Annotated in this window: 51 protein-coding genes (1 of these 51 only partly in view); 36 read left to right on the top strand and 15 right to left on the bottom strand. The window is 65.1% G+C overall.

Annotated elements, in window-relative coordinates:
• Window positions 1–85 carry the start of a glycosyltransferase family 2 protein gene (locus tag QZ409_RS12945; RefSeq protein ID WP_296711851.1) on the bottom strand. The gene continues 872 nt to the left of window position 1, outside the view, so only the first 85 of its 957 coding nucleotides appear in the window; it begins with the start codon at window positions 83–85; the stop codon falls past the left edge of the window.
• A 7-nt stretch (window positions 86–92) separates the two neighbouring features.
• Window positions 93–1442: an O-antigen ligase family protein gene (locus QZ409_RS12940; protein ID WP_296711847.1), complete on the bottom strand. Its 1350-nt coding sequence runs from the start codon at window positions 1440–1442 to the stop codon at window positions 93–95.
• Window positions 1443–1638: 196 nt separating this feature from the next.
• On the opposite strand from QZ409_RS12940, the gene QZ409_RS12935 reads away from it, so the two are divergent.
• The gene (locus tag QZ409_RS12935; protein ID WP_296711844.1) at window positions 1639–2568 is read left to right on the top strand and encodes a glycosyltransferase family 2 protein; all 930 of its coding nucleotides are present in this window, start codon (window positions 1639–1641) and stop codon (window positions 2566–2568) included.
• Window positions 2565–4196, top strand: coding sequence for a glycoside hydrolase family 44 protein (locus tag QZ409_RS12930; RefSeq protein ID WP_296711842.1), 1632 nt, complete (start codon window positions 2565–2567; stop codon window positions 4194–4196). The genes QZ409_RS12935 and QZ409_RS12930 overlap by 4 nt, the downstream gene beginning before the upstream one ends.
• A 4-nt stretch (window positions 4197–4200) precedes the next feature.
• Here QZ409_RS12930 and QZ409_RS12925 read toward each other — a convergent pair whose 3' ends face one another.
• The 3 genes from QZ409_RS12925 to QZ409_RS12915 all read right to left on the bottom strand — a co-directional run bounded on the left by QZ409_RS12925 (window position 4201) and on the right by QZ409_RS12915 (window position 9076).
• Window positions 4201–5190, bottom strand: coding sequence for an NAD(P)-dependent oxidoreductase (locus QZ409_RS12925; protein WP_296711839.1), 990 nt, complete (start codon window positions 5188–5190; stop codon window positions 4201–4203).
• Between the two features lie 16 nt (window positions 5191–5206).
• On the bottom strand, window positions 5207–6649 hold the full coding sequence (locus tag QZ409_RS12920) for an oligosaccharide flippase family protein (protein WP_296711835.1): 1443 nt from the start codon (window positions 6647–6649) through the stop codon (window positions 5207–5209).
• A 105-nt stretch (window positions 6650–6754) separates the two neighbouring features.
• Window positions 6755–9076, bottom strand: a complete 2322-nt coding sequence (locus QZ409_RS12915) for a GumC family protein (RefSeq protein ID WP_296711832.1) — start codon at window positions 9074–9076, stop codon at window positions 6755–6757.
• 458 nt (window positions 9077–9534) lie between these two features.
• On the opposite strand from QZ409_RS12915, the gene QZ409_RS12910 reads away from it, so the two are divergent.
• Window positions 9535–10482 carry a GNAT family N-acetyltransferase gene (locus QZ409_RS12910; protein WP_296711830.1) on the top strand — a complete coding sequence of 316 codons (948 nt, stop codon included), beginning with the start codon at window positions 9535–9537 and terminating at the stop codon, window positions 10480–10482.
• A 111-nt stretch (window positions 10483–10593) separates the two neighbouring features.
• On the opposite strand, the gene QZ409_RS12905 is transcribed toward QZ409_RS12910, so the two are convergent.
• The 3 genes from QZ409_RS12905 to QZ409_RS12895 all read right to left on the bottom strand — a co-directional run bounded on the left by QZ409_RS12905 (window position 10594) and on the right by QZ409_RS12895 (window position 13643).
• A complete protein-coding gene (locus tag QZ409_RS12905) occupies window positions 10594–10878 on the bottom strand; it encodes a hypothetical protein (RefSeq protein WP_296711828.1) in 285 nt (94 codons plus the stop codon).
• 230 nt (window positions 10879–11108) lie between these two features.
• The gene (locus QZ409_RS12900; RefSeq protein WP_296711826.1) at window positions 11109–12722 is read right to left on the bottom strand and encodes a phosphoenolpyruvate carboxykinase; all 1614 of its coding nucleotides are present in this window, start codon (window positions 12720–12722) and stop codon (window positions 11109–11111) included.
• Between the two features lie 135 nt (window positions 12723–12857).
• On the bottom strand, window positions 12858–13643 hold the full coding sequence (locus QZ409_RS12895; RefSeq protein WP_296711823.1) for a pyridoxamine 5'-phosphate oxidase family protein: 786 nt from the start codon (window positions 13641–13643) through the stop codon (window positions 12858–12860).
• Window positions 13644–13745: 102 nt separating this feature from the next.
• Here QZ409_RS12895 and QZ409_RS12890 point away from each other — a divergent pair, with 102 nt between their 5' ends.
• The 5 genes from QZ409_RS12890 (at window position 13746) to QZ409_RS12870 (ending at window position 17724) form a co-directional block, all read left to right on the top strand.
• Entirely contained in the window at window positions 13746–14444 is a 699-nt protein-coding gene (locus tag QZ409_RS12890; protein ID WP_283365829.1) for a response regulator transcription factor, read from the top strand.
• Complete coding sequence (locus tag QZ409_RS12885; RefSeq protein ID WP_296711815.1) at window positions 14441–16309, top strand: sensor histidine kinase; 1869 nt, start codon at window positions 14441–14443, stop codon at window positions 16307–16309. The genes QZ409_RS12890 and QZ409_RS12885 overlap by 4 nt, the downstream gene beginning before the upstream one ends.
• A gap of 8 nt (window positions 16310–16317) precedes the next feature.
• Window positions 16318–16800, top strand: coding sequence for an HPr kinase/phosphatase C-terminal domain-containing protein (locus QZ409_RS12880; RefSeq protein WP_296711812.1), 483 nt, complete (start codon window positions 16318–16320; stop codon window positions 16798–16800).
• A 193-nt stretch (window positions 16801–16993) separates the two neighbouring features.
• Window positions 16994–17395 (top strand): PTS sugar transporter subunit IIA, encoded by a 402-nt coding sequence (locus QZ409_RS12875; protein ID WP_296711807.1) that lies wholly within the window; start codon window positions 16994–16996, stop codon window positions 17393–17395.
• The gene (locus QZ409_RS12870; protein WP_296711804.1) at window positions 17392–17724 is read left to right on the top strand and encodes an HPr family phosphocarrier protein; all 333 of its coding nucleotides are present in this window, start codon (window positions 17392–17394) and stop codon (window positions 17722–17724) included. The genes QZ409_RS12875 and QZ409_RS12870 overlap by 4 nt, the downstream gene beginning before the upstream one ends.
• A 40-nt stretch (window positions 17725–17764) precedes the next feature.
• Here QZ409_RS12870 and pgi read toward each other — a convergent pair whose 3' ends face one another.
• Complete coding sequence (gene pgi / locus QZ409_RS12865) at window positions 17765–19408, bottom strand: glucose-6-phosphate isomerase (protein WP_296711801.1); 1644 nt, start codon at window positions 19406–19408, stop codon at window positions 17765–17767.
• A gap of 151 nt (window positions 19409–19559) precedes the next feature.
• Here pgi and QZ409_RS12860 point away from each other — a divergent pair, with 151 nt between their 5' ends.
• On the top strand, window positions 19560–21371 hold the full coding sequence (locus QZ409_RS12860; protein ID WP_296711799.1) for an ATP-binding cassette domain-containing protein: 1812 nt from the start codon (window positions 19560–19562) through the stop codon (window positions 21369–21371).
• 19 nt (window positions 21372–21390) lie between these two features.
• Window positions 21391–21825 (top strand): arsenate reductase (glutaredoxin), encoded by a 435-nt coding sequence (arsC, locus tag QZ409_RS12855; protein ID WP_296711795.1) that lies wholly within the window; start codon window positions 21391–21393, stop codon window positions 21823–21825.
• Window positions 21826–21835: 10 nt separating this feature from the next.
• Here the strand turns inward: arsC and QZ409_RS12850 are convergent, their stop codons facing one another.
• On the bottom strand, window positions 21836–23032 hold the full coding sequence (locus QZ409_RS12850) for a hypothetical protein (protein ID WP_296711791.1): 1197 nt from the start codon (window positions 23030–23032) through the stop codon (window positions 21836–21838).
• A 151-nt stretch (window positions 23033–23183) separates the two neighbouring features.
• On the opposite strand from QZ409_RS12850, the gene arfB reads away from it, so the two are divergent.
• The 9 genes from arfB (at window position 23184) to QZ409_RS12805 (ending at window position 30823) form a co-directional block, all read left to right on the top strand.
• Window positions 23184–23606, top strand: coding sequence for an alternative ribosome rescue aminoacyl-tRNA hydrolase ArfB (gene arfB / locus QZ409_RS12845; protein ID WP_296711789.1), 423 nt, complete (start codon window positions 23184–23186; stop codon window positions 23604–23606).
• Between the two features lie 107 nt (window positions 23607–23713).
• The gene (locus QZ409_RS12840; protein WP_296711785.1) at window positions 23714–24328 is read left to right on the top strand and encodes a ribonuclease D; all 615 of its coding nucleotides are present in this window, start codon (window positions 23714–23716) and stop codon (window positions 24326–24328) included.
• A 180-nt stretch (window positions 24329–24508) separates the two neighbouring features.
• A complete protein-coding gene (gene lptC / locus QZ409_RS12835) occupies window positions 24509–25240 on the top strand; it encodes an LPS export ABC transporter periplasmic protein LptC (RefSeq protein WP_296711782.1) in 732 nt (243 codons plus the stop codon).
• A 2-nt stretch (window positions 25241–25242) separates the two neighbouring features.
• Complete coding sequence (locus tag QZ409_RS12830) at window positions 25243–25965, top strand: LptA/OstA family protein (protein WP_296711778.1); 723 nt, start codon at window positions 25243–25245, stop codon at window positions 25963–25965.
• An 18-nt stretch (window positions 25966–25983) separates the two neighbouring features.
• On the top strand, window positions 25984–26751 hold the full coding sequence (gene lptB, locus QZ409_RS12825; RefSeq protein ID WP_296711775.1) for an LPS export ABC transporter ATP-binding protein: 768 nt from the start codon (window positions 25984–25986) through the stop codon (window positions 26749–26751).
• Between the two features lie 211 nt (window positions 26752–26962).
• On the top strand, window positions 26963–28525 hold the full coding sequence (gene rpoN, locus QZ409_RS12820) for an RNA polymerase factor sigma-54 (RefSeq protein WP_296711772.1): 1563 nt from the start codon (window positions 26963–26965) through the stop codon (window positions 28523–28525).
• Window positions 28526–28770: 245 nt separating this feature from the next.
• Window positions 28771–29361 carry a ribosome-associated translation inhibitor RaiA gene (gene raiA / locus QZ409_RS12815; RefSeq protein WP_296711769.1) on the top strand — a complete coding sequence of 197 codons (591 nt, stop codon included), beginning with the start codon at window positions 28771–28773 and terminating at the stop codon, window positions 29359–29361.
• Between the two features lie 210 nt (window positions 29362–29571).
• Window positions 29572–30039, top strand: coding sequence for a PTS sugar transporter subunit IIA (locus tag QZ409_RS12810; protein ID WP_296711766.1), 468 nt, complete (start codon window positions 29572–29574; stop codon window positions 30037–30039).
• Between the two features lie 85 nt (window positions 30040–30124).
• Window positions 30125–30823: a sulfate transporter family protein gene (locus QZ409_RS12805; RefSeq protein ID WP_296711764.1), complete on the top strand. Its 699-nt coding sequence runs from the start codon at window positions 30125–30127 to the stop codon at window positions 30821–30823.
• A 4-nt stretch (window positions 30824–30827) separates the two neighbouring features.
• Here QZ409_RS12805 and QZ409_RS12800 read toward each other — a convergent pair whose 3' ends face one another.
• From QZ409_RS12800 to QZ409_RS12780, 5 genes are all read right to left on the bottom strand, one after another.
• Window positions 30828–31832 (bottom strand): complex I NDUFA9 subunit family protein, encoded by a 1005-nt coding sequence (locus QZ409_RS12800; RefSeq protein WP_296711762.1) that lies wholly within the window; start codon window positions 31830–31832, stop codon window positions 30828–30830.
• A 192-nt stretch (window positions 31833–32024) separates the two neighbouring features.
• Window positions 32025–32456 (bottom strand): MaoC family dehydratase, encoded by a 432-nt coding sequence (locus tag QZ409_RS12795; protein ID WP_296711760.1) that lies wholly within the window; start codon window positions 32454–32456, stop codon window positions 32025–32027.
• Window positions 32453–32860, bottom strand: coding sequence for a hypothetical protein (locus tag QZ409_RS12790; RefSeq protein WP_296711759.1), 408 nt, complete (start codon window positions 32858–32860; stop codon window positions 32453–32455). The genes QZ409_RS12795 and QZ409_RS12790 overlap by 4 nt, the downstream gene beginning before the upstream one ends.
• 3 nt (window positions 32861–32863) lie before the next feature.
• Window positions 32864–34084 (bottom strand): beta-ketoacyl-[acyl-carrier-protein] synthase family protein, encoded by a 1221-nt coding sequence (locus QZ409_RS12785; RefSeq protein WP_296711758.1) that lies wholly within the window; start codon window positions 34082–34084, stop codon window positions 32864–32866.
• Window positions 34081–34356: an acyl carrier protein gene (locus QZ409_RS12780; RefSeq protein WP_342394842.1), complete on the bottom strand. Its 276-nt coding sequence runs from the start codon at window positions 34354–34356 to the stop codon at window positions 34081–34083. The genes QZ409_RS12785 and QZ409_RS12780 overlap by 4 nt, the downstream gene beginning before the upstream one ends.
• Before the next feature lie 214 nt (window positions 34357–34570).
• Between QZ409_RS12780 and QZ409_RS12775 the strand changes: the two genes are divergently transcribed.
• The 17 genes from QZ409_RS12775 to QZ409_RS12695 all read left to right on the top strand — a co-directional run bounded on the left by QZ409_RS12775 (window position 34571) and on the right by QZ409_RS12695 (window position 56668).
• A complete protein-coding gene (locus tag QZ409_RS12775; RefSeq protein WP_296711756.1) occupies window positions 34571–35020 on the top strand; it encodes a group III truncated hemoglobin in 450 nt (149 codons plus the stop codon).
• 102 nt (window positions 35021–35122) lie between these two features.
• Window positions 35123–36535 carry an adenosylhomocysteinase gene (gene ahcY / locus QZ409_RS12770; RefSeq protein WP_296711754.1) on the top strand — a complete coding sequence of 471 codons (1413 nt, stop codon included), beginning with the start codon at window positions 35123–35125 and terminating at the stop codon, window positions 36533–36535.
• Between the two features lie 165 nt (window positions 36536–36700).
• Window positions 36701–39211 (top strand): PAS domain-containing sensor histidine kinase, encoded by a 2511-nt coding sequence (locus QZ409_RS12765; RefSeq protein ID WP_296711751.1) that lies wholly within the window; start codon window positions 36701–36703, stop codon window positions 39209–39211.
• Window positions 39208–40740, top strand: coding sequence for a tRNA (adenosine(37)-N6)-threonylcarbamoyltransferase complex ATPase subunit type 1 TsaE (gene tsaE, locus QZ409_RS12760; protein WP_296711749.1), 1533 nt, complete (start codon window positions 39208–39210; stop codon window positions 40738–40740). Before QZ409_RS12765 ends, tsaE begins: the two co-directional genes overlap by 4 nt.
• Complete coding sequence (locus tag QZ409_RS12755) at window positions 40737–41462, top strand: nucleotidyltransferase family protein (RefSeq protein ID WP_296711746.1); 726 nt, start codon at window positions 40737–40739, stop codon at window positions 41460–41462. The genes tsaE and QZ409_RS12755 overlap by 4 nt, the downstream gene beginning before the upstream one ends.
• Window positions 41463–41525: 63 nt before the next feature.
• Window positions 41526–44618 (top strand): double-strand break repair protein AddB, encoded by a 3093-nt coding sequence (addB, locus tag QZ409_RS12750; RefSeq protein WP_296711742.1) that lies wholly within the window; start codon window positions 41526–41528, stop codon window positions 44616–44618.
• Window positions 44615–48079, top strand: a complete 3465-nt coding sequence (gene addA, locus QZ409_RS12745) for a double-strand break repair helicase AddA (RefSeq protein WP_296711740.1) — start codon at window positions 44615–44617, stop codon at window positions 48077–48079. Before addB ends, addA begins: the two co-directional genes overlap by 4 nt.
• 64 nt (window positions 48080–48143) lie before the next feature.
• Window positions 48144–48692 (top strand): iron transporter, encoded by a 549-nt coding sequence (locus QZ409_RS12740; RefSeq protein WP_296711737.1) that lies wholly within the window; start codon window positions 48144–48146, stop codon window positions 48690–48692.
• Window position 48693: 1 nt separating this feature from the next.
• Window positions 48694–49029, top strand: a complete 336-nt coding sequence (locus tag QZ409_RS12735) for a cupredoxin domain-containing protein (RefSeq protein WP_296711734.1) — start codon at window positions 48694–48696, stop codon at window positions 49027–49029.
• Window positions 49030–49062: 33 nt separating this feature from the next.
• A complete protein-coding gene (locus tag QZ409_RS12730; RefSeq protein ID WP_296711730.1) occupies window positions 49063–49896 on the top strand; it encodes an FTR1 family protein in 834 nt (277 codons plus the stop codon).
• Window positions 49860–51299 carry a 4Fe-4S binding protein gene (locus tag QZ409_RS12725; RefSeq protein ID WP_296711727.1) on the top strand — a complete coding sequence of 480 codons (1440 nt, stop codon included), beginning with the start codon at window positions 49860–49862 and terminating at the stop codon, window positions 51297–51299. The genes QZ409_RS12730 and QZ409_RS12725 overlap by 37 nt, the downstream gene beginning before the upstream one ends.
• A 153-nt stretch (window positions 51300–51452) precedes the next feature.
• Entirely contained in the window at window positions 51453–51794 is a 342-nt protein-coding gene (locus QZ409_RS12720; protein WP_296711725.1) for a hypothetical protein, read from the top strand.
• Window positions 51795–52033: 239 nt separating this feature from the next.
• Window positions 52034–52417 (top strand): hypothetical protein, encoded by a 384-nt coding sequence (locus tag QZ409_RS12715; protein ID WP_296711721.1) that lies wholly within the window; start codon window positions 52034–52036, stop codon window positions 52415–52417.
• Window positions 52418–52419: 2 nt separating this feature from the next.
• Complete coding sequence (locus QZ409_RS12710; protein ID WP_296711718.1) at window positions 52420–53358, top strand: hypothetical protein; 939 nt, start codon at window positions 52420–52422, stop codon at window positions 53356–53358.
• 601 nt (window positions 53359–53959) lie between these two features.
• On the top strand, window positions 53960–54523 hold the full coding sequence (locus QZ409_RS12705) for a recombinase family protein (protein WP_296711716.1): 564 nt from the start codon (window positions 53960–53962) through the stop codon (window positions 54521–54523).
• A gap of 531 nt (window positions 54524–55054) precedes the next feature.
• Window positions 55055–55288 (top strand): hypothetical protein, encoded by a 234-nt coding sequence (locus QZ409_RS12700; protein ID WP_296711710.1) that lies wholly within the window; start codon window positions 55055–55057, stop codon window positions 55286–55288.
• A gap of 315 nt (window positions 55289–55603) precedes the next feature.
• A complete protein-coding gene (locus QZ409_RS12695) occupies window positions 55604–56668 on the top strand; it encodes a primase-helicase family protein (RefSeq protein WP_296711707.1) in 1065 nt (354 codons plus the stop codon).
• Window positions 56669–56721 lie beyond the last annotated feature (53 nt).

Genomic DNA, 56721 nt, shown 5'->3' with positions numbered 1-56721 from the left:
CAATGCTGCGCAGGCAGAGGCGCAGAAGCTCCGGTCTCTTGAACGTGCAGATGACAATGGCGAGCGAAGGCGCCTCGGCGGTCATTGGAAAATCATCCTCGGAAATCATTCTTGGAAATCATCCTGTCGTCGCGCAGGGTCCGTCCGCAGGCGAAGCAAAACAGCAGCGCGAGATTGCAAAAAGGCGCGCCGCGCATCATCAGCGTCGCTTCGGTCAAATTGTGCAAAAGATAGAGAAAGAGATTGAGCGCCATCATGGCGTAGGCCGCCTGGGCGCCGAAGCCCGGCGTCATGATCGCGCGCCGGGTCGCCGCGCCCAGAGCGACGAAAACGGAGGCCACGGCCGCCAGCGTCATCGGGATGCCGATATGCAGGAAGAGTTCGAGGTAGCCGTCATGGGCCTGGTTGATGATTCCGACGCGGACGTCGCCGAGCCAGGTGCCCGGTTCGAGCTTGACCAAAGGATCATTGACGGCGCCGACGTCCCAGAAGGCGCCATAGCCATGGCCGAGCCAAGGGTTCTGGAGCGCCGAGCGCCAGGCGAAGGCCCATAATTCGTCGCGGCCCGTAAAGGACGTGTCCGTGACGAAAGCGCCCAGAATCCGCTGGACGTCGAAATCGCTGACGACGACGAGGCCGATGAAGCCCGCCAGCGCAATCGTGAGCCCCGCAAGCGCCAGCAGCGCGAAACGGAAGCCCAGCCTTTGTGCGAGCCAGAACAGAAAGCCGACCCCAAGCGCCAGAAAGGTGAGGCCGAGCGAGGTCTTGCTGCGGGTGATGACGAGGAAGAAAAAGCTGATTGCGGCGCCAAGCGCGCCCAAAAACTGCTCGCCGGCGCTTTTGGCGCCGAAGGCATAGGTCACGCACACGATGATGACGATCATCGCGACCATGCCGGCCGGGTTCTTCTGGCCGTAAATTCCGGCGACCCCGATATCGGTGACGGCAAGGTCGGGCCAGAGCGCCGTCGCCGCCAGATTGACCAGAATGACGAAGGTCAGCGCCTGAAAGATGCGGGTGTGGAAACGGCGGAGGTCGTCGATGCTGGCGGCGAGTCCGAGGCTGATCGTCGCCATGAAAAGCAGCGCGAGCGCGCGCCGCAGGGTCAGATCGGGATAGTTCGACCACAGGATGCTCGCCTGGCAAAACGCAAGGACGGCGACGAGCAGCTTGTTGGCGCGAAGTGCCTCCCAGGCCGCCTCGCGTCGCGCCCCGATCAGGGCGAGGCCGATGAGGGTCATGCCGGGCGCAAGGAGGCGGTCGAGCGGACTTCCGGCCAGTCGGTCCTCCGGCGTCGTCGTCGCGCCGACCAGCGGATGGGTGCCAATGAAGGTGAAAAGCAGGTAGGCGACGAGCAGAAATTCATGCGCGCGCGCGGACCAATTTGCGCGCGCGAACCGCCCAATAGCGGGTGGGGCGAGGAAATTTTCGGCTAGGCTCATCTGGTTCCAGCCCTCTCGCCCGACCCGGTTCCGGACGCCCATGAGGCCATTTATTGCTTTTGCCACGCAAAGGCGGCGCCGGGGAAATATTAACTTTGGCTGCTTAAGAAATTCATAGTCCGCAGGCGTTCATAGTCCGAGTAATCGTGATGATTGAGTAACTTAAGTCTTCGTAAATAGGACATTGAGGATCTTAATGGATCGGATCAGCGTTGTCACCCCCACTTTCAACCGTCCGGCGCCGCTGGCGCGGGCGCTCGCCAGCCTCATGGCGCAAAGGGGGGTGGAGGGCCTCGCGCCGGAACTGATCGTGGTCGACAATTCCCCGGACGCCAACGCCCGGGAGCTTGTCGCCGGTCTGGCCGAAAAGTCGCCCTTTCCGCTGCATTACATCAGCGAACCGCGTCCGGGCGTCGCCAACGCCCGCAACGCCGGGGTGGCGGCGGCGCGGGGCCGCTGGATCGCCTTTCTCGACGACGATGAAGAAGCTTATCCTGACTGGCTGGCCTCGCTGGCCCTGGTGGCGCGCGAGCGCCGGGCGGACGCCGTGTTCGGCCCGATCGAGGCCCGCGCCGAGGCCGGCGAGATCGGCCCCTTCGCGCCCTATTTCGAGCGGCGCGTCGACCGGCCGTCCGGCGCCGAGATCACCGATCTGGCGGCTTATCTCGGCACCAATAATTCCCTGTTCGACCGCGCCGCCTGCCTGAATGGCGGCGCCACCTTTGATCCGAGCCTCAACGAGAGCGGCGGGGAGGACGCCCTGCTGCTGCAGCGTCTCGTTCTGGCCGGAAAGCGCTTCTATTTCGCCGCCGACGCCAAGGTGGCGGAATGGGCGCCGCCGCGCCGCCTCACCTGGGCCTATGTAAAGAAACGCAAATTCCTGAGCGGCCAGATCCGGGTCTTCGTTCAGGATATGGCGCGGCCCGGCGACGTCTCGGTGCTCGCGCGCTGGATGGCGGCCGGGCTGGTGCAGGCTGTGGCTTTCGGAGCCGCCACGCTGCTTTGCGCGCCCTTCGGCGAAAACGCGCGGGAAAAAATGGCGGCCAAGGCATTCGGCGGCCTCGGCAAGATTTTCTGGACCCGACGCTTTCGCCTCGCGCTTTACGGGCGGGGCCTGGTGTCTTGAGCCGTCGCGGCGGGATCTCGCGGCGCTCGCTTGTCATCGGCCTATGCGGCGGAGGCGCGGCGGCCGGAGGGCTGACGCTGTCCGCCGCGCCGGCCAAGGCGGACAGCGTCATCCGCATTGACGACAAATCCGCCGGAATGCCGATCAACCCCTTCATCTATGGCTCGAACGAGATCGGGACCATGGACGGCAACGGCCCGAGCGTCGATTTCGATCGCAAGGCCGGGGCGACCATTCGCCGCCTCGGCGGCAATCTGATGACGCCCTATAACTGGCTCAACAATGCCACCAATGCCGGGAAGGATTATCGCCACGCCAATGGCGCCTTTCTGCTCGGTGTGCTCGACGTTCCGAAAGAGGCGTGGCGGGAGCCCGCCGCCGTCGTCGAGGCCTTTCTCGCCAATAGTCGCGGCGTGGGCGCGCGCAGCCTGCTCACCTTGCCGCTCGCGGGCTATGTCGCGGCGGATTTCGATGGCGACGTGACCCCGGCCCAGGCTGCGCCGTCGGCGCGCTTCCTGCCCATCGACTGGTCCGCGCGGGCGGAAGGCGAGGATAAGGTCAATATTCCCGCCTTGCTGGAACGTCTGGTCGCCCGCCATGGCGGCGCGGCCTCTGGCGGGATCAGAGGCTATTACCTCGACAACGAGCCGGGCCTGTGGCCCGAAACCCACCCGCGCATCGTCAGCAAGCCGGTGACGATCAAGTCGCTGATCGATCGGTCGCTGCGCGCCGCCAAGGCGATCAAGGCGGCAGATCCCGACGCTATCGTGCTGGGGCCGGCGAGTTGGGGCGCGACAGAATTCGTCGATTTCGTCAAGGCGTCCGATTGGGACGCCTACCGGGGGCATGGCTCCTTCCTCGGCGCCTATCTCGACGCCTTCCGCCAGGAATCCGAGCGCGCCGGACGGCGCCTGCTCGATGCGCTCGACCTGCACTGGTATCCGTTCAACCGGCGCGGAAATCTCTTCCGCACCGAGGGCGCGACGCTCGCCAGCGCGATCCTCGACGCGCCGCGCTCCTTCGACGAGTCCGGATTCTGCGAGAACAGCTGGGTGGCGGATGCGCTAGGCTGCCGCCCGCGCGACGGCCTTTTTCTGCCCTTGCTGCCGAGCCTCAAGCAGATCATCGACGAGAAATATCCGGGGACGGCGCTGTCCTTCGGCGAATTCAATTTTGGCGGCGCCGGATTGCTCGCGACCGGCCTCGCCATAGCCGATGTGCTCGGGCGCTTCGGCCGTTTCGGCGTGGGTTTCGCCAATCATTGGGGCTCGCTGGACGGCTATATCGGCGAGGCCTATCGCCTTTTTCGCCAGCCCGATGGTTCTGGCGAGTGCTTCGGCGATACGGCTTTGCCGGTGGCGGGCGTCGGCGCCGATGTGTCCGTTTTCGCCGCGCGCAGCCAATCCTCGGGGCGCTTGAGCCTTGTCGCGCTCAACAGGAGTGAGAAGCTAGCTCAACTGGAATTGGCTTTCGCTTCGGGCCGCGCGCCGGCGTTGCGCGGGGTCGCGGGCTTCGATCAGGCTAATCGGAGCTTCGCCGAACTTGCGGAGCGGCCACTGCCCGCCGACGGGGGAGCGATCCGGCTGGTCTTGCCGCCCCGCGCGGCGCGGCGCTACAGCTTCGCCTGAGCCGTCACAACCCGCAGCGGGACAGGCCTTCGCGCAGGCCGATGCGCGGCGCGACCTGCAGCAGGTTCTCCGCCGCCTCGCCGCGATAATCGGCGTCGAGGGCGAAAATTCCGATCTCGCCCGGGGTTGGCGCCAGCGCCAGCGCCTTGCCGAAGGGCAGGCCGAATTTTCGCGCGATCTTCGCCGGGACGGCCAAGGCTTGCCGCAGAGCCGTCTCGGACTCGGACCATTCCCGCAGCGGCGCATGGCCGAGTTGTTCCGCCAAGGCCTGAAAATAGGTGTTCCAAAGCGGGGCTTCCGGACCGACGGCGTTGAGCGCCGAGAAAGGCGCAAGTGTTTCGCGGGTCGGGCCGGTCAGGAGGCGGCTCGCCGCCAGCGCCTGTTCGGCCAGGTCGTCAATATGGATCAGCGCGGCGCGGCCCGTGGCGTTGGGAAAGAGCCCCCAGCCTCCGGACGTGATGCGCGCCGCCATTTTCTCGACCCAGAACGGACTGCGGGCGCCATAGACGATGCCGGGCCGCAAGGCTATGACCCGCCGCGGCGCCGCCCCCGCGCTCCAGCCGCGATAAAGCTCTTCGCAGCGCGCCTTGGCCGAGGCATAGGGCGCCAGCGGGCCTTTCGGCCCATCCGTTTCGACGATGCGGCCCTCGCGCGCGCCATAGACCGCGACGGAACTGAAGGCCAGCAACGCGCCGACCCCGGCCTGCGTCATCGCGGCCAGCAGGGTCTCCGCCTGACGCGGCATGGCGCCCTCGTCGCCATAGGCGGCGTGAATCACGAGATCGACGCCCTCGACGGCGGCGCGCACCTGCGCGGGGTCGTCGAGATCGCAGGCGACGATTGTGACGCCGGGGCGCGGATCGGGGCGGGCGCGGCGGGCGCCGGCCCTGACGTCGAAATGTTCCGCGAGCGGGGCCAGCAGGGCGGAGCCGATGAATCCGCCCGAGCCGGTAATCAGGGCGCGCGGGCGCGGCGAAGGCGTTACGTCCGGCATTCGGTCTCTCGAAAGGTCAGGTTTTCGCGGCCTTCTTGCCCATCAGCTCCGCCACGCCGCTGAGGCGCGAACGGGCGAACAAGGCCAGGAACAGGCTGTAGGCCGCGATTCCGCCGCCGATTTGCAGCGCGACCTGCGCCAACTGGCCAAAGGGCGGCAAAGCGTGGCGCAGGCCGACGACGACGGCGCCCATCAAGGCGGCGAGGCTCCAGGCCGGGGCCAGCGCCAGAAACCGGTCGCGCCGGCTCCAGTCGAGCAGGTTCGACGACACGCCGATGGCGATCAGCGCCTGCGCGAGGTCGCCGGCGATGCGCGCAAGGCCGACGCTGAGCGGGCCGAGCGGAACGCCTGCGAGCGTCACGCCGATGGTGACGACGGAAGCGGAGACATTGGCGATCACACTATATTCCGGCCGCGCGCGCGCCGACAGCGCCGTGAACACCAACCGCGCCGGAATGGAGATGGCGCTGCCGATCGCGAGGCAGATTCCGATGTCGATCGACTGGTCCCAGCCCGGCCCGGCGATCAGCGGCAGCAGGGTGGGGGTGACGGCGGCGAGGCCGACGAAAACCGGGGCGGTTCCGAGCGAGGCGTAAGAAATCACGGATTTCGCCCGCTCGCGCAGGCGGGCCTTATCGTGCTGCAACGGGGAGAAGAAGGAGAAGGCGATGTTGTGGGCGGTCGCGCCGACGGCGCCGCGGATCGGCTCGACGAGACGCATCGCCATATTGAGATAGCCGAGCGTGGTCAGGCCATAAATGCCGCCGACGAGATAGTTGAAGGCGAGAAAGGTCAGATTGTCCATCATCCGGTCGATCAGCGCGAGGCCGCCATATCGGGCGAGGTCGCGCAAATGGCCGATTGAGCGGCTCGGAAGGATGAGGACATCGCGCATCCAGGCCTGAAGCAGGAGCGCGCGGGCGACGGAGACCAGCAGCCTTTGCATGATCAGCGCCCAGACGCCGCCCCCCGCGAGGGCGATGGCGAGCGAGGCGGCGATGCCGATGGCGTTGCCGAGCAGGGTCGCCTTGGCGAGATCGGCGAAACGGCGGCGGCGGCGGATCAAACCGGTGAGAATGTCGGAATGGCCCGAGAAAAAGCATGAGATCATGCCGACGGGCAGCCCCCAGACGAATTGCGGCTCGTCATAGGCGCGCGCGAGCATCAGGCCGAGTGGAATGGACAGCGCGACGCAGGCGAGGCTGGCGAGCCAGCTGGCGGTGAGAGCGGCGCGCAGATGGGCGAGCCGCAGCACCTTGCGCTGGGCCAGCGCCTCCTCGAAGGGCGCGCCGACTAAGACGCCCGCCAGAGTCACCACGGTCAAAATAAGGGCCGAGACGCCGAAGTCGCGGGGGCTGAGGCAGCGCGACAGCACCGCCGTGCTGGCCGTGAGCATGGCGATGCGGCCTATCGCGTCGATGCTCGACCAGCCCAGCCATTTGAACAAACGATGACGCAAATTTCCGCTCCCGGCGCTGCCGCTTCGCGCCAAGCCTTCAGCCGCCATCATAGCCGCGCGCCGGGGCCGGCGGGGGAGTTTCGCGCCCGGCGGTTAATATTGGCTTCAGGCGGCTTCCGCTTCGCGGGCGTCGTCGAGCGGCGCGGCGCGGACAATGGCGGCGAAATCCTGTTCCGGCGCTCCGATGCGGCGCAGCAGATCGGGGGCGTCTTCCTCGTCTCCCGGCTCGTTCGAGACGACCAGCAGGATCTGGTCGGCGGCGGCGACGAGGTCGCGCAGGCCCTCCTCGTCGCTCGCGTCGGGTCCGTCCATCACGACGAAATCGAAATGGCCATTGATGCCGGAGACGGGCCGGAACACGCTTTCCTGGGCGATGGCCGCGCAAATGCTCTGCTCGTCCGGCCAGGACGGGATGAGGCTGAGCGATTGCGAATAAGGCGCGAGACGAACCAGCGGGCGCATCTGTCCGGCGGCCTCGATCAGGGTCCGGGGCGCGTTGTCGGCCGCCGCGTGGTGCTGCGCCGGATGGGCGGCATGGGCGTCGATGAGCAGGGCGCGCGCGCCCTTGGCGGCGGCGACGCGGGCCAGATTGGCGGCGAGCGTCGAGGCGCCGGCGCGCGGCCAGGTCGCGGCGACCAGCACGATCAACGGACGGCTCGCGTCATCATCTTCATCGCGCCGTTTCCGGGCCTCCGCCTCCAGCCGGTCGTAAATCGCCTCGACCGTCTCTGAAAAGGGCGATCGTGGGCGGCGGTAAGCCTCGCTCAGCAGCGCGACGGCGGCGTTATCACGCGCTCCGGCGGCGGTTTTGATGGCCGGAAGCTCCGCCAGACATTCGAGCGTGCGGCGCCGGGTCGCGGGCGGCTCGGGGACGGGCGGCTCGGGAACGGGGGCTTTGGGAGCGGGGGGCCGCGTTTCGCCTGTTTCGGCCTCTTTCGCCGTTTCGAACATGCTGGCGACGGCGAGGCCGCCGAGCGCCAGAGCGGAGCCGATCACGCCGCCGGCGATGGTCCACAGGACCGCGCCTATCGTCTTGCCCTGGGTATTAGGCGCGCGGGCGGGCGAGATGATGCGGAAATTGGGCGCCTCGCGGCGGCTCATGTCGTCGGCGTCGTGCCAGCGCGTCTGCAGGACGGTGAGCGCCTTGCGCTTGGCCTCGATGTCGGATTCCATTTCATGCAGCGGCGCTTCGAATTCGCGGGCGCGGGTGGTCTCGGCGGCGAGGTCGGCGAGCTTCTTGTTCATGGCCGCCGCTTGCGCCTGCGCCTCGGCGAGCTGGGATTTGGCGGAGCGGCGCAGGCCCGCCAGCGACTGGGAAATGCGGCGGTCGAATTCGCGCAGCCGGGCTTTTCCCGCGACGACGGCGGGGTGGAGGTCGCCCAGGCTGCTCTGGAGCTGTTCGAGTTCGCCGCGCGCAGCGGCGCGCCCTTCGATCAGAACCTGTAATTGCCGCGATTCGGGGTCCGGACCGAAGGCGGCGACGGCGCCGATGTCGGAGGGCGCCGTTTCGAGCTGCTTGAGCCGCGTGCGGGCCTGGGCCTCGCGATTTTCGGCGGCGGTAAGGGAATCGGCGGCTTCCGAGATGCGGCGCTCGGCGATCGCCTTGTCGTTCAGGCCGACCAGATTGTGCTCGATCTTCAAATTCAGCAGCCTCGTCTCGGACTCGCCGAGTTGCTGGCGGAGATTGTCGACGCGGGTGTTGAGGTCCGCCGCGAGCCGGCGCGCGGAAGCCATGCGGTCCACGGCGTTGACTTCGCCATAGGCCTTGACCATGGCGTTGGCGAGATCGGCGGCGCGTTCGGGATTCTTGTCCGTGACGGTGATGTTGACGAGGAAGCTGCGCTCGGCGCGCGTAATGGCCACGGTCTTTTGCAGGCCCAGCAAGACCTTGTTTTCGGCGAGATCGCGGGCGCGCCTGGCGTCGGCGCTTTCCGGCTGGGTCCCCGCGTCTGGTTGGGGCGCGCCGGCGCCGGCAGGTTTTTGATCGCCCACTAGACCCTGATCGCGGATCACGCGCAGGAGCACCCGCTCCGAGCCGATCACGCCCATCTGGCTTTCCACATAATTGATCGCCGAATTGGCCTCCAGCGTCGTCGCCGGGACGTCGGCGTCGAAGGAGCGGAATTCCTGCGGATCGATCAGGATTTGCGCGGTCGCCTTATAGGTCGCCGGCAGCACGAATTTGGCCATGCCGGCAAGCGTTCCGCACACCAGCCCGGCGACCGCGAGCAGCCGGATGTGGCGGCGAGCCTGGCGGCCCAGCACGACAGCGGCCTCGCGCCAAGGATTCGGGATGTCATTCGCGATGTCATCCGGGATGTCATTCGCAATGTCATGGCCGCTGTCATTGGGGCCGGGTCCCGCCGCTTCCGGGGTCTCGGCGGGCGACCGTCGCCCTTCCGTGGCCATGGTCTGCGAAGCGGTCATGGGATTCCCGACGATGAACTGCACGCGTCGCAAATTGGGGACGCTCGCCCCCAGCGCGACGCATGCAGCTTCCCCCATTATGGTTAAGAACTGCTTGCGCGCCGGAGGCATTTTACGCCCGTGCGAAACATCCTTGAGATTCAAGCGTCGCCACAACCCGATCTTAGGAAATTGCACTGCAATATCAGGCCGAACGGGACGCTGGGACGCGGCCCGCGCTTTATGGGAGCAGGGCTCTGTTTACCGTCGAAACGATCCGCGACCTGTCGCGTCTTGGCGAACTGGCGGAGGAATGGGAGCGGCTGGCCGCGGGCCTTTCGCCGCGCCTGCCTTTCAATTTTCCCAGCTGGGCGCTCAACTGGTGGCCGGCCTTTCGCCGCAACAGCTTCGCGGCGCGCGACGAATTACTGTGCTATGCGCTCCGCGACGCCGACGGCGCCCTGGTCGCGGTCGCGCCCATGTTCGTCACCCATCGTCCCGCCCATGGGCCGTTGCGGACGCGGGAGCTGCAGTTCTTCGGCGCCGACGCCAATGTCACGGAATGGCGCGGCCTGATCTGCCGTCCGGAACAGGTCGAACCGGCTCTTGCCGCCCTGTCGGCCCGGCTGCAGGAGGACAAGCCCGCCGATTTCGTGCAATGGCGCGGCCTGCCTGCCGGTCCCTGCGCGCGCGCCATTCGGGGCGAATTCACGCCACAGCCCGGCATGGACCTGCCCGTCTTCTATCTCGACCTTCCCGACAGCTGGGACGCGTTCAAACGGAATCTACCGCGCAACGTCAAGGAATCCCTGCGCAAATGCTATAATTCGCTGGCGCGGGATGGTCATCCGTTCATATTGCGGGTGGTCGAGGCGGAGGCGGATGTTCCGGCCGCGCTCGACGTCTTTTTCGCCCTGCATAATCTGCGCGCGGAAGCGCGGGATACCAGCGTCCGCCATCCCGACGTCTTCGGCGCCGCTCAAAGCCAGGATTTTCTGCGCGCATTCTGCGCCGATATGGCCCGGCGCGGCGATTTGCGCATTTTCCAGCTGGTCATCGCGGACAAGGTGGTCGCCACCCGCGTCGCTTTCATCCTTGGCGACGAACTCTACATGTATTTCAGCGGCTATGATCTCGAATGGAGCCGCTACAGCGTCATGACCACTCTGGTCGCCGAGGCGATCCAATGGGCCATCGCGCATCGCCTGCGGCTGTTCAACCTGTCGACCGGCAGCGACGTGTCCAAGACCCGCTGGCGCCCCGCGCGCGTCGATTTTTGCGGCGGCTATGTCCTGCTCGGCGGCGCCGTGAGCCGCATTGCGCTCGCGGCTCTGCTCGCGCTGCGCAACCGGCGCGGCCCGGCCAAACCTGCCGCCGCGCCGGCGGGGGGCGAGCCGCAGCAGGGCCTCGCGGCGGGATCGACCTGATCCGGCTTCGACAGGATCAGCGCCCCCGGGAGCCGAGCTGAGGCCGTCGCGCCCCTAAAACGCAAAACGCCGCCCGAGGGCGGCGTTCGCGGCGGCTGACGGCGGCGGACGTCAGGCCGATTTCAACTTCACCGCGACGGCGGTGGCGCAGACGCGCTTCAGCGGCGTCGCGCCGGGATGTTCCGTGCGCGGCAGGATTTCCTCGCGATAATCGACATCGACCAAGGCGTCGGCGTCGCAGTCCTCGGCGGCCTGCATCAGCTTGTGCAGCGCTTTCAGCCGGAACAGATTGGCGTCGATCGTTTCGCCCGCGCCACGCCAGTCGGAGGCGGCGCTGATCTTGCCCAGGGACGTCAGGGTCTCTTGGTTCAGTTCCTTGGATGAGCCGATACGCATATACATTCTCACGTTTCAAGTTCGCTTGTTGGGACGATAACAACAGCGTGAGGTTTCCGATTCCTTAATGGCGTGAATAAGACCAAAAATAGTATTTTAATCTGTGGGAAAGCCGCAAAGATTAATGTCTATTCATCAAGATGAACAAGTCATTAATATTCGACGGCTTCGACAATGAAAAACCCCGCCTGCGGACAGGCGGGGTTCGAAGCTTTGGCTCGCGGAAAGCTTTATTCGGCGGCGATCTGCACGGCCGGGGCGGCTTCCTTGACCTTGGCGTCGACATGCGGCTCGAAGGTCACGAAATTGTCGCGGAACAATTTCACCAGCTTCTTCGCCGTCTCGGCGAATTCAGCCTTCGAAGCCCAGGTCTTGACCGGGTTGAGGATATGCGGCTCGACGCCCGGCACCGAGGTCGGCACAGCGAGGCCGAAATAGGGGTCGGTGCGGAAGTCGGCCTTGTTCAGCGAACCGTCCAGCGCCGCCGAGAGCAGGCGGCGGGTCACGCGGATCGGCATGCGGCGGCCCGTGCCATATTTGCCGCCGGTCCAGCCGGTGTTGACCAGCCAGCAGTCGACGTGATGCTTGGCGATGAGGTCGCGCAGCAGATTGCCATATTCCGACGGGTGACGCGGCATGAAGGGCGCGCCGAAGCAGGTCGAGAAGGTGGCGGAAGGCTCGGTCACGCCCTTTTCCGTGCCGGCGACCTTGGCGGTATAGCCGGACAGGAAGTGATACATGGCCTGAGAGGCGTCGAGCTTGGCGATCGGCGGCAGCACGCCGAACGCGTCGCAGGTCAGCAGGACGATGTTCTTGGGATGGCCGGCGCGACCGGTCGCCGAAGCGTTCGGGATGTAGTCCAGCGGATAGGCGATGCGCGTGTTTTCCGTCTTGGAATTATCGTCGAAGTCCGGAACGCGGGTCTCGGGATCGAGCACCACATTCTCCATCACCGTGCCGAAACGCTCGGTGGTGGCGAAGATTTCCGGCTCGGCTTCGCGCGACAGCTTGATCGCCTTGGCGTAGCAGCCGCCTTCGAAGTTGAACACGCCTTCCTTGGACCAGCCATGCTCGTCGTCGCCGATCAGCGTGCGCGAGGAATCGGCGGAAAGGGTGGTCTTGCCGGTGCCCGACAGGCCGAAGAAGATCGCCGAATCATGGCCGTCGCCGACATTGGCCGAGCAATGCATCGGCATGACGCCTTCGGGCGGCAGGATGTAGTTGAGATAGGTGAAGACCGACTTCTTCATCTCGCCGGCATAGGAGGTGCCGCCGATCAGCACGATTTTCTTGGCGAAATTCACTGCGATGATGGTCTCGCTGCGGCCGCCGTGGCGCTTCGGATCGGCGCGGAACGAGGGCAGGTCGACGATGGTCAGGTCGGCGATGTTGTTGAGCAATTCGTCGGCGGTCGGGTTGATCAGCAGGTTGCTGATGAACAGCGAATGCCAGGCGTATTCGGTCACGACGCGGGTCTTGACGCGATGGGCCGGGTCGGCGCCGCCGAACAGGTCCTGCACGAAAAGGTCCTTGCCTTCGGCGTGCTTCAGGAAGTCTTCGAGCAGGGCGTCGAAATTGGCGGGCGTGATCGCGCCATTATTGTCCCACCACACGGTATTTTCGGTGGTCTCGTCGCGCACGACGAACTTGTCCTTGGCGGAACGGCCGGTATGGGCGCCTGTCTCGGCGACCAGCGCCCCGCCGGCGGCCAGAACGGCCTCGCCGCGGCGCAGGGATTCCTCATAGAGCGCCGGGGCGGTCAGGTTGTAATAGACATTCTTGAGTTTCTTGAACCCGAAGGTTTCAACCGGAAAGGCCGGATTGAAGACGCCCGACTGAGCCATGTGTTTCTCCCGACTGCGCTGAAAAAAGGAAGAGCGCGTAATTCTTGCGAAAGTTCCGGGTCCGTTTACGCGCCGCATAGGGGCCATGCAAGTGAGAAATAAGACGGTTCTTTGACCTAGATTAAATTTACCATGTCAGCCGTCCGCAGGGACGCTGTTTTGCGCTTCCGCCAAAGCTTCCCGCCACGCGGAGGGAGATGAAGCGGGCCGAACGAAGGCAAGCCGGGCCGATATTTGCGGGGCGGCGAGGTCTAGGCCCTCCGGATCCAGTCCGGTCGCCCGCCAGTTCAGGGCAGGGTCCGCACCGGCCGCGCGCGCCCAATCGCCGCGGCTTTCGCGGGGCAGGGCGTTGATCTCGTCGAGCAGGCTTTCTTCCGCCGCGAAGAGGTCTTCGGCGCTCGCGACATCGGCGAGGATGTCGCCGCCCGGATAATCCGCCGCGCGCGCAAAGCCGCCATTGAGATGGGCGGCTTCGGGCTCGAGCCGCCAGAAGGAGAAGTCCGGGAAGTCCGCGTAGAGCGCGGCCTTGGGATGGCGGCGCAGGAAACGGGCGCGCGCCCGGGGATCCGAGGTCGGCGCGAGGCGGCCGACCACCGTCAGGCGCGGATGGGCCAGTGGGTCACCCTTGCCGCCTTCGGCCAGCAGGAGCGAGCCGCGCGCGTCCGCGCGCAGGTTTTTCGTGTGATGGGCGAGGCCGGAAATGAGCAGCACGGGCGCGCCGTCGCAATCGGTGGCGACGCTGGTGAGGCTGGCGAAGGGATAGCCGGCGTCGCGGGTCAGGGTCGCCAGCGCGCCCGCCGGCGTCGCGCGCAGCAGGATTTTGGCGAGCGCCAGCCCGTCGAAGGTGTTCTCGGCGAGGGGGGCGAAGGGGGGCGCGACAGGGGCGAGAGGCGATTGCGGGGCGTCGTCGGTTGTGTTCATGGCGCATTCATTGAAAACGGAGTGAATTCTAGAGCGATGCTACTATATATTAGCGTCACGGAGTCGCTTCGCTGGCGCCCCCGTCCAAAAAAGAGGTTTGTCATGCCGACCATCGCGCTTGTCGACGACGATCGCAACATCCTGACTTCGGTCTCCATCGCTCTGGAGGGGGAGGGCTATCGCGTCCAGACCTATAATGACGGCATGGCGGCGCTCGAAGGTCTCAAGACCAATCCGCCCGACATGGCGATTTTCGACATCAAGATGCCGCGCATGGACGGCATGGAGCTGCTGCGCCGCCTGCGCCAGAAATCCGACCTGCCGGTGATCTTCCTCACCTCGAAGGACGAGGAAATCGACGAATTGTTCGGCCTGAAGATGGGCGCCGACGATTTTATCCGCAAACCCTTCTCGCAGCGCCTGCTGGTCGAGCGCGTCAAGGCGATCCTGCGCCGCTCCAATCCCAAGGAAGCCGCCGCCCAGAAGGAAACCGAGGCCAAGATCCTCGAACGCGGCCAGCTCAAGATGGACCCCGAGCGCCACGCCTGCACCTGGAACAACGAGCCGGTCGTGCTCACGGTCACGGAATTCTTGATCCTGCAGGCGCTGGCGACGCGCCCGGGCGTGGTCAAGAGCCGCAACGCGCTGATGGACGCCGCCTATGACGACCAGGTCTATGTCGACGACCGCACCATCGACAGCCATATCAAGCGGCTGCGCAAGAAGTTCAAAATGGTGGATGACGATTTCGAAATGATCGAGACGCTTTACGGCGTCGGCTATCGCTTCAAGGAATCGTGATCCAAGAGCCGGGGGCGGGCTTGCAGGAAAGCCTGGACGAGCGCGTCGGCGCGGAGCGCGCGAGGGACAGCGGGACCGCGCGCTGGCCGTCGAGGCTGATTGGCGCGCTGCCTTCCAGCCCGCGCGCGAAGCGGCGCGCCGTGGCCTTGCGCGCCCTGTGGCGCGGCTTCGTCTCGCGCTTTTCCTCATCGCTGACCCGGCGCATCATCCTGCTTAATATCGGCGGGCTATTCGCGCTGCTGATCGGCTTCCTCTATCTCAACCAGTTCCGACAGGGCCTGATCGACGCCCGTATCCAGAGCCTGAGCACCCAGGCCGAGATCATCGCGGCCGCGATCGCGGCCTCCGCGACGGTGGACGCCGACGCGATCACCATCGATCCGGAAAAGCTGCTCAAGCTCGCGCCCGGCCAGAGCTATGGCCTCGACGAGGAATCCAAGGCCGGCCTTGAATTCTCCATCAATCCCGACCGCGTCGGGCCGCTGCTGCGCCGCCTCGTCTCGCCAACCCGCACGCGGGCCCGCATCTATGACCGCGACGGCTATATGCTGCTCGATTCGCGCTCCATCGCGGCGCGCTCCAACATTCTGCGCAACGAACTGCCGCCGCCCGGACAGGAGGAAGGCCCACGCTGGCCGGAATGGCTGGGAGACCTGTTCCAGGGCAAGTTCAATTCCGAGAAACTGCCGCTTTACGAGGATATTGGCGTCGCCAATGGCCGCGCCTATCCTGAAGTGGCGAGCGCCCTGGAAGGGCGCGAAAGCTCTTTCGTCCGCGTCAACGCGCATGGCGAAACCGTGATTTCCGTCGCCGCGCCGATCCAGCGCTTCCGCACAGCGCGCGGCGCCTTGCTGCTCTCGACGCAAGGCAGCGACATCGACGAGGCGATCGCCGGCGAGCGGCGGGCGCTGGTGCGCATCTTCCTCGTCTCCGCCGCGGTGATGTTCCTCCTGTCGGCCGCGCTGGCCGGGACCATAGCTGAGCCGATGCGCAAGCTGGCCGAGGCGGCGGACCGGGTGCGGCGCGGCGTCAAGTCGCGCCAGGAAATCCCCGATTTCACCGACCGTAACGACGAGATTGGCCATTTGTCCGGAGCCTTGCGCGACATGACGCGCGCCCTGTTCAACCGCATCGAGGCGATTGAGCGTTTCGCCGCCGATGTCGCGCATGAATTGAAGAACCCGCTCACCTCGCTGCGCAGCGCCGTCGAGACCTTGCCCATCGCCAAGACCGATTCCGCGCGGGGGCGGCTGCTCGAAGTCATCCACCACGACGTGCGCCGGCTCGACCGGCTGATTTCCGACATTTCCGACGCCTCGCGCCTCGACGCGGAACTTGCGCGCGGGGACCGCGAGCCGATCGACATCGCCCAATTGCTGCGGGCCTTGGTCGACGCCGGCAACCAGATCGAGCGCGAGGACGGCGTCAAAATTCGGCTGAAAGTCGAGCCCGGGCCGCTGCCGGGCCACTGGCTGATGCTGGGGCATGATTCGCGTCTCGGCCAGGTGTTCAACAATCTGATCGACAACGCCCGCACCTTTTCGCAACAAGGCGGGGAGGTGCGCGTGACCCTGCGCCGCGCGCGGGGCGCCTTCGAGGAAGGGCAGGCGCAGCGTGCCGGCTTTGAAATTCTGGTGGAAGACGACGGCCCCGGCATTCCCGACCATGCCTTCGAGCGGATTTTCGAGCGTTTCTACACCGACCGTCCCAACCATGCCTTCGGCCAGAATTCCGGTCTGGGGCTGTCGATCTCGCGCCAGATCGTCGAAGCGCATGGCGGGACGATCCACGCCGGCAATCGCCTCGACGAGGAGGGCGAGACGCTCGGCGCGCGCTTCGTCGTCTTCCTGCCGGCGGCGGAATGAGGGCGCCCATGACTCTGCAGAGCGAGGAGGCGCCCTTTCCCGTCAGCGCCAATGCGGTGGCGCTGGGCGAAAGCGGCGTGTTGATTCGCGGCGCCTCAGGCGCGGGAAAGTCGAGCCTCGCCCTCGCGCTGGTCGAGGCCTGGACACGGCGGGGCGATTTCGCGCGTCTGGTCGGCGACGACCGCGTTCTGGTGCGGATTCGCGGCGGCCGGGCGCTGCTCAGCCCGCATCGCGCCATATCCGGCCTCGCGGAATGGCGCGGCATCGGCCTTCTCGACCAGGATTACGAAAAATGCGCCGTTCTCGCGCTGATCGTCGATCTGGAATCGGAAAGCCAGCGGGCGGATTGCCCGCGTTTGCCCGAGCCGAAGGAATTATGCAGCGATTTCCTTGTCTTGCACGACGTCCCGCGCTTGCGGCTCCCGGCTCGGGAAACCGAGAGGTCGGTGGCGGCCATCATGGCTTTTCTGCACAATTTTTCGACAAAGTAATACAAGTCGCTCATTTCGCTTGCCAAGTCGGTCGCAAACACGAAAATGGCTGGTCTGAAATTCGGCGATTTCGTGACCAGATGTGCGCTTTAGAGATGGGGCGCCCGGTTGCGGCGCCGGCCCGAAGGCTCTCCCCCCGCCGCCCGGCGGATTTGGGAGGCCGATGCGGGCGAGGACAGGATGGTAAGTGTCAATGATTGGCATAGTGCTTGTGACGCATGGCCATCTGGCGACGGAGTTTCGCGCGGCGTTGGAGCATGTTTGTGGTCCGCAATCGCAATTGGCGACCATTACAATTGGTCCCGACGATGACATGGAAATCCGCCGACGGGATATTATCGAGGCGATCTCCCAGGTGGATTCCGGGGCCGGCGTGGTGATCCTGACCGATATGTTCGGCGGAACGCCGTCCAATCTCGCGATTTCGGTGATGAATGGCGCTAATGTGGAAGTTGTGGCGGGCGTTAACCTGCCCATGCTGATTAAACTCGCTTCAGTCCGCGACGAGGCTCCGCTCGAACAGGCGGTGACTCAGGCGGCCGAAGCCGGCCGCAAATATATCTATGTCGCAAGCAAGATATTGTGTGGGAAATGAGCATTTTGGACGAAGCCGGACCCTGCGACTGCCCGCCTAATCCGCCGCCGCCGGATGGCGCGGTCACGCGCGAACTGCCGATTATCAATCGCAAGGGCCTTCACGCCCGCGCCACGGCGAAATTTGTCCATTGCGTCGAGCAATTCGACGCCGAAATTACCGTGTCGCGCTGCGGCGAAACGGTCGGCGGCCAGTCCATCATGGGCATATTGACGCTCGGCGCCGGCATTGGCAGCACGATCACCGTTTCCGCCACGGGCGCGCAGGCGCAGGCGGCGCTGGAGGCCATCGCCGCGCTCGTCGCCAACAGGTTCGGCGAAGACGAATAGCCGCAGTTTGGCGGCAAGCAGCGCGCAATCGCCGGGGCTTTCAGCGATACACCTCAAACAGAGCCCGGCGCGCGGAAATCAGCCCGGCGGTCGAGCCGTCGAGCCCGGAAAGGTCGGCGCTTGCGTCGGAGACCAGCGGCGCGAGCCGGCTGCACAATTCCTTGCCCAGCTCCACGCCCCATTGATCGAAGGGATTGATGTCCCAGATCACGGATTGCACGAAGACCTTGTGCTCGTAGAGCGCCACGATGCGCCCGAGCGTGCGCGGATTCAGCTGGCGATAGAGGAAGGTCGAGGACGGCCTGTCGCCCGAAAACACCTTGTGCGGCGCCAGCTCGTCGATCTGCGTGGGGCTGAGGCCCTGGGCGCGCAGGAGCTCGCGGACTTCCTTTTCAGTCCGGCCGCGTAAAAAAGCTTCGCTCTGGGCGAGGCAATTGGCGAAGAGAAGAGCGTGGTGCGCGTCGTCTGCGTGCGTCGGCTCGGCGGCGACGAGGAAATCGACCGGAGCGATTTCCGTGCCCTGATGCAGCAATTGGAAGAAGGCGTGCTGGCTGTTGGTGCCGGGTTCGCCGAACACGATCGGCCCGGTGGCGCGCGGCGAGGGCGAGCCGTCGCGCAGCACGCTCTTGCCGTTCGACTCCATGTCGAGCTGTTGCAGATAGGCCGGGAAACGGGCGAGGCGCTGGTCATAGGGAATGACCGCCTGCGCGGCGAAGCCCCAGATATTGCGGTGCCAGACCCCGATCAGGCCCATCAGAACCGGAATATTATGCGACAGCGGCGCTGAGCGGAAATGGACGTCCACATCATGGCCGCCGCGCAAAAAATCCTCGAAATGCTCGGGGCCGATGGCGATGGCGAGGCTGAGGCCGATGGCCGACCACATCGAGTAGCGCCCGCCGACCCAATCCCAGAAGCCGAACACGCGATCCGCATTGATGCCAAAGGCCGCGACCTTGTCGAGCCGGGTCGAGACGGCGGCGAAATGATCCCCGACGGCGGCCTCTCCCAGCGCCGAGGCGATCCAGGCGCGCGCGCTGGCGGCGTTGGCCATGGTCTCCTGGGTGGTGAAGGTTTTCGAGGAGACAATGAACAATGTGGTGGCCGGGTCGAGCGCGGCCAAAGTGTCGGCGATATCGGCTCCGTCCACATTGGAGACGAAATGCGCGCGCAGTTGCGGGGACGTAAAAGGCGAGAGCGCGCGGGCCGCCATGGCCGGACCGAGATCCGAGCCGCCGATGCCGATATTGACGACGTCGGTGAAGGAATCGCCACGCGCGCCGCAAATTTCGCCGGCACGGACGGCGTTTGCGAAGGCGGCGACCCGGGCGCGCACCTCCTCCACCGCCGGCATGACGTCCTCGCCGTCGACGCGGACCGGCCCGCCGGAGAAATTGCGCAGGGCCATGTGGAGGGCGGGCCGGCTCTCGGTGGCGTTGACCTTCTCGCCCGAAAACAGGGCCTCGCGACGTTCGTCGAGGCGGCAGGCGCGGGCGAGATCGATCAGATGGCCGAGGGTGGTCCGGGTCAGGCGATTCTTCGAATAATCATAGAGCAGGTCGTCGAGGCGAACGGAAAAATGGTCGAATCGCTGGGGGTCCTCGGCGAAGAAATCCACGGTGCGCCGGGCGGCGATATCGACGCGATGGGCTTCCAGGGCGGCGAAGGCGAAGGCGCGGTCCATGTCCTGTCTCCCAAGGGAATAGCTCTTTCCCCAAAGCTTAGCCTGCGGCGCGGGAAAAAAACAGCGCGTCGCCGGTTGCGGCGACGTTCCGGCGCCGCGCTCTCAACGTGGGGGATCTTGCGGTTGTCGCAAAATTCAGTTTGAACACTGCATGGCTCCTCCCATTCTCACCTTGCAGGGCGTCGGTCTGACCCTTGGCGGCAAACCCCTGATCGAATCCGCCGACCTTTCGGTCGAGCGGGGCGACCGCATCTGCCTCGTCGGGCGCAACGGCTCGGGCAAATCGACCCTGCTGAAAATCGCCACCGGCGAGATCGAGCCGGATCGCGGCAAGCGCTTTTTCCAGCCCGACGCCACCGTGCGCTATCTGCCGCAGGAGCCGGACCTGTCCGGCTATGCCGACGTTTTCAGCTATGTGATCGCGGGCCTGGGCCCGAGCGACGCCGATTATCGCGCGCATTACCTGCTCGACCAATTGGGCCTGACCGGCGCCGAAAAGCCGGAAAACCTCTCCGGCGGCGAGGCCCGCCGCGCCGCTCTCGCCCGTACTCTGGCGCCGGAGCCGGACATTCTGCTGCTCGACGAGCCGACCAACCATCTGGACCTTCCCGCGATCGAGTGGCTGGAAGGCGAGCTGGCGAGCCTGCGCTCGGCGCTGGTGCTGATCAGCCATGACCGGCGTTTCCTGCAAAATCTTTCGCGGGCGACCGTCTGGCTGGATCGCGGCGTCACCAAGAGGCTCGACCGAGGCTTCGGCGAATTCGAGGCCTGGCGCGACGCGCTGCTGGAGCAGGAGGAGCGCGACGCCCAGAAACTCGACCGGAAGATAGCGGCGGAGGAACATTGGGTGCGCTATGGCGTCACCGCTCGGCGCAAACGCAATGTCCGCCGCATGGCCGGCTTGTCGGCCCTGCGCCAATCGAAGCGTGACGCCAAGACGATGGTCGGCGAGGTCAAGATCAGCGTCGCCGAGGGCAAGGTGTCTGGCAAGCTGGTGGTCGAGGCCGAGAATGCCGCCAAGAGCTTTGGCGATCGTCCCATCGTCAAGGACCTGTCCTTGCGCATGCTGCGCGGCGACCGGCTCGCGCTGGTCGGGCCGAACGGCGCGGGAAAGACTACTTTGATCAATCTGCTCACCGGCGTGCTGGAGCCCGATTCCGGGACGATCCGGCTCGGCGCCAATCTGCAGATGGCGACGCTCGACCAGCGCCGCGCCGCGCTCGATTCCAACGCCACACTCGCCGACACGCTGACCGGCGGCGGCTCGGACTGGGTCGAGATCAATGGCGAGAAGAAGCATGTCATCGGCTATATGAGGGACTTCCTGTTCCAGCCAGAACAGGCGCGCACGCCGACGGGCAAGCTCTCGGGCGGTGAACGTGCGCGGCTGCTGCTCGCCCGCGCCCTCTCGCTGCCGTCGAATTTTCTGGTGCTCGACGAGCCGACCAATGATCTCGATCTGGAGACGCTCGACCTGCTGCAGGAAATGCTGGCGGATTATCCGGGCACGATCCTGCTCGTGAGCCATGATCGTGATTTTCTTGACCGCGTCGCCGGCTCCGTGCTGGTCTCCGAAGGCCAGGGCAAATGGATTGAATATGCCGGTGGTTATACCGACATGGTGGCGCAGCGCGGCGCGGGACTCGGCCCGGCGGTCAAGGCCAAGGCGCCAGAGAGCAAGAGCAAGCCGGCTGCTGTGAAGGCGGAGCGCGCCCCGGACACAAGGCGCCGGCTGAGCTTCAAGGAAAAGCACGCGCTGGAGACTCTGCCGGCGACCATGGAGAAATTGCGCGCGACGGCGGGCAAATTGCACGAGATACTGGATGATCACGTGCTTTACGCCCGCGATCCGAAGCGCTTCAATGACGCGTCCGCGCTGCTGGCCAGGACCGAAGAGGAGCTGGCCGCCGCCGAAGAGCAATGGCTGGAGCTGGAAATTCTGCGCGAGGAAATTGGAGGCTAGGCCTCCTCAGGAGACGGACATGAGCGCTTTCGACGTCATCATCTATCACAACCCCGCCTGCGGCACGTCGCGCAACGTGCTGGGCCTGATCCGCAATTCGGGGATCGAGCCGCATGTCGTGGAATATCTCAAGACGCCGCCAACGCGCGCGCTGCTGGAAAACTTAGTCGCACGCGCGGGGCTGAAGCTGCGCGACATCCTGCGCAAGAAGGCGCCGCCTTTTGCGGAACTGGGCCTCGACAATCCGGCAGTGTCGGATGACGATATTTTCGCGGCCATCACCAAGCATCCGGTGCTGATCGAGCGCCCGATCGTGGTCAGCCCGCTGGGCGTGAGGCTTTGCCGCCCCTCGGAAAAGGCGCTGGAGATTCTGCCCGCCCAGCGCGGCGAGTTCTTCAAGGAAGACGGCGAACGGGTGGTCGACGAAAAGGGCCGCCCGGTCGCCTCGGCCTGAGCCAGCGCCGCTAATGCGGCGACCATTGCGGCGCCGTCGGGCGCGCTGTCTTGTAATCGCCGCGCGCCACGAGGGCGAAGGCGCCCAACGCCAGCGCCAGCATGGTGATCCACCAGGCTTCGACGGAGGCGATGCCGAAGGCGCCCATGGCGAAGACAAAAGTGAGGGCGCCGATCCAGAACGGCGCTTGACGCTCCGGCTGCGCGGCGGCGGCGCGATATGCCAGCAGAACCAGAGCCGCGACAGCGAAGGCGCCGATCAGGCCGAGGTCCGTCCAGATCTGGAACAGGATGGAATGCGGCGCCGAGAGCGGCAGATAGCCGCGCCAATAGCCGGAATTCACGAAATTGAAGCCGTGCCCGGTGAAGATGCGCACGCCGTCATTGGCGATCATCGCGCCCCAGGCCTTCACGCTGAGCAAGGAAGACGCCGCGTCTGGCCCGATCAGCGGGCCGACCAGCAGCGGGACGAGCGGCGCGCCGGCGAAACAGGCCGCGCTGAAACGTCCCAGCCAAAGGCCCGTGGCGCGGGCGTTCCAGAGCGCGAAGGCGAAAGCCAGAGCCGCGAAAGCGGTCGCCGCGAGGGCGCCGGGCGCCGGCGCCGAAACCGCCGCCGCCAGCACCACAATGGCGAGGCTCGCCGAAAGGGTCGGGCGATTGCGCAAATGGGTCGCCGCCAGCGCCGGCCAGAGCAGGAGCAGCGCGGCCTCCATGCCGAGGACGAGATCCTCGTCGCCGGCTTGGCCGCCCCCCGCGATCCGCGCGCTCAGGACGAGCGCGCCAAGCGCCGTCAGGGCCACGCCGAGCGGCAGAAAATAGAGATTGGCCGCGCGGGTGCGCGGAGGCAGCGCCGCCGCGACCGGCAGGACGCTGGCCATCGTCAACATGGCCTTGATCAGGCGCGGCGCGGCTTCGGACGGAAAAGGCGTCCAGAGCAGGGAAAGCAGCATCCAGAAGGCGAGAAAGCACGCCGCCAGCCCGACGCCCGACAGCAGGAAGGCAAAAATGTCGCGCATGTTCAGGCGCGGCGCGAGCGCAATCCCCGTGGCGAGGATCAGCGCGCCGCCGATCGGCGGCAGAATGAAGATCGCGCGCGGCGACAGCAGCTGGAAAAAGGGCGTGGCGACGAAAACCACCGCGACGCCGATGCGCAGGAGGAGATTGGCGGCGTCGTCGGACGCTTTGTCGGCGGTTTGCTGGTTGATCATTACGCAAGCGATTCGTTATGAGAAAGAGGCTTCGGCGTCGTCCGGAAGACATATTCTAGACAATGCGGGGCGGCGGGGCTGTGAGCAATTCGCAACAGTGACGAGCGATTCTCCAGTTCAGCCTGATCAGGACGCTTTTGGCGGGCGGCAAATGATACGGATCACGCGGTCGATCTCGATCGACGAGTCGGAATTGCATGAGGATTTCATGCGCGCGTCGGGTCCGGGCGGCCAGAACGTGCAGAAGGTCGAATCCGCCGTGCAGTTGCGGTTCAACCTGTTCGAATCGCCCAATCTACCCGAGGCCGTGCGCGCAAGGCTGATCATTCTCGCCGGGAGCCGCCTGGCCCTGAATGGCGACCTGATCATCAATGCGCAAAGATTCCGCACCCAGCCGCGCAACCGCGCCGACGCGCTTGAGCGGCTGGTCGCCCTGATCCGCGAGGCGGCGTTGCCGCCGCCCCCGCCGCGCCGCCCGACGCGGCCGACGCTCGCCTCCAAGAAACGGCGGCTGGAGGGCAAGAAGCAGCGCGGCGCGGTCAAAAGCTTCCGGGGCAGGCCGTCCGAGGACTGACGCGCCTTTCGTCCCAGCGGCCCGGCCGCTTGCCGCTGGCTGGCGGCGATGCTAGGGCTTCGGCGCTGCGCGATCCCTGTGACGCGGGCGGCCGGACGAGAGACAGAATGACCATTCGCTTGCATCAGGGCGACCTGCCCGACGATTATCTGCCCGGCGCCAGCATCGCCATTGACACCGAGACGCTCGGCCTCAATCCGCATCGCGACCGCCTTTGCCTCGTGCAGCTCTCGCGCGGCGACGGCGAGGCAGATCTCGTCCAGATCGCCAAGGGCCAGACCGCCGCGCCCAATCTCGTCCGTCTGCTCACGGATCCGGCGGTCGCCAAGCTGTTCCATTTCGCCCGGTTCGATCTTGCAATCCTGCAAAAGACCTTTGGCATGCGCGTCACGCCGGTCTATTGCACCAAGATCGCCTCGCGGCTGATCCGCACCTATACTGACCGCCATGGGCTGAAGGATCTCTTGCGCGAATTGCTCGGCGTGGAGATTTCCAAACAGCAGCAGACCTCGGACTGGGGCGCGGAGCGGCTCAGCGAGGCCCAACTCGGCTATGCGGCCTCCGACGTCCTGCATCTGCACGCGTTGCGCGCCAAGCTCGACCTGCTGCTCGCCCGGGAGGGCCGGACCGAGATCGCGCAGGCCTGTTTCGATTTTCTTCCCACCCGTGCGGAACTGGATTTGCTGGGCTGGCCGGAAACGGATATTTTCGCGCATAGTTAAGCTTTGCCGCGTCGGGCGGCGGCGCGCCGAAGGATGATGGTTTCGAGGACATTATTTCGCCTCGCGGCCGGCTTACTGACGCGCGGGCGTCATGAATCGGAGCGGCGTTTTGCAGTCAGATCGCGTTTGTTCGAAGCTTCTTAACCGGCGGCGCCGCACATCGGGCGGAAGGACGCGTCGATGATTTCAGGGGGCGCCGCGGCCCGGGGCGGAACCATGCCGAGCGAGGGACCAAGACAGACCAGCGACGGCTTCCCCGCCGCCAATCCCATCCGCGCCCGCGCCTTCCGGTCGGCGTCGCGGCACAGCGCCCGCGTCAAATGGCTCCGGCGCGCGATCCTGCTTGGCGCAGCGGCGGCGATCATCGGCGTGCTCGGCTATTCCTATTTCGGCGCCCGGGATATCGGCGACGTGCATTTCTCGCTCGAACGATTCGGAATCAGCGGCGACAAGATCACCATGGAGCGCCCGCGCCTGACTGGCGTCCGCCGCGACGGCAAGCCCTATGATGTGAGCGCCGAGACAGGCGTCCAGAATCCGAAAGATCCCTCCCGCACTCTGCTGACCAAGCTGGTCGCCAAGCTTCGAATGGCCGACGATGGCGACACGCTGATCACCGGCGAAACGGGAGCCTATGATTCCAATACGCAGGTGCTTGACCTCGCCGGCAATGTCCATATCAAAGGCGTCAATTTCGATCTTGCGATGCGCAGCGCGACCATGAATTTCAAGACCAATATCTTCGGCTCGAATGAGCCGGTGCGGCTGGATTTCGCCAGCGGATGGATCGAGTCAGACGCTTTGTCCTCGACGGAGAATGGCGTGGAGGTCACCTTCGAGGGCAATGTGCGGTCGCAATTCGTCCAGCCGCCCGAGGATGCCCCGGCCGCGCCCGGCCAGAAGGAACGCTGACCATGATTCGCGGAATCTCCTCGCGGGCGCAAGCTCTCACCCTGGCGCTCGCCTTGTCCGCGACGCCCGTCTTGTTCGCCTGGCCCGTCCTCGCGGCGCCGCCGGCGCCCGCCGGCGCTCCGGCCAGCCCGGCGCCCGCCGCTGCGGCTCCGGGCGCGGCGCTGCTGCCGGGCGGCGGCAGCCGCGAGCCGATCAATGTCTCGGCCAACAAGCTCGATTATTTCGACAAGGAGCAGAAGGCGGTCTATACCGGCAATGTCGTCGCTGTTCAGGGCGAGACACGCCTCAACGCCTCCGTCCTCACCATCTATTTCGATCGCAAGCCGACGGCGGGCGCCTCCGGAACAGCTCCGGCCGCCAAGGAGGGCCCGGGCGGCGCCAATTCCGGCCTGCGCCGCATGGAGGGCAAGGGGCCGATCTCGATCACCAACAAGGATCAGATCGGCACCGGCGACGCGCTGGTCTATGACAAGCCGCAGAACAAATTCATGCTCATCGGCAATGTTGCGCTGTCGCAGGGCGAAAATGTCACGCGCGGCGACCAGCTGACCTATGACCTGTCCACAGGCCAGGCGATCGTCACCTCCAAGGGCCGCGTTCACACCCTGATCGTGCCCGGCGAGGACGCCAAACCGGGCGCAACGCCCGCACCGAAACCCGCTGCCCCCAAGCCTGCCGCCCCCAAGCCCGCTGCGCCGCCTGCGCTCAGAAATACGACGCCCTGACGCGACACGCCCGCCTCGATGCAATGCGCGCGCCTTGAGGGCGCCGACGACCGACCGATCGGCCTGACCATGCTCTACGTCCATCATCTGGGAAAAAGCTACAAGGCCCGCCGGGTCGTCGAGGATGTGAGCCTGAACGTCCGGCGCGGCGAGGCTGTCGGCCTGCTCGGGCCGAACGGCGCCGGCAAGACCACGGTCTTCTATATGATCACCGGGCTCATCAAACCCGACAAGGGCATGATTGAACTCGACGGCCACGACGTCACCGGCCTGCCCATGTATCGCCGCGCCCGGCTCGGCATCGGCTATCTGCCGCAGGAAGCGTCGATCTTTCGCGGCCTGAGCGTCGAGGACAATATTCGCGCCGTGCTGGAGATCGCCGAACCGGACCGCGACCGCCGCTCCCAGCAACTTGAATCCCTGCTGGAGGAATTCGACATCAAGCGCCTGCGCAAGTCGCCCTCCATCGCTCTTTCGGGCGGCGAGCGCCGCCGCTGCGAGATCGCCCGCTCGCTGGCCAGCAATCCGTCCTTCATGCTGCTCGACGAGCCTTTCGCCGGCATCGACCCGATCGCGGTCGGCGACATTCAGGATCTTGTGCAGCATCTGAAACGGCGCGGCATCGGCGTGCTCATAACGGACCACAATGTCCGCGAGACGCTGGGCCTGATTGACCGGGCCTATATCATCCATTCCGGCCATGTGCTGACCGAGGGCGAGCCGGACGCGATCGTCGCCAATCCGGACGTGCGGCGCTTCTATCTCGGCGAAGACTTCCGGATGTAACGCAAACGCTCGCCGAGCGTGAATGCGCGGACAAAGAAGTTTTGTGCTGAAACAAGGCTCTGCTCAGCAGGATCGGGGCGATTTTCGTTTGGTTCGCGACGTCTTTTTTCGTGGCCGACGTCTAAAAAAAGGTGTATGCAAAAAACGGGCCGAGCGGGTCCGTGTAAGCGCAGGGCCGATGGCCCGGCCTTTTCCGGTATGTGAGTTGCGAATGGCTCTATCCGCCAAAATGTTGCTTCGACAGGGCCAGTCCCTGGTCATGACGCCGCAACTGCTGCAGGCGATCAAGCTCTTGCAATATTCCAGCGTCGAACTGGCGGCCTTCGTCGAGGAAGAGCTGGAGCGCAATCCGCTGCTGGAGCGCTCCGAGGATGGTCCGGACCCGACGCCCACGGGAATCGACGCCGTCGCCGCCGCGCAGCCCGGCGATGAAACCACGGCCTTTTCCGGCGATCCCGCCGAGACCGACTGGAGTTCTCCCCAACTTGCCGTGTCTTCCGAGGGCCTTGCGGAAAGCCTCGGCACGGATGTCGAAAACGCCTTCGACGCCGACCGCGACCTCAGCCCGGCGGTGGAGCAGAACAAGCTCGAAGCCATGGGCCTGTCCGATTCGGCCTGGTCCGGCGTGGGCGGCGGCGAGGCGGGCGGCGAGGCGTCGAATATCGAGGCCTATGTCGCGGGCCAGACCACGCTTTCAGACTTTCTGGGCCAGCAGCTGGCGCTTGCGACGGACGATCCCGTCGAGCGCATGATCGGAACGGGTATCATCGACGCCATTGACGAAGCCGGCTATCTGCGCGAGAGCGCGGAGGAGATCGCCGATCGTCTCGGAGCGTCGCTGGAGCGCGTCGAAAAGGTCATCTCGCTCGTCCAGACTTTCGAGCCGACGGGCATCGGCGCGCGCGACCTCGCCGAATGTATCGCGCTGCAATTGCGCGAGCTGGACCGCTTCGATCCGGCTATGCAGGCCATGGTCGCCAATCTGCCGCTGGTGGCGCGGCGCGATTTCGCCGCCTTGCGCAAGATTTGCGGCGTGGACGACGAGGACCTGCGGGACATGCTGGCGGAAATCCGCCGGCTCGATCCCAAGCCCGGCCGCGCCTTTGGCGGCGCGCCGGTCCAGCCGGTTGCGCCGGACGTGATCGTGCGCGCGGCGCGCGACGGCTCCTGGCTGATCGAGCTGAATTCGGAGTCCCTGCCGCGCGTTCTCGTCAACCAGACCTATGCCGCCACCGTTTCGCGCAAGGGCGGCGCGGACGAGGACAGGAACTTCCTGTCGCAATGTCTCCAAACCGCCAATTGGCTGACCAAGAGCCTCGAGCAGCGCGCCCGCACCATCCTCAAGGTCTCCACCGAGATCGTGCGCCGGCAGGATGCTTTTCTGGCCCTGGGCGTCGAGCACTTGCGCCCGCTCAATCTGAAGAACATCGCCGACGCCGTCGGCCTGCACGAATCGACCGTTTCGCGCGTCACGTCCAACAAATATATGGCGACGCCGCGCGGCCTGTTCGAGCTGAAATATTTCTTCACCGCGTCGATTGCGGCCCATGGCGGCGGCGACGCCCATTCGGCCGAGGCGGTGCGCTTCAAGATCAAGCAGATGATCGACGCGGAGGAGCCGGAGGCCATCCTTTCGGACGACGCCATCGTCGAACGCCTCAAGGCGCAAAACATCGATATCGCCCGTCGCACGGTCGCCAAATATCGCGAAAGCCTGAGAATTCCGTCTTCTGTCGAGCGCCGGCGCGAGAAGCAGAGCGCCGCTTCGTTCTGACGCGCGAACCTCCCGGCGAGGGCGGCGCCGAAGCAGCGACGCTCCGTCGTTTGGGGGCGTCGGGTGCGGCATTGACTTCAGTCGCGGAGGCTTCTAACCCTTGAATGAACGCTTTGGCCTGGCCCGGAATTTCGCGCGGCGGCGCTTCGAGCCCCGCCGCAGGGAGCCGAGGGAATGCTCCTGACGGCGCCAAGAACAGTGGCCTGGAACAAGAGCGGCTTGAAACCAAGAAACGGAACGACCCGATGCCCCTGCGGATCTCTGGCAAGAACATCAATATCGGCGAGGCTCTGCGCAACCATGTCTCCGATCGGCTCAACGCGGCGACCGGTAAATATTTCGACGGCTCCGTCACCGGCCACGTCACGATCGAGCCCGAAGGCTCCGGCTATCGCACCGATTGCACGCTTCACCTGACCTCCGGCGTCACGCTCCAAGCCGAAGGCCGCGCGCAGGAAGTTTACGCCAGCTTCGACCAGACCGCCGCACGCATCGAAAGCCGACTGCGCCGATACAAGCGCAAGCTGAAGGACCGTGGCGCCGCGCGCGAGGCCGGCCCGGCCGGCGAGCCCATTCGCTATACGGTTATCGGCGCGCTCGACGAGGCCGCCGAGGCCCCGGCCGAACATGATTTCAAGCCTGCCGTGATCGCCGAATCTGAAAAGTTCCTTCAGGAATTCTCCGTTTCGGCCGCCGTGCTGGAACTGGATCTGACCGGCGCGCCGGTCCTCGTCTTCCGTCACGCGACCAATGGCCGCGTGAACGTGATCTATCGCCGGCTCGACGGCAATATCGGCTGGGTCGATCCGACCGTCGGCGATAAAGGCGCCGCGTGATAGCGGCTCATTTTTTGCTTGAGTTCGCGCGAGCGCCTTTTTTCGGGCTTGCGCGAACCCCGGTGGGTGGGCCGCGCGCGTTTAGCGACGCCTTGAAGGACGCCTGCGCGCGTCTCTTGAAGTGCGCCTGGGCGCGTTTTTCGAGGGGCGCTTGGGCGCGTCTTGCGATTGCGGGTCCTGCTGTCGGCGCCTTGACGGAAAACGATCTTCATGCCGCTTGAAAATCTTCTGGTCCCTGAGGCGATTTTGCCTTCCCTCCGGGTGAATGGCAAAAAGCAGGCGTTGCAGGAATTGAGCGAAAAGGCGGCGGAAGTCTCCGGACTTCCGGCCCGTGAGATTTTCGAAGCCTGGATGCAGCGGGAAAAGCTCAATTCCACCGGTCTTGGCGATGGGATCGCCATTCCGCATGGAAAATTGCTGAATGTCCCACGGATATTTGGCATTTTTGCTCGGCTGGAGCGCGGAATCGACTTCGAATCGCTCGACGGCCAGCCCGTCGACCTGCTGTTTGGCCTGATCGCGCCCGAGAATGCCGGAGCCGATCACCTGAAGGCGCTCGCCGTCATCGCGCGCTTGCTCAGAAATCCGGCGACGCTGGCCAAGATTCGGGCGACCCGCGAGGCGCCTGCGATCTACGCCATATTGACGCAAGCCGCGCCGTCCTCCGACGCGGCCTGACCGCCGCGCCGGCGCTGCAATCGCACCTCATGCGCGCCATAAGCTTCGTCTGTCGCGCGCCTTCGTCCAGAACTGAGCCGCCGCCATGATCGATGACGCCGTCGCCAGCCTTCGCGATATGTTCACGCCACCGTTCCGCGCGGTGCTTTGGAAGTCGCTCGGCCTGACCCTGGCCCTGTTGGCCGGGCTGTGGCTAGCGCTGGAGCGCGGGGCCGTCTGGCTCACGACCAGCGGAGAATCCTGGTTTGCCGGGGCGCCCTGGCTCAAGACCTTCGTCGAGGTCGCGGCGGCGCTGGGTCTGTTTGTCGCGCTGATCTTCCTGATCGCGCCCGTGGCCATGCTGGTGGCGGGCTTCTTCCTCGACGAGCTGGCCGAGCACGTCGAGGCGAGGATCTATCCGCCCGACCGGCAAGGCCGCGCCGCGCCCGCGCTCACTTCGTTGTGGCTGGCGCTGAAATTTTCCGGCGTGGCGCTGGCGGTCAATCTCATCGCCTTCGCCCTGTGGCTGATCCCGGGCGTCAACGCACTCATCTTTTTCGTGGCCAACGCCTATCTGTTCAGCCGCGAATATTTCGAACTGGCGGTGATGCGTTATCGCCCGCCGGAGGAAGCGCGCGCCCTGCGCCGCCGCCATAGGCTAACGATCTTCGCGGCGGGGCTGCTGATTTCGCTCTTCGTCGCCACGCCGGTGCTGAACCTGCTGACGCCTCTGTTCGGAATCGGCCTGATGGCGCGGCTCCACAAAAGGCTGACGGAGCCGCAGCCGGCGCCTTACCAGCGCTAAGGCCTTAAACCGCGCGCTGGTCGGCGTATTGGCCGGTCTTGCGGAAGCGGTAGAGATAGGTCGGGACGATGGCCTCGATCGATTCCGGCGCGATGCCGAGGCCGGCGAGGGTGCGGCCCTCGACGCTGGCCTGTTCCGAAACGACATTGTCGCGTTTGAGCAGTTCGACCTGGTCGGCGGTGAAGACGAATTCGGCCGGCAGGAGGCCGAGCAGCAATTTGTTGAGCGTCTCGGTCACGGAGCCGAGCGCGGCGGCCGGGCCGAAGGGCAGCGGCGCGAGCAGGCGGCGGCGGTGGATCGTCGCCAGAGTATATTCCAGCACTTCGCGCATTGACTTCACTTCCGGTCCGCCAAGTTCATAGACCGCGCCATCCTTGCCTTGACCGCCCAGCAGGCGGGCGCCGGCCTTGGCGACGTCGCCGACATAGACCGGCTGCAATTTCGTCACGCCGCCGCCGATCAGCGGCAGGGCGGGGAGGAAGCGGGCCATGGCCGCGAAACGGTTGAAGAACTGGTCCTCCGGTCCGAACACCACCGAGGGGCGCAGGATTTTGGCCGAAGGCAAGGCGGCCAGAACCGCCGCTTCGCCGGCGGCCTTGGTGCGCGCATAGGCCGAGGGCGAGTTGGGATCGGCGCCGATGGCCGAAACATGCACGAAATTGGAAATCCCGGCCGCCTGCGCCGCCTTGGCGACGGCCGCGGCGCCTTCGGCCTGGACGCCGTCGAAGGTCTGCTTGCCCCAGGGCGCGAGAATGCCGACGAGATTGACCGCCGCCTCGGCGCCGCGCAGGGCGGCGGCGAGCGAGTCCGGATAGCGGATATTGGCCTGAACGGCGTTGATCTGGCCGACGCGGCCGAGCGGCTGAAGATGGAAGGCGAGATCGGGCCGCCGCGTCGCGACGCGGATGCGCCAGCCATCGCGGGCAAGCGAACGGACCAGATGGCGGCCGATGAAGCCGGAGCCGCCGAAGACGGTGACGATGCGATCCTGGGGCTGAATGTCGGTCATCGATGCGAGCCTTTGATTCGTGCAACGGCGTTTTTTGGATTCGCGCAGCGGCGCTTTTGGATTCGGGCAGACGGCGCTTTGCCGTCTGATTAGACAAAACGAGGCCGCGCGTCCATGCGACTCTTCTCCAAAGCGAACCTCGCCAAAGAGGAGCCTCAAAGAGCGTCCCTCCGGCCAAGGCGCTGTCGGCGATCAGCCGCCGGCCGGCGTCAGGCGCGCCTCGCCCATCAGGGCGGGCGCTCCGCTCGCCGTATGAGCGATCAGCCGCAGGACGGCGACGAAACGTTTGTCCGCTTCGTCGAGCTTGACGACCCGCGCGGTCAGGGAGGCGGTCTCTCCTTCCAGCACGGGCGTCAGGAATTGTCCGGTCAGCCCGATGATGGTGAGTTCAGGGCGCCAGTCATGCAACATCGGCTCGAAGGCGGCGAGCAGCTTCATCCCGTGGACGGGGCGGGCGGAAAAGCCGAAGCCCTGCGCGAAGGCGAGATCGAGATGCAGCAAGTTGGAATCGCCGGAAACCGCCGCATATTCGGCCAGATCAGCGATGGTGAAGGGGCCGATGGTCCGTGGGGGAAGCTTTTCGCCGACGCGCGGCGCGGGTGGGGCGGAATTGGAAGCCGTCATGGTCGGGCGGCTCCGGGAACGGTCGCGGGGTCGATCAGGCGCAGCGTGGAGACGATGCGGCCGACGCGGATGCCCTCGGTGTCAAAGACTTCCGCAGTGACGATCAGCCGCGCGGGCTCCAGCTCGCGCCGGAACTCCAGCATGAGGTCATAGCTTTCGCCGAGCTGGATCGGCCGCACATATTCGAAATGTTGGGCCTCGTGCACCGGCAGGCCGATTTCCTGCGCGGCGGAGCGCACCGCCCCGCCGATTTCCGGCAGGTTCATCACGATGACCGGGAAGCTGGCGGGCGGAAGCCCCTCGGCCTCGCGCCAGCCCGTCGCGCGCCGGAAGGCGGCGACGACGTCCGGCGACGCCGTTGCGCGCAACGGTCCCATATTTTGGACGAGCGGCGTCGCGTTCATGTCTCAGGCCTGGGCGTGAGGCGTCACGATCAGCGAGGCGTTGATGCCGCCGAACGCAAGCGAATTCGACAGCACCGCGCGGATCGGCATTTGCAGCGCGGTCGGGCCGACCAGCCGGATCGCGCATTTTGGATCCTGAATCTCGGTGTTGAGATTAGGCGGGGCGACCTGTTCGCGCAAGGCCATGATCGAGATCATCAGCTCCAGCGCGCCGCTTGCGCCCATGGCGTGGCCATGCACGGGCTTGGTCGAGGAGACGGGAAGATCAGCGCAATAATCGCCGAAGGCGCGGTTGAGGGCTTCGGCCTCGGTCACATCGTTCATCACCGTCGCCGTGCCATGGGCGTTGACGTAATCGATGTCGGTCGGCGCGAGGCCCGCGTCGTCCAGCGCCATGGTCATGCAGGCGGCGGCGCTGGCCGCGTCCGGGCGCACCGGGTCGAGGCCATCGGTATTGGTGCCATAGCCAGCGATTACCGCGAGCGGCGTGGCTCCGCGCGCCAAAGCGACCTCCTCGGCCTCGATCACGAACATGGCGGCGCCTTCGCCGAGCACCATGCCGTTGCGGTTCTTGGCGAAGGGTCGGCAGAGGTCGGGCGTGAGCACGCGCAAACATTCCCAGGCGCGCATGGAGCCATTGGTGGCGCAGGCCTCCGAGCCGCCGACAATGGCGCGGTCGATCATGCCCGCGCGGATCATCTGCACGGCGAGGCCGACCGCCTGGCTGCCCGAAGAACAGGCGCTGGCGAGGGCGAAACAGGGCCCGGTCGCGCCATAGCGCATGGAAATCTGGGTCGGGCCGGCGCTCGGAATGAGCTTGGGCACCGTCAGCGTGTCTGGCCGCTTGTTGGCGAAATAGACGTTATAGATGCCGTCGTCGCAGGTGCGCATTCCGCCCGCGCCCGTGCCGAGCAGGGAGGCGCAGCGCGAGCCCTGACGTTCGCTGGGGTCGAGCCCGGCCTGCGCCAGCGCCTCGTCGGCGGCGACAATGGCGTAAGCCGTGAACGGATCGGCGAAAGGCGCCAGTTGCGGCCCGAGCAGAGCCTCGATATCGAAGTCGCGGACCTGGGCGGAAATGCGGATGCGGCCGCCATAGGGCTCGCGCACGATCAGCGGGCCGGTGCAGGGCGTGCCGTCGCGCGCCGCACGCCACAGGAATTGGGCTCCGATTCCGGCCGCCGAAACGGCGCCCATCCCGGTGACTACGACTCGCCTGGAACTCATTTCTCGGTTTTTTCCTTCAGGATATGGGCGCTGATCGCCTCGACCAGGCCCTTGAGGTCCGTGGCCTCCTGGAAAGAGCCGTCCATCGGGATATAGACGTCGAATTTTTCCTCGATGGCGGTCAAAATCATCACAATGTCGATGGATTTCAGGCCGAGGCTTTCGATCGTCGCGTCGTCCTGAAGCTTTTCACGAGGAATCATGCCCTCGGTGGCGATGACATCGAGAATGTCGTTGATCATCGTCGGCTGGTCATTCGAAACCGAAGTCAATGGCGCACCCCTGGTTGCGGTCGGCAATCCCGTTCGTCGCTCGGGCGGCCCTGAGGCGCGCGATCCGATGTCGCCGGGAGATGCGTCGGATCCCAAATAAATTGAATCCGGACGCCCCTCCATGTAGCAAAGTGTCTCAGGCGGCGCCAAACCAATTTTTTCGCGCCCGGCGGGCCGCCGCGCCCGGACCGGAAAAATGTTTCAGGACAATAAGATGCCGCACCCCCTCGCGATACGCTCCGCCGCCGTTGAAGAGCCGCCGCCGGGCCTGACCGAGGAAATGGTGGAGCGTCTGGTGCGTGAATTCTATTCGCGCGCCCGATCCGACTCGTTATTGGGCCCGATTTTCGAGGCGCGGTTGGCCGGACATTGGGAAGAACATATCGCTCGCCTGACTGATTTCTGGTCGCAGATCGGCCTGCGGACCGGACGCTATGAAGGGCGGCCTCTGCCGGCCCATGCGGCGCTTGGCCTGGAGCCAGAGCATTTCAAAATCTGGCTGGGCCTGTTCGAGCAGACGGCGCGCGACGTTCTGCCGCCGGATGGGGCGCGCTTTTTCATCGCCCGCGCCCACCGCATCGCCGAAAGTTTTCAGCTTGGCCTGAACATCGGAGAAAAGGCTCTGAATTTCCGCGCTGCCCAGCGGTCGCGCGATCCGGAATGACATCATATAAAGAGTTGCTTATATCTTTATTGCCTGTCGGCGGCGCGGCTGCTATAGAAGCCGCCAATCTCAAGCCGCCAGCCGCAACAGGATGGGAAAGTCATGAACGCCAGCCATCTCACCCATGATTATGTCGTCGCCGACATCGACCTCGCCGATTGGGGCCGCAAGGAAATCGCCATCGCCGAAACGGAAATGCCGGGCCTGATGGCCACGCGCGCCGAATATGGCGCCAGCCAGCCGCTGAAAGGCGCCCGCGTCGCCGGCTCGCTGCATATGACCATCCAGACTGCCGTGCTGATCGAGACGCTACAGGCGCTCGGCGCCGATGTCCGCTGGGCGTCGTGCAATATTTACTCGACCCAGGACCACGCCGCCGCCGCCATCGCCGCCGCTGGCACGCCGGTCTTCGCGATCAAGGGCGAGAGCCTCGAAGAATATTGGGACTACACCCACCGCATTTTCGAATGGGGCGACGGCGGCACGCCGAACATGATCCTCGACGACGGCGGCGACGCCACGCTGCTGATCCATCTCGGCCTGCGCGCCGAGCAGGGCGACACCGCCTTCCTCGACAAGGCGACGAATGAAGAAGAGGAAGTCCTCTTCGCGGCGATCAAGAAGCGCCTCAAGGCCAATCCGGGATTCTATGGCCGCTGCGCCGCCGCCATCAAGGGCGTGACCGAGGAGACCACCACGGGCGTCCACCGTCTCTACATCATGGAGAAGGAAGGCAAGCTGCTGTGGCCGGCGATCAACGTCAATGATTCGGTCACCAAGTCGAAATTCGACAATCTCTATGGCTGCCGCGAATCGCTGGTGGACGGCATCCGCCGCGGCACCGACGTGATGATGGCCGGCAAGGTGGCGATGGTCGCGGGCTTCGGCGACGTCGGCAAGGGCTCGGCGGCTTCGCTGCGCAACGCCGGCTGCCGCGTGCTGGTCTCGGAAATCGATCCGATCTGCGCCCTTCAGGCCGCCATGGAAGGCTATGAAGTGGTGACGATGGAGGACGCCGCGCCGCGCGCCGACATCTTCGTGACGACGACCGGCAATATTGACGTCATCACCATCGACCATATGCGCGCCATGAAGGACCGCGCCATCGTCTGCAACATCGGCCATTTCGACTCCGAAATTCAGGTCGCCGCGCTGCGCAACCTGAAATGGCATAATGTGAAGCCGCAGGTCGACGAGATCGAATTCCCCGACAGCAAGCGCATCATCCTGCTGTCGGAAGGCCGTCTGGTGAATCTCGGCAACGCGACCGGCCATCCGTCCTTCGTGATGTCGGCCTCCTTCACCAACCAGACGCTGGCGCAGATCGAATTGTGGACCAAACCGGGCCATTACGCCAAAAAGGTCTTCACCCTGCCCAAGCATCTCGACGAGAAGGTCGCCAAGCTTCACCTTGGCAAGATCGGCGTGAAGCTGACGGCGCTGACCCCCGCGCAATCGGCCTATCTCTCGGTGCCCACGGAAGGCCCGTTCAAGCCGGAGCATTACCGCTACTGAGCCTTTTCGACGCCACGCCCTGTGGCGCCCTTGCATGATTCTGCGCCTTCGGCTCCCGCCGGAGGCGTTTTCTTTTTCGTTCCCCTTTCTTAACCAAGAATCCAGAGAGTAAATTCGAGTGATTCGCACAGGCTCCGCCCTGTGGGGGAAGGAGACTCCCGGTCCATGCCGCAAAGAGGAAGCCAGACAGGTCGCCGCCCGCGTGCGCGCCTGCGCTTTGCGCGCTGGCTTTCGGCCGTTTCGACGCTGGTCGTTTCCGGCGCGGCGGGCGCGCAGGCCGCCCCCGCCTTCGGCTTCGAGGACGCCGGCGGCCTCGTCGGCCTGTCGCTGGGCGCCGGACTCGTCGTTTTCTCGACCATTACCGCGCTTCTTCATCTCACCGGACGGCAGCGCTGGGCGCGCCGCGAAGCGGAGCTGACCGGCGAAGTCGACCATTTGCGCCAGCAGATGGAGCGCGCCCGCGCCTTTCTCGCCGCCGAAACGCAATTTGTGGTCGTCTGGGGCGGCGCCCATGGCGAACCCGAGATCGAAGGCGATGTGAGCCTGGTTCTTGACGCGCCGCTGCCGCGCCGCGTGCTGGGCTTCGGCGCCTGGCTGCCCGCCGACCAGGCGCAGGCGCTGGAGGCCAATGTCGCCCTGCTGCGCGAGCGCGGACAGGGCTTTCGGCAGGATCTGGTCAGCCAGGGCGGCCGCCATCTCGAGGCTGAGGGCCGCGCCATTGGCAGCCGCGTCGTGCTGCGCGTCCGCGACGTGTCCGGCGACCGGCTGGAGCTGGTGCGGCTGCGCAAGGTTCAGGCCCAGCAGATGGCGCAGCTCGAAACGCTGCGCGGCCTGCTCGATCTCTCCGCTCATCCCGTGTGGACGCGCGGCCCCGACCAGAAGCTCGACTGGGTCAACGAAGCCTACGCCCGCGCCGTGGACGCCAGGGATCCGATGGACGCCGTCGCGCGCGAGCTGGAGCTGCTCGAAAGTTCGGCGCGCGAATCGGCGGCGCGAGCCCGGCAGGGCGGCAATATCTGGCAGCGGCGCGAAAATGTCGTAGTCGCGGGCGTGCGGCGGATGATGGACGTGCTCGACGCGCCACTGCCGGACGGCGCCGGCGGCATAGCGGAAGATCTTGCGGAACTGGAGGCCTTGCGCGCCGATCACGCGCGGCAGGTTGAATCGCATATCCGCACGCTGGACCAGCTCTCCACTGGCGTGGCGATCTTCGATCGCGCCAAGAAACTGGTGTTCGCCAACGCCGCCTATCGGCATTTGTGGTCGCTGGATCAGGCCTTTCTCGACCAGAACCCGACCGACTCGCAAATTCTCGACCGGCTGCGCGCCGCGCGGCGGCTGCCGGAACAGGCAGATTATCGCGCCTGGAAAACCGCGCTGCACAACGTCTATCAAAGCATCGACCCGGCGCCGCAGATCTGGCATCTGCCTGACGGGCGTACGCTGCGCATCGCCTTTGACCCGAATCCGCAGGGCGGCGTCACCTATCTGTTCGACGACGTGACCGAGCGCTACAATCTGGAGTCGCAATATAATTCTTTGGCGCGGGTGCAGAGCGAGACGCTCGACGCGCTTCAGGAAGGCGTTGCGGTCTTCGGCGCCGATGGGCGGCTCAAATTGTGCAATCCGGCCTTCGGGCGAATTTGGCGCCTGCCGGTGGCCATGCTGGCGGAGCGGCCGCATATCGACGGCGTGGCGGCGGCCTGCAAGCCGCTGCTGCCGGACGACGCGGCCTGGTCGGACCTGCGCAGCGTGATCGCGGGGCTCCATGCCGTTCGCATGGGTTTCGAGCGCCGCATGAACCGCACCGATGGGGCCATTGTCGATTGCGCGGCGGCGCCGCTGCCGGACGGCGGCACGCTGCTGACCTTCATCGACGTGACCGACGGCGTGAATGTCGAGCGCGCCCTTAAAGAACGCAATCAGGCCCTGCTCGCCGCCGAGCAATTGCGCAATGATTTCGTCCACCACGTGTCCTACGAGCTGCGCTCGCCGCTCACCAATATCATCGGCTTCATCCAGCTGCTCGGGGACGACAGCGTCGGCCCGCTCAATGACAAGCAGCAGGAATATGCCGGTTATGTCCTGAAATCCTCCGCCGCCTTGCTCGCGATCATCAATGACATTCTCGATCTGGCGACTATCGACCGCGACGCCATGGAATTGCAGCTCGGCGACGTCGATATCCAGCGCACGATCCGCGAGGCCGCCGAGGGCTTGCAGGACCGGCTGGCGGAATCCCATGTCGAGCTGTCCATCGTCGCCGACCCCAACATCGGCTCTTTCCGCGCCGACGGCCAGCGCGTCCGGCAGATCCTGTTCAATCTGCTGTCCAACGCCATCGGCTTTTCCGAGCCGGGCCAGACCGTCACGCTCGCGGCGCTGCGCCGCGAGAGCGAAATCGTCTTCAAGGTGTCCGACTGCGGGCGAGGCATCCCGCCGGAATTGCTCGACAAGGTGTTCGGCCGTTTCGAGAGCCACACGCTCAATTCGCGCCATCGCGGCGTCGGCCTTGGACTTTCTATCGTGCGCGCCTTCGTCGAGCTGCATGGCGGCGAGGTGCGGATCGATTCCGCGCCGGGCGAGGGCACGGTGGTGACCTGCGTCATTCCCCTTCGCGCCGACGCTGTCGAGGATCGCCCGCAAGACCGGGCTTTGGCGGAGGGCGGGGCATGAACGAGCCGGTCTGGCGGGTCGATTTGCCCGATGAGGCGGCCACCCGCGCCCTGGCCGTCGAACTGGGCGGCATGGTCGGCGCCGGCGATCTGGTGACGCTGAGCGGCGATCTGGGCTCGGGCAAGACCACATTCGCCCGCGCCATGATCCGCCGTCTGACCGGCGATCCGGAGCTGGAGGCGCCGAGCCCGACCTTCACTCTGATGCAGGTCTATGATTCGGAGGCCTTTCCCATCGTCCACGCCGATCTCTATCGGGTGAAGGACCCCTCGGAGCTGGCCGAGCTGGGCTGGGACGAGGCCGCCGAGGGCGCGCTGGTGCTGGTCGAATGGGCGGAGCGCGCGGGTTCGGCATTGTCGGCCGATCGCCTCGATATCGCGCTTTTCGCCGATTCGCGACGCGGGCCGGATTTCCGCCGCGCCGAGATCGTGGGCCATGGCGCCGCCGCGCGCCGCCTGATCCGCCTTCGCGGCGCGCAAGCCCTGCTGGAACGCTGCGGCTGGGACGATGCCGAGCGCATTCACATGCAGGGCGACGCGTCGACGCGCGCCTATGAGCTTCTTGTCAAACCGGACGGCGACAAGGCCGTGCTGATGATCTCGCCGCCCCGGCCCGACGGCCCGCCGGTGCGCGGCGGCAAGCCCTATAGCGCTTTGGCCCATCTCGCCGAGAACATCCGGCCTTTCGTCGCCATGGACGAGGCGCTGCTCGCGCAGGGCTTTTCGGCGCCGCGCATTTTCGCCGCCGATCTCGAGGTCGGCCTCGCCGTGCTGGAATATCTCGGCGCGGAGGGCGTCGCCGGGAGCGCGGGGCCGATCCCCGATCGCTATGCGGAAGCCGCGCTGCTGCTCGCGCAATTGCACGCCCGCGACTTGCCGCGCGACATCATCTATTCCGGCGGGACCTATCGGATTCCGCCCTATGATCTCGAAGCTTTGCTGATCGAGGTGGAGCTGCTGGTCGAATGGTATGCGCCGCATATCGCCGGACTTCAGCTCGCCTCTGGCGCGCGGGCGCAATATGAAAACGCCTGGCGCTCGGTTCTGGCCCGTCCGCTCGCCGAGCCCGCGACCTGGACGCTGCGCGACTATCATTCGCCCAACCTGCTCTGGCTGCAGGGCCGTCAGGGCGTCCAGCGCGTCGGCGTGATCGACTTCCAGGATTGCGTGCTCGGCCCGCCGGCCTATGATGTCGTCGCGCTGTTGCAGGATGCGCGGGTGACGGTGTCGGACGAGCTGGAGCTGAAGCTGCTTGGCGCCTATGCGCTGGCGCGCAAGAAGGCGCAGCCCGAATTCGACATGGCCTCCTTCGCGGCGGCCTATGCGATCATGGGCGCCCAGCGCGCGAGCAAAATCCTCGGCATCTTCGCCCGGCTCGACAAGCGCGACGGCAAGCCGGCCTATCTCGCGCATATCCCGCGCGTAAAATCCTATCTCAAGAAGAATCTCGGCCATCCGGCGCTCGCCGATCTGAAAGCCTGGTTCGAGCAATATCTGCCCCAGCTGTTCGCGCCGGAGGACTCGGCATGAGCGCGGGGCCGGAAAAAGCTTTGGTCTTCGCCGCGGGCCTCGGCACGCGGATGCGTCCGATCACCCTGACGCTGCCCAAGCCACTGGTGCGGATCGGCGGCAGGACCATGCTCGACCACACGCTCGACCGGCTCGAAGACGCCGGCGTGCGCGAGGCCATCGTCAATGTTCACTGGCTGGCCGATCAGGTCGAGGACCATCTGCGCGACCGCCGGGCGCCGCGCATAAAAATATCGGACGAGCGTGACACGCTGCTCGATCAGGGCGGCGGCGTCGTCAAGGTTCTCGACCAATTCGGCGGCAAGCCCTTCTTCATTTGCAACACCGACGCGCTCTGGGTCGACGAGCCGGAGCCGCAGGTCGCGCGGCTCGCCCGCGCCTGGGACGGCGCGAAAATGGATGTGCTGCTGCTGCTTGCCGATATGAAGACGAGCCTCGGCGTGGAAGGGCGCGGCGATTTTTTCCGCGACGCGGCGGGGCGTCTGTCGCGGCCCGCGCCGGGCGAGGCGGCGCCCTTTGTTTATAGCGGCGTCGGGATCATGAAATCGTCCTTGTTCGAAGGCTGTCCGCTGGAGCCCTTCCGCCTCGCGCCTTTCTTTTTCGCCGCCGCCGAGCGCGGCCGCCTGTTCGGCCTGCCGCTCAAGGGCCGCTGGCTTCACGTCGGCTCCCCCGAGGCGATCGAGGACGCCGAACAGGTTTACGCGGCCGCGACCACTGTGTGAGGCGCCTATTCCGGCCCGCAAGGGCGCGATATGGTTTCGCCTCAGGCCGCGAAGGATTGAAATTTGGCGCCGCGCGTTTTCACAATTCCCCCCGGCGCGCCGTTTCTTGAGGTTTTCGCGCGCGCGCTGCTCGACGGGCGGGTCGTTCCCGGCCTGTCGCGCGAGTCCGGCCCGCTGGCTCTTGCCAAAGCGAAAATTTATGTGCCGACGCGCCGCGCGGGTCGCGCGCTCGCCGCCGAATTGGCCCGGCTGAGCGACGTTCCGGCCGTTCTGCTGCCGCGAATCCTGCCGCTTGGCGCGCTCGACGGCGAGAGTGGCGAGGCCGGCCTCGACAATCCGCTCGATCCCGAACTGCCGCGCGCGGCCGGGGACATCGAGCGGCGAATGATATTGGGCGAGCTGATTCTGGCCTGGGCGCGTCAGCTCAAACAGGCCATTGTCTCGATCGACGCCGACGGCGCGATCCACCACGCGCCGGAAACCTTGTTTGTCGCCTCTCATCCCGCCGACGCCTGGCGCCTGTCGGGCGAACTCGCCGCGCTGATCGACGAGATGATCATCGAAAACGTCGCCTGGCAGGGTCTTGAAAAACTCGGCGGCGAATTCGATGAATATTGGCGGATCACGCTGAAGTTTCTCGACATCGCGATCAAGGCGTGGCCGGCGTTGCAGGAGGCGCGCGGCTTCGTCGATCCGGCGCGGCGCCAGCAGGCCCTGATCGAGCGCGCGATCAGGAATGTTGCGGGCGAGGGCGATCCCGTCATTGCGATTGGTTCGACCGGCTCGAACATCGTGACGGCGCGGCTGTTGGCGGCGATTGCGCGGGCCGAGCAGGGCGCGGTGGTTCTGCCGGGGCTGGACCTTCATCTCGACGATGCGAGCTTCGCCGGGATCCAAGGCGAGGAAGAGCCTTGCGCGACCCATCCGCAAGCCTTTCTCAAGCGCCTGATCGAGACCATCGGAATTTTGCGCGAGGACGTCATGACGCTTGGAGCGCCGAGCGGCGCGCTCGCGGCACGCGACACCTTCGTCTCCGAGGCTTTTCGCCCGGCGGACACCACGGATCTGTGGCCACATTGGCGCGCCGCGCAGGCGCCCGGCGCGGTGGAGGCGGCTCTCGCCGATGTGGCGCTGATCGAGGCCGCGGACGAACGCGAGGAGGCCCTGGCCATCGCCGCCTGCCTGCGCGAGGCGTTGGAGCACAAGGACCGCACGGCGGCTCTGGTGACGCCGGACCGCGCCCTTGCCGAGCGCGTGCGCGCCGAGCTGCTGCGTTGGAATGTCGAGATCGACGATTCCGGCGGCTTCGCGCTCGCCGCCTCAAGGGCCGGGGTGATCGCGCGGCTGATTCTGCGGGCGCTTTCAGGCGCTGGCGCCGATTGGGCGGCGTTGCTGTCGCATCCGGATTTTTCGCTTGGCTTCGGCGACGACGCCGAGCGTCTGGCGCACCAGTTCGAGCTTGGCGTTTTGCGCGCGGAGGCGGGCGGCATGTTCTGGCGCGACCGCATCGCCCCGGCGCAGGCGGCGGCGCAGGACGACCACGCGCATCCGCGCCAGAAGGAAATTTCGGCGCAGGATTGGACGGCGCTGCGGGATTTTGCGGAAAGGCTCGACGCCGCCTTCGCGCCCTTGCAGGCGCTGGCGCAAGCGGGCGAGACGGGGCTGAAGCCCTGGCTCGCCGCGCACCGCAAGGCTCTCGGCCTGATCGTGGCGGGCGACGAGGCTGCGCTGCCTGCGGGAGAGGACGGCGCTGCGCTTGAGCGGCTGTTTGCGGAGCTGGAAAATTTCGCCAATGCGGTCTTCACCTTCCATGCGGAAAGCTATGCTGCCTTCTTTGACGCGTTGATCGGCGAGCAGGTCCTGCGCGGTCCGGCCCGCGCGCATCCGCGCCTCAAAATTCTGGGCCTGCTCGAAGCGCGCCTGATCGGCGTCGACCGTCTGGTCATGGCGGGGCTGGACGAAACGATCTGGCCGCCGCGCGGCGAGACGGATTGTTTCCTCAACCGCCCGATGCGCGCGCAGCTTGGACTGTCGTCGCCGGAGCGGCGCATCGGCCAGACCGCCCATGATTTCGCGCAAGGTTTCGGTTCGCCGGAAGTGGTGCTGAGCCGCGCGAAGAAACGCGGCGGCTCGCCGACCAATCCGTCGCGCTTTCTCCAGCGCATGGAGGCGCTGGCGGGCGCGGCGATCTTCGCGGATTTGCGCGCGCGTGGAAAAATCTGGCTCGATTTCGCGCGCCAGCTTGACGCCGCAAAGCTGGCCGCGCCGCTTTCGCGTCCGGCGCCGGCGCCGCCGCTCGCCTTGCGCCCGCAAAAACTCTCGGTGACCCGGATCGAAACCCTGCGCCGCGATCCCTACGCGATCTATGCGGAATTCATCCTGAGACTTCTGCCGCTGCCGGAGCTCGATCAGGCGCCGGGCGTGCGCGAAATCGGCACGGCGCTGCATGACGCGCTGGAGCAATTCTGCCGGCTTCATCCCGTCGGATCGCTGCCGCCCGATGCGCGCGAAGAACTTGTCGCGCTGGCGCGGGAAAAACTGGCGGATTTCATGGACGACCCGGAATTTCTCGCCTTCCGCTGGCCGCGCCTTTTGCAAGGGCTCGATATCTTTCTGGCCTTTGAAGCGGAGCGGCGTCCGCAAATCGAGAGCCTCGCCGTCGAGGTCGGCGGACGGTTGACCATTCCGCTTGAGGATGGCTCGGACTTTGCGCTCACCGCCAAGGCGGACCGCATCGAATTGTTGAAGGACGGCACGGCGGCCGTGGCCGATTACAAGAGCGGTCGCCCGCCCTCCGACAAGGAAGTGCGCGCCGGCTGGTCGCCGCAACTCACGCTGGAAGCCGCCATGATCGAACGCGGCGCCTTCCGCGGCGTTCCCGCGCGCGAGGTGTCGGACGCCTTTTACGTGCCGGTCGGCGGGGGCGGCGCCAAGGCGCGCGGGTTCGACAACGCCAAGGAAAAGCCCTTCGCTGAACTGGTCGCGGGTCATTGCGACGAACTCGTCCGGCTCCTGAACGATTTCCGCGATCCGGCGCGTGGCTATCCAGCGCGGCCCTTCCCGCAATTCGCCTTGCGCTACAATGATTACGACCACCTCGCCCGTACGCGGGAATGGTCGGCTTCTGGCGCCGCCGAGGGCGGGGACGAGACATGAGCGGCGCGCGGCCCATTCCGGACGACACCCGGGCGCGGCAGGCGAAGGCCTCGGACCCGCTCAATTCGGCCTGGGTTTCGGCCAATGCCGGCTCCGGCAAGACCCATGTGCTGGCGCAAAGGGTGATCCGCCTGCTGCTGGCGCATTACGATCCGGGGCGCATTCTGTGCCTCACCTTCACCAAGGCGGCGGCGGCCAATATGGCCGAGCGCGTGTTCCAGAAGCTGGCGGAATGGACCGCGCTCGACGACGAGGCGCTGGCGGCGGCGATTGCGGCGACCGGCGCGCCGCGCCCGGAGCGGAAGGAGGAGCTGGATTTCGCGCGAAAACTCTTCGCGCGCGCGGTCGAGACGCCGGGCGGCCTGAAAATCCAGACGCTGCACGCCTTTTGCGAGCGCGTGCTTCACGCCGCCCCTTTCGAGGCCAATGTCGCGGCGGGTTTCGTCGTGGTCGAGGATGTCGAACAGCAGCAATTGATCGCGCGGGCGCGCCGCGACGTGCTGGCGCGGGCCGAGCGCGACGCAAAACTCGGCGCGGCTCTGGAGCGGGTCGCGCAGGACGCCGGGCTGGTATTCGACAAATTGCTTGAGGAGGCGCTGGGGCGGCGCGCGTTTTTTCGCGCCGAGACGCCGCAAGCCTTGCGCGCCGCGCTGGGGCTCGCGCCTGGCGACACGCCGGAGGCCTTGCGCGCCGAGATGCTGGATGGGGGAGGCGGGCCGGAAAGCTGGCTCGATTTCGCCGCCTTCCTGCGCGGCGGTAAAAAGACGGACAATGACAATGCGAGCGGTTTCGAGCAGGCCCATCGCCATTGGAAGGCTGGCCGCTTCGACGAGGCGCGCGCGGCGCTTTTCAGCGTTTTTTTCACGGGCAAGGGCGAACCGGCCAAACGCTTGCTGACGGGCGATCTTGCCAAGGCCCGCCCGGACCAGCTCGCGGGGCTGGAGCGCGAGCAATTGCGATTGCTCGGCCTGCGCGAAAAAATGAAAGCGGCCGAAACCGCCGAGCGCAGCCTCGCCCTGAGCCTGCTCGTCAACGCCATTCTCGACCGCTACGAGGCGCTGAAGGCCGAGCGGCAAATGCTCGATTTCGACGATCTCATCTCCCGCACCCGCGCCTTGCTGTCGCGCTCCTCCGCGCGCTGGGCGCTACAGAAACTCGACGCGGGGATCGACCATATTCTGGTCGACGAGGCGCAGGACACCAGCGCCGCGCAATGGGAAATTCTCGACCGCATCTCCGAAGATTTTTTCACGGGCGAAGGGCAGGCGCGGCGCGCGCGCAGCTTCTTCGCGGTGGGCGATGAGAAACAGTCGATCTTCTCCTTTCAGGGCGCCGAGCCCGCGCTCTTCGCGCGCAAGCAGAAAGAATTCCAGAAAAAGGCCCTTGGCGCACAAAAGCCCTTCGAGCCGGTACTGCTGACGCTCTCCTTCCGCTCGGCGCCGGGCGTGCTCGAAGCGGTGGACAAGGTCTTTTCCTTCCCCGAACATTTTCGCGGCCTTTCCGCGCAGGAAGACAATGTCCGCACGGTTCACGAGGCGTGGAAACGCGAGGCGCCGTCGCGGGTCGAAATCTGGGACGTGATCGCGCCGGGCGACAAGGAGGAGCGCCGAGACTGGCGCCTGCCGCTCGATTTCCGCGACGAGGCCGATCCGCCGGTCGCGGCGGCCCGGCGCATAGCCGAGACGATCCGGCTCTGGCTGGAGCCGGGCTCCGGCGAGACAGTGTTTGAAAACGGTGTGCGCCGCCCGGTTCGTCCCGGCGACATCATGATTCTGGTGCGCCGCCGCGACGCCTTTTTCGACGCCATGATCCGGGCCTTGCGCGAAAAACACGTACCGGCGGCGGGCGCCGACCGGCTGAAGCTCGCCGAACATATCGCGGTGATGGACCTGGCCGCCATCGGTCGCGCGTCGCTGCTCCCCGAAGACGATCTCACCCTCGCCACGGTGCTCAAGACGCCCTTGTTCGGCTTTGACGACGACGACCTGATCCGCCTCGCGCCGGGGCGGACGGGGTCGCTGCATGACGCGTTGCGGGCCTCCACGGAAGAGAAATATCAGGCCGCCTGCGCCCAGCTCGACTTGCTGCGCCAGATGGGCCGGACTCTGCCGCCCTTCGCCTTTTACGCCCGGCTGCTCGGCCCGCGCGGCGGGCGGCGGGCCTTTCTCGCGCGGCTTGGCCCCGAGGCCGGCGACGCGCTTGACGAATTCCTCAATCTCGCTCTGGCCCATGAGAGCGCCCGCGCGCCCTCGCTCGCCGCCTTTCTTGCCGAAGTCGCGGCGCTGGACGTTTCGATCAAGCGCGACATGGACCTCACCTCGTCTTTCGTGCGCGTGATGACGGTTCACGCCGCCAAGGGGCTCGAGGCCAAGATCGTGTTCCTGCCCGACGTTTGCGCGGCGCCTGTCGGCAATCGCGACGGGTCGCTGTTTGCGCTGGCCTCCGCGCAGGGCGATTCGCTTCTCGCCTGGTCGCCGAAGAAGGATCTCGATTGCGCCGCCGTCGCGGCGTCGCGCGCGGCGCGGCGCGAGGCGGCGGGCGAGGAATATCGCCGCCTGCTCTATGTCGCCATGACCCGCGCCGAGGAGCGGCTCTATATCGCCGGCCATCGCGGCGCCCGGGCGATCTCGCCCGAAAGCTGGCGCGCCTTCATCGAATTTGCTTTGCTTGAGGGCGCGACCGAGGCGCCCGCGCCCTGGGGCGGGGAGGATAAGGTGCTGCGTTTCGGGCAGCCCGAAACCGCGCCCGCGGCGCCTTTGGCCGCTGCTTTCCCCGCGTCGGAGCAACCCGTCGCGTCGCCACCCGCCTGGCTGTTCGCGCCCGCGCCCGCTGAAGCCGCCGCCGCGCCGCCCCTGCGCCCGTCAAGCGCGCTTGAGGGCGCCGATCAGGCGCTCGCGGACGAATCGGCGCTGTCGCCGCAGCGCGCTCAGGCGCTGGAAGAGGGGCGTCTCGCCCATCGCCTGCTGCAATTCCTGCCGGACCTGCCGCAGGACGCCCGGCGTGAGGCCGCTTTGCGCGATCTCGCCGCGCAGGGGCTTGCGCCGGAGCGGGCGGAAAAGCTCACGGGCGCCGCGCTCGCCATTCTGGACGATCCGCGCCTTGCGCCTCTGTTTGGCGCGAAATCTATCGCCGAAGCGCGGATCGCCGCGCGGCTGCCCCGGCCGGGCGGCGGCTTCGTCGATATTGCGGGCTCCATCGACCGCATGGCCGAAACGCCAGCCGGCGTCTGGCTCGTGGATTACAAGATGGGCGCGCCGCGCGCGGATCGGCGCGCGGTCTATGCCGCGCAGCTCGCGCTTTATCGCGCGGCGGTCGCCCAGCTTTACCCCGGCAAGCCCGTGCGCTGTTTTCTCATCCACGCCTCGGGGCCGGTCGTGTCAGAGATCGAGGCCGCAGAGCTTGACGCCGCCTTGAACGCGGCCTTGCGCGAAAGCCGGGGAGCGAAATTAGAAATTTTCTAAAGAAGCCGGATTTAATTGCGCGTCGGCGGCCGAAGTTGAAACTGGCGGAAAAGGAGTTCAACCCATGAAATTCGTGTCGCTTAAAGCCTGCCTCGCCGCCGCCACCCTTCTTGCAGCCGGTTCTTTCGCCTTCGCCAAGGAAACTCCCGTTGGCAAGCCGCAATCCGTCGGCGGCATGGAGATCGGCGCGGTCTATCTCCAGCCGATCGAGATGGAGCCGGCGGGCATGATGCGCGACGCCAAGGAGTCCGACGTTCATCTCGAAGCCGATATTCATGCCGGCAAGGAAAATCCCAACGGCTTCGCCAAGGGCGACTGGATTCCCTATCTCGTCATCGGCTATGAACTGACAAAGGAAGGCTCGGAGGAAAAGCGCACGGGCGATTTCATGCCGATGGTGGCGGACGACGGTCCGCACTACGGCGACAATGTCAAGTTGATGGGCGCGGGCCGCTATAAGCTGACGCTGCATATCGCGCCCCCGGACGCCAATCCCCACGCGCATTTCGGCCGCCATGTCGATAAGGAAACAGGCGTTGGCCCCTGGTTCAAGCCGTTCGACGCCGTTTATGAATTCACCTATGCCGGCACCGGCAAGAAGGGCGCCTATTGAGATGAAATTCGCCGCGTTTCTCAGCTTTCTCGTTCTGGCCTCCGCGCCGCTCGCCTCGGCGCGCGCCGAGGACGCGCCGAGTTTTCGCATCGAGTTCAATGACGGGAAGTTCGAGCCGCAACGGCTCGAAGTGCCCGCCAACAAGACCATCGAGATCGAACTGGTGAACAAGGGCCAGGGGCCGGCGGAATTCGAAAGCAAGCAATTGCGCAAGGAGAAGGTGCTCGCGCCCGGCGCGACCACCACCCTCGTCATTCGCGGTCTCGACCCGGGCGAATATGATTTCTTCGACGATTTCCACCCGGACGCGCCGCCGGCGGTGCTGGTCGCCAAATAAGGTTCGTCCAGCAGGGTTTGTAAGGAGAAAAAAGTGGGTCAGTTCGGCAATGTCGTCTTCATCGTCTGGCGCGAGAGCATCGAGGCGTTGCTGGTCATCGGCATTTTGCAGGCCTGGCTCGGACAACGGGGCGAAGAAGGCCGCACGCGCGGCCGCGCCTTTCTGTGGGCCGGCGTCGGCGCGGGCCTGCTCGGCGCCGCCGCATTGGGCGCCGCGCTGATCCTGTTCGGCGACCAGCTCGACGACGACCGCCAGCAATTGTTCCAGACCCTGCTCATGCTGGTCGCTTCCGGGCTGATCGTGCAGATGGTGGTGTGGATGCGCCGCCACGGGCGCACGCTAAAGCGCGATCTTGAAAGCGCGCTCCAGCAGGCCGCCGACACTTCGAACTGGTGGGGCGTGTTCACGCTCGCCGCCATCGCCGTGGCGCGCGAAGGCGGCGAAACCGTGGTCTTCCTCGCGGGCACGCTTTCGGCTGCGCACGGCGCCGCGCTTGTCTCCGCCGGCCTTTCGGCGCTGGCGGGCCTCGGCCTTGCGGTGCTGAGCTATCTCGCGCTGCAATGGGGCAGCCGCATCCTATCCTGGCGCGTGTTCTTCCGCATCACGGAAGTCATGTTGCTGCTGCTGGCCGGTGCGCTGCTGCTGACGGCGGCGGATAATCTCGTTGCGCTCGGGTTCCTGCCGCGCCTGTCCGGCCGTCTCTGGGACGCTTCCGGCCTGCTCTCGGACGGCGGTGGGATCGGCGGCATGTTCTCTTCGCTCACCGGCTGGCGCGCGCGTCCGGACCTGACCGAACTGATCGTGTTCCTTGCTTATTGGGGGGCCATGGTATGGCTGTTGTATCGGCCTCAGACCGCGTCGCGGTGAGCGCCGCCGAGGCGCGCGCGGATCGGATCGACGCCGCCCTCGCGCGGCTCGGAACCTGGCTGCACGATCATCAGAAGCTCATTCGACGCCTGCAATGGGGCGTCGTCGGCGTTTACGTCGGGCTGCTGGTCGTGCCTGCTATCTTGCCCTTGCCGCAGGGCGCCGCCCATATCTGGACGAATGTCACCCTTTTCGCGCAATTCGTGTTCTGGGGCATCTGGTGGCCCTTCGTGCTGGTCTCGATGGTGCTGGTCGGGCGGCTGTGGTGCGGCTTGCTTTGCCCGGAAGGCGCGCTCAGCGAACGCGCGGCCGAACATGGGCGCGGCGGCGCCATCCCGGGCTGGCTGCAATGGAAGGGCTGGCCCTTCATCGCCTTCGTCCTGACGACGATCTACGGCCAGATGACCAGCGTCTATCAATATCCGGGCCCGGCGCTGCTGGTGCTCGGCGGCTCGACCGTGGCGGCGATCGGCGTCGGCTATCTATGGGGGCGCAACAAGCGCGTCTGGTGCCGGTTCTTGTGCCCGGTCACGGGCGTGTTCAACCTGCTCGCCAAGATGTCGCCGCTGCATTTCCGGGTCGATCGCGAGGCCTGGGCGCATTGGCCCAAGCCGCGCGGCAGCCATCAGGAGGTGCTAAATTGCGCGCCGCTGGTGCCGGTGCGCTCGATGCGCGGCGCCGGAACCTGCCACATGTGCGGGCGGTGCAGCGATTTCCGCGGCGCCGTGACGCTGGCGCGGCGCTCGCCCAGTCATGAGATCGTCCATGTCGCGGGCGAAATGACCAATCCATGGCAGAGCGCTCTGATCCTGTTCGGCATGCTCGGCGTCGCCGCCGCCGCCTTCCACTGGAGCTCCTCGGCGATCTATGTCGCGATCCGCCAGGCCCTGGCCGACCGGATCGTGGACGGGGGCCTGATCTGGCCGCTGGAGCCGGTGCTGCCCTGGTATGTCCTGACCAATTATCCCGCTCTCAACGACACCATGACTCCGCTCGATGGCCTGGTCCTGCTGATCTATATCGGCGGCTTTGCGCTTGCGGCGGGCGCGTTGCTCAGCCTTTGCGTCGCCGTGGCGACGCGGGCCTGCGGCGCATGGTCCTGGGCGCGCTTCCATCATTTCGCGCAGGGTCTGATTCCCGTCGCAGCCTGCGGCGTTTTCCTGGGCCTGTCCTCGCTGACCGTGACCATGCTCAAGGCGGAGGGAATCATCCTGCCTTTCGTGGGAGTCTTGCGTGCGGGACTACTGATTGGCGCAGGCCTGTGGGCCTTGTGGCTCGGCTGGAGCATCGCGCGAACCAAGACCGAATCGCTCTCGCGCCAGCTTGCGGCGACGCTGGCTTTCGCGGTCGCGGCAGCTCTGGGCTGCACGGTCTGGGCGACCCTGTTCTGGCGCGTGCTCTGAGCGCGGACTTGTCGCGCTTCAGGCCATAAAAAACCCCGCTTTCGCGGGGTTTTTTATGGTGCCCAGGAGAGGCGCTTAGATGACTGACGATCAACCCTAGAGCGTTGAACTTACCCGGTTATGCTACATCGTCAAACTAGCTTGTATCACCAAATGTATCACCTGACCTCGACAGGCCGCTGGGGCCAGCAAACGGCGCAAAACGGCGGACAGCGGACCACCGCCGAAGTCGTAGACGGAGAGAATAGCTGGGCGCAAAGCGAACTTAGGCAGCATTTCCGGTCCGCAGGAACAGTAGCCGAACCTGAGCAGGGCCTTCAGCAGGTGGCTCGGCCCGATACGTCCTCCGAAATGCAGGCTGCGCCTTGGGCCACCAAGTCCAACAACTTACTCCCGATATTTTGCCGAGTCGAAGATCACGTTTCGGTGATCGTGATCTTCGCTGGCATGGGGGTGGGGGCTAACGCAACGCTTTATTTTTTTGACTTTTTTTGACCATATTTTCCGCGTGCGCCTGCAACGCCATAGTTTATAAACTTAAGGTATAGCGAATGGATGCCGCAATGCTGAAGCAGCGCGGTATAACTCCGCCGGTTTTAATGCTATAATAAGCTGGCTTGAGCTAGGCCGAGGACAGATCGTCCAGATTTATGCTTACCTCTGCATAACAGGATGCCATGGTGATCCTAACAACTTTGGTGAGCTTCGCTGGCGGCCCAAACGGTGCCTCCCACTTGGGCAGCCTGATCGCCGACGCCAACGGCGACCTGTTCGGCACCACAGATGGGGGCGGACCGTATGGCGCCGGAACGGTGTTTGAGATCTTCAAGCCCGGCAGTGGCTACGCCAGTACCCCCACCATACTGTATAGCTTCACTGGCGGCGCAGACGGCGCCACTAAGGGTATTACATCTCTGAACGCCACAGGGGCGAGTTCGACTTCTAAGACCACCCAGGTATCGAGTCCAACAACACCCAGTTTGGACGCCTCTTCCACCCGAATATCCGCGCCAGAAAACAAGCGCCCCTATCCTGCGCCTGCCGAGGTGCAGATCCAAGAAGGCGCCAAAGGTGTTCGGTTCGATTTCAATGATGGCTGTCAAAATGGGAGGACGTAACCATGACCACTTACGATGTAAACCTCTCGGTTGGGACCGGCACGGTCGAGGGATCGATTCAAACAGATGGGGCTTTGGGCGTTTTGTCCCAGACTGATATCACGAATGCGGACCTGACTTTGACTAATGGCTCCTACACCTGGACGATTACGGGAACGGAGCCTTTTTCGTTGTTTGGGACGGACTTGTCAGCGACAATCAGCGGCCTCTTATTCAACTTTGGAGGTAGTGGTGGAGGGTTCGTCTGGCAAGAATTGGGCTTTGAAGATACAAGCGGCTCAGTAAGTGGGCATCCTTCAACTATATCCTTCAACCTACAGACAGTTGGTGACCCATCGAGTCCGATTTGGGTCCCACACACTGGCAACGTGGAAATTGCCCAGGTTGAGGAGGCAGACACCGGTGCGGAGTCGCCGACATTGAACGCCCCGAATAAGCTCAGTGTGTCGCCTAACCAGCCAGCCTCAATGGGGATCACGGCGTCGCCAGTTGATTCCGACGATATGCTCTCGGTGAAGATCAGCGGCGTTCCGCTTTTCGAATCCATAACAGCACCTGCTGGCGATACCGTCACCCGCCAGTTGGTGCATGGCCGCGGCAAGGGGGATACGCTAACCTTCACGATAACCGCCGGTACTGCCGGACAGGCGATTAGCGATCTGGTGCTGAACTCGACTTTCCCTGGAAAAGGCCACCCGGTGAACACCTTCACAGTAACGGCATCAAACAGCGCTACTGGGGAGACAGGGACCTCGGCGGCGCAAATCATTACCGTAACGGACCCGCCCGCGAGCGCAACGAATTTCAACTATGTTGGGCTAATGCAGGAGTGGCGGGATATGCTCATGCCGCAACCTTCGGCCTTCGGCGAGTACAGCTATGCCGACGCCCCGAAGGGTTCTTGGCTGACGAGCCTGGCTTCTCCGCTTTCGAGACAATAGTGGGAAGAATGATGGCTCAACCTCGATAAGCAGCCGTCTGCCCTAACCCGACGGACGGCTGCAGTGGGGCGACATGAAGCGTCCGTGACACTATCGCGTAGGTCGGCTTCGAGCCGATTCCCGTCATTGAGGTGAAGGTATCAAGCGTGTGATTTCGACCACTCTAGGCAAAGATAAGCAAACAAGTTTCCCGGATGCTGCATCTGGAAGCCTCGCCCTACCGGCCCTGTGCTGACCAGTCTGACAACATTAGGCTGACAGACACACCCGGCCCCCGCTGCCCCTTCACGCCACGCGAATGACGAACAACAACGGCGGCTTTAGGCCCCTTCTTTTGAAGTCGATTCCTGGCGGAACGTCCAAAAAGGAAGACCGGGAGGCCCCTATCCGCCCCCTAGGTTGCCGCTGGGTTACCAATCGCCACTTTGTAACGCCTTGCCGCCGCGCCTGTTTCAGGCGGCGCTATCAATAGACCAAGCCCTTGTGATTCGTCCCGAATATCTCCCTGAGCCTATCACACACATACCTATTGACTTTTGATAAGAAATTATCACTATGTCTTTGGTCCTAATGATTGGCTTGGGCAGGGCGGACAAACACAATGATCATCGGCTATGCGCGTACCTCGACCTCGGAACAGAAGGCGGGCTTGGAGGCCCAAGAGCGCGACCTTAAGGCGGCAGGCGTGAAGCGCACCTTCAGCGAGCAGACAAGTTCCGTGGGGCCACGTCAGGAGCTTGAAGCAGCCATCGACTATGCTCGCGAGGGTGACGTGCTGATTGTGACCAAGCTAGACCGTCTAGCGCGCTCCGTGAGCCACCTGGGAGAGCTTGTGAGCCGCCTAGAGACCAAGGGGGTATCCCTGCGAGTCCTCGCCATGGGAATGGACACAGCGACTCCCACAGGCCGCCTAATGATCAACCTGCTCGGGTCCATCGCTCAATTCGAGAGGGAAATTATGCTTGAGAGGCAGCGCGAGGGAATCGCGAAGGCCAAGGGCGAAGGGAAATACAAAGGGAGGGCTCCCACAGCGCGGGCCAAGGCGGATGAAATCATTCGGCTCACAGACGCGGGTATGTCGCGCGAAGCGATTGCCACCAAGCTGGGGATAGGCGTGGCGTCGGTCTATCGCGTCCTAAAGTCTGCCAAAGAGGCCGCTGCGTAGGGAAGGCCTTGAGAGGGCAAATCGGCTAATGGGTTATATCGGGAAGCCTCGCGGCCTCCTGTAGGAACGCAACGGGAGGGACTGGGATAAATACCGGACCTTAGGGCTGGAAACTATCTGATAACAGCAGGTTAACTCCAGCCTCCTTCGCCTGTAACCATCTCCCGCCTTAGGGTTAGCCTCCTCCATTCTGGACACGCCATCAGGCTCCAGCGAAACATTTGACACCTGGGCCGAAAACTAGCTGATTTCAGTGGTTTAGTTCCGGCCCGCTTCGCCTAGGAGCCTCTTCCGCCTTAGGGCAGTCCACACCACACCTGAAGACGCCATCTTGCATCGGGGCTAATTTTGGTACCCTAGGCAATAATAGCACCGTAAAAGCAACGGGATAGCTAACGCGGCCCTCCGTAGGTTGTCCCTTTTGAATAAACAGAGCTACCTCACGTGCCTGTCACTCCTGGCGGCCCCGATAGCTGCCACCCTTGGACCCCTTTAGCGGGTCCTTTTTTGTTTGTCGGATGAAAGACACCAATGACTATGAACATGACCAGAAAGTTCCGCCGAGAGGCCGGAGCCGAATCTAACACACCTTTCTATGGCTTCTATGTCCGCCTCGCTGGAGACGCGCGCAAAGCCTTCGTGACCACACAGGAGCGCATGACGGCCTCCATGGGTGGCGTCCCCAGTAACCCCATGCTGCTTGATGAGTTGCTTAGGGTTTATCTCGGCCAGTCCGAAGGGCTCCGACAGGAGAGCGCCAAGTGAGCAGGCCAATTGCTCCACAAAATGGAATATATACACCATGACAAACAGACGAAACACAGTGAGTGTACGCCTTTACGTTCGTCGCGACCTCTTAGAGCGACTAACGAGTGTTAGCTCGCAAGGGAGACATTCTCTCTCCACCTTGGCGAACGCGGCTATCGAAGTCGCACTTATCACCCCATCCAGCATAGCGAAGAACGCACAGGACGTTAGCGACACATGGCAACTCACTCTAGATTAATCGCGGCAGAGACAGCCCGACGTATGCTTGCATCTGGGGAGGCCGTGCGGGCGGGTTCCAAAGAAGAACAACAGATGATGGTTGAGCTTTGGGAGAAGGTAGCGAAGAAGTTTACGTACATCGCCAGCGCTGGGAAGTGGACCTATCGGGATAAGGGCACTGATAAGGGCTTGCTGGCCGACTGTGCCGCCCAAAGAACTATCGACGCGGAGTTTCGGACGGCGCTGCCTGTGCTGAGCTACGGTCGGAAGGATGAGCAAGTTAGGATGACTTACAAGACTCCCCAGCTGCCCGATGTGACTAACCCTTGGCTTGAAGCAAGCTTTGAGCAGTACCGAAAAGGCCGCAGACAAGAGCTACCACTAGCCAAGATGCTCATCGCGGACTTTTGGGACACGTATCCAAGCAAGCCTCGCATTGTTGAGCTTGAGGACGGAAGCCGGGCCTTCAATCTGTGGTCAGCGCCCACTGTCAAAGCGACAAGGTCGGAGAATTACCACGAGCCGCGCTGGTTTCTTGATGTGGTCGACAGGTTCTTTGGGAAGCATGGCACTGAGCGGGAATATTTCCTCGATTGGTGCGCTCACCTCGTTTGCCACCCAGAGGTCAAGATGCCGGTCTCGGTGTTGCTTACTTCGGGACTCACAGGCGCTGGCAAGAACTTCATAGCCGACGCTCTCAAATGGATGGTTGGCGAGAGGAACACCAAAAGCGTCACCTCAGATTCCTTGAAGGGGGGCTTCCACTCGTTCATCCCTGGCACGTCGCTCGTGGTCATCAGCGAGCTTTACGAGGGCGGAAACTATGGCTTTGCGGACAAGCTGAAGACGCTTCAGTCAGAGGACACGCTGCTTGTGAACCTCAAATACGGACCACAAGAGAACGTGCGGAACAGGACGCACTTTCTGGTCTTCTCGAACAATGCCGTGCCAATCAATCTCGATGAGAACGACCGCAGATGGTTCACCTTTGCGAGTCCACAGCGCGAAGCAATGCCTGCCGATTGGTGGGCGGACAAGTGGCGGTTCCTCAAGAACCCAAGGGGTGGCTTGCTGCGGATTCCGACGAAGCCGGCCACGCATTCCAATAGGAAGCCGGCCACCTATTCCGATCTGAAGCCGGCCAGCGTTCCGATTTGAAGCCGGCCACTTGCAGTTTGCCGCCGCAGGTCAGGATTGATGATGTTTCGCCG

The sequence above is a fragment of the Rhodoblastus sp. genome, assembly GCF_019449565.1.
Classification (GTDB): domain Bacteria; phylum Pseudomonadota; class Alphaproteobacteria; order Rhizobiales; family Beijerinckiaceae; genus Rhodoblastus.
Note: the sequence above shows the minus strand (reverse complement) of the source record. Positions and strands in the feature narration are given on the sequence as shown.

What these genes read in the sequence shown, in the direction of transcription:
- QZ409_RS12940 (WP_296711847.1), bottom strand. Translation starts at nt 1,442, where the DNA reads ATGAGCCTAGCCGAAAATTTCCTCGCCCCACCCGCTATTGGGCGGTTC.
- QZ409_RS12935 (WP_296711844.1), top strand. Translation starts at nt 1,639, where the DNA reads ATGGATCGGATCAGCGTTGTCACCCCCACTTTCAACCGTCCGGCGCCG.
- QZ409_RS12925 (WP_296711839.1), bottom strand. Translation starts at nt 5,190, where the DNA reads ATGCCGGACGTAACGCCTTCGCCGCGCCCGCGCGCCCTGATTACCGGC.
- QZ409_RS12915 (WP_296711832.1), bottom strand. Translation starts at nt 9,076, where the DNA reads ATGACCGCTTCGCAGACCATGGCCACGGAAGGGCGACGGTCGCCCGCC.
- QZ409_RS12910 (WP_296711830.1), top strand. Translation starts at nt 9,535, where the DNA reads ATGTTCGTCACCCATCGTCCCGCCCATGGGCCGTTGCGGACGCGGGAG.
- QZ409_RS12905 (WP_296711828.1), bottom strand. Translation starts at nt 10,878, where the DNA reads ATGCGTATCGGCTCATCCAAGGAACTGAACCAAGAGACCCTGACGTCC.
- QZ409_RS12900 (WP_296711826.1), bottom strand. Translation starts at nt 12,722, where the DNA reads ATGGCTCAGTCGGGCGTCTTCAATCCGGCCTTTCCGGTTGAAACCTTC.
- QZ409_RS12895 (WP_296711823.1), bottom strand. Translation starts at nt 13,643, where the DNA reads ATGAACACAACCGACGACGCCCCGCAATCGCCTCTCGCCCCTGTCGCG.
- QZ409_RS12890 (WP_283365829.1), top strand. Translation starts at nt 13,746, where the DNA reads ATGCCGACCATCGCGCTTGTCGACGACGATCGCAACATCCTGACTTCG.
- QZ409_RS12880 (WP_296711812.1), top strand. Translation starts at nt 16,318, where the DNA reads ATGACTCTGCAGAGCGAGGAGGCGCCCTTTCCCGTCAGCGCCAATGCG.
- QZ409_RS12875 (WP_296711807.1), top strand. Translation starts at nt 16,994, where the DNA reads ATGATTGGCATAGTGCTTGTGACGCATGGCCATCTGGCGACGGAGTTT.
- QZ409_RS12870 (WP_296711804.1), top strand. Translation starts at nt 17,392, where the DNA reads ATGAGCATTTTGGACGAAGCCGGACCCTGCGACTGCCCGCCTAATCCG.
- pgi (WP_296711801.1), bottom strand. Translation starts at nt 19,408, where the DNA reads ATGGACCGCGCCTTCGCCTTCGCCGCCCTGGAAGCCCATCGCGTCGAT.
- QZ409_RS12860 (WP_296711799.1), top strand. Translation starts at nt 19,560, where the DNA reads ATGGCTCCTCCCATTCTCACCTTGCAGGGCGTCGGTCTGACCCTTGGC.
- arsC (WP_296711795.1), top strand. Translation starts at nt 21,391, where the DNA reads ATGAGCGCTTTCGACGTCATCATCTATCACAACCCCGCCTGCGGCACG.
- QZ409_RS12850 (WP_296711791.1), bottom strand. Translation starts at nt 23,032, where the DNA reads ATGATCAACCAGCAAACCGCCGACAAAGCGTCCGACGACGCCGCCAAT.
- arfB (WP_296711789.1), top strand. Translation starts at nt 23,184, where the DNA reads ATGATACGGATCACGCGGTCGATCTCGATCGACGAGTCGGAATTGCAT.
- QZ409_RS12840 (WP_296711785.1), top strand. Translation starts at nt 23,714, where the DNA reads ATGACCATTCGCTTGCATCAGGGCGACCTGCCCGACGATTATCTGCCC.
- lptC (WP_296711782.1), top strand. Translation starts at nt 24,509, where the DNA reads ATGATTTCAGGGGGCGCCGCGGCCCGGGGCGGAACCATGCCGAGCGAG.
- QZ409_RS12830 (WP_296711778.1), top strand. Translation starts at nt 25,243, where the DNA reads ATGATTCGCGGAATCTCCTCGCGGGCGCAAGCTCTCACCCTGGCGCTC.
- lptB (WP_296711775.1), top strand. Translation starts at nt 25,984, where the DNA reads ATGCAATGCGCGCGCCTTGAGGGCGCCGACGACCGACCGATCGGCCTG.
- rpoN (WP_296711772.1), top strand. Translation starts at nt 26,963, where the DNA reads ATGGCTCTATCCGCCAAAATGTTGCTTCGACAGGGCCAGTCCCTGGTC.
- raiA (WP_296711769.1), top strand. Translation starts at nt 28,771, where the DNA reads ATGCCCCTGCGGATCTCTGGCAAGAACATCAATATCGGCGAGGCTCTG.
- QZ409_RS12810 (WP_296711766.1), top strand. Translation starts at nt 29,572, where the DNA reads ATGCCGCTTGAAAATCTTCTGGTCCCTGAGGCGATTTTGCCTTCCCTC.
- QZ409_RS12805 (WP_296711764.1), top strand. Translation starts at nt 30,125, where the DNA reads ATGATCGATGACGCCGTCGCCAGCCTTCGCGATATGTTCACGCCACCG.
- QZ409_RS12800 (WP_296711762.1), bottom strand. Translation starts at nt 31,832, where the DNA reads ATGACCGACATTCAGCCCCAGGATCGCATCGTCACCGTCTTCGGCGGC.
- QZ409_RS12795 (WP_296711760.1), bottom strand. Translation starts at nt 32,456, where the DNA reads ATGACGGCTTCCAATTCCGCCCCACCCGCGCCGCGCGTCGGCGAAAAG.
- QZ409_RS12790 (WP_296711759.1), bottom strand. Translation starts at nt 32,860, where the DNA reads ATGAACGCGACGCCGCTCGTCCAAAATATGGGACCGTTGCGCGCAACG.
- QZ409_RS12785 (WP_296711758.1), bottom strand. Translation starts at nt 34,084, where the DNA reads ATGAGTTCCAGGCGAGTCGTAGTCACCGGGATGGGCGCCGTTTCGGCG.
- QZ409_RS12775 (WP_296711756.1), top strand. Translation starts at nt 34,571, where the DNA reads ATGCCGCACCCCCTCGCGATACGCTCCGCCGCCGTTGAAGAGCCGCCG.
- ahcY (WP_296711754.1), top strand. Translation starts at nt 35,123, where the DNA reads ATGAACGCCAGCCATCTCACCCATGATTATGTCGTCGCCGACATCGAC.
- QZ409_RS12765 (WP_296711751.1), top strand. Translation starts at nt 36,701, where the DNA reads ATGCCGCAAAGAGGAAGCCAGACAGGTCGCCGCCCGCGTGCGCGCCTG.
- tsaE (WP_296711749.1), top strand. Translation starts at nt 39,208, where the DNA reads ATGAACGAGCCGGTCTGGCGGGTCGATTTGCCCGATGAGGCGGCCACC.
- QZ409_RS12755 (WP_296711746.1), top strand. Translation starts at nt 40,737, where the DNA reads ATGAGCGCGGGGCCGGAAAAAGCTTTGGTCTTCGCCGCGGGCCTCGGC.
- addA (WP_296711740.1), top strand. Translation starts at nt 44,615, where the DNA reads ATGAGCGGCGCGCGGCCCATTCCGGACGACACCCGGGCGCGGCAGGCG.
- QZ409_RS12740 (WP_296711737.1), top strand. Translation starts at nt 48,144, where the DNA reads ATGAAATTCGTGTCGCTTAAAGCCTGCCTCGCCGCCGCCACCCTTCTT.
- QZ409_RS12735 (WP_296711734.1), top strand. Translation starts at nt 48,694, where the DNA reads ATGAAATTCGCCGCGTTTCTCAGCTTTCTCGTTCTGGCCTCCGCGCCG.
- QZ409_RS12725 (WP_296711727.1), top strand. Translation starts at nt 49,860, where the DNA reads ATGGCTGTTGTATCGGCCTCAGACCGCGTCGCGGTGAGCGCCGCCGAG.
- QZ409_RS12720 (WP_296711725.1), top strand. Translation starts at nt 51,453, where the DNA reads ATGTATCACCTGACCTCGACAGGCCGCTGGGGCCAGCAAACGGCGCAA.
- QZ409_RS12710 (WP_296711718.1), top strand. Translation starts at nt 52,420, where the DNA reads ATGACCACTTACGATGTAAACCTCTCGGTTGGGACCGGCACGGTCGAG.
- QZ409_RS12705 (WP_296711716.1), top strand. Translation starts at nt 53,960, where the DNA reads ATGATCATCGGCTATGCGCGTACCTCGACCTCGGAACAGAAGGCGGGC.
- QZ409_RS12700 (WP_296711710.1), top strand. Translation starts at nt 55,055, where the DNA reads ATGACTATGAACATGACCAGAAAGTTCCGCCGAGAGGCCGGAGCCGAA.
- QZ409_RS12695 (WP_296711707.1), top strand. Translation starts at nt 55,604, where the DNA reads ATGATGGTTGAGCTTTGGGAGAAGGTAGCGAAGAAGTTTACGTACATC.